Origin of the sequence: Enterocloster bolteae (assembly GCF_002234575.2) — a bacterium.
Classification (GTDB): Bacteria; Bacillota; Clostridia; order Lachnospirales; family Lachnospiraceae; genus Enterocloster; species Enterocloster bolteae.
This window is the reverse complement of sequence record NZ_CP022464.2, coordinates 2,710,561-2,768,231: the sequence shown is the minus strand read 5'-3', so window position 1 is coordinate 2,768,231 and position 57,671 is coordinate 2,710,561. Positions and strand designations below refer to the sequence as shown.

General features: G+C 51.9%; 49 protein-coding genes and 1 pseudogene (2 of these 50 only partly in view). 7 read left to right on the top strand and 43 right to left on the bottom strand.

All coding sequences use genetic code 11. The features are described 5' to 3' along the window. Positions 1 to 393, top strand: the end of a protein-coding gene (locus CGC65_RS12895; RefSeq protein WP_002567293.1) for an amidophosphoribosyltransferase. 1,014 nt of this gene lie to the left of the window's left edge; the window shows 393 of its 1,407 coding nt (coding positions 1,015-1,407); its start codon lies beyond the left edge, outside the window; the stop codon is at positions 391 to 393. A gap of 15 nt (positions 394 to 408) precedes the next feature. Here the strand turns inward: CGC65_RS12895 and CGC65_RS12890 are convergent, their stop codons facing one another. The 15 genes from CGC65_RS12890 to CGC65_RS12820 form a co-directional block, all read right to left on the bottom strand. Further along, positions 409 to 1,086, bottom strand: a complete 678-nt coding sequence (locus CGC65_RS12890; protein WP_002567292.1) for a precorrin-8X methylmutase — start codon at positions 1,084 to 1,086, stop codon at positions 409 to 411. Beyond that, positions 1,043 to 2,731 carry a cobyric acid synthase gene (locus CGC65_RS12885; protein ID WP_002567291.1) on the bottom strand — a complete coding sequence of 563 codons (1,689 nt, stop codon included), beginning with the start codon at positions 2,729 to 2,731 and terminating at the stop codon, positions 1,043 to 1,045. The genes CGC65_RS12890 and CGC65_RS12885 overlap by 44 nt, the downstream gene beginning before the upstream one ends. Beyond that, on the bottom strand, positions 2,704 to 3,828 hold the full coding sequence (locus CGC65_RS12880) for a pyridoxal phosphate-dependent aminotransferase (RefSeq protein WP_002567290.1): 1,125 nt from the start codon (positions 3,826 to 3,828) through the stop codon (positions 2,704 to 2,706). Before CGC65_RS12880 ends, CGC65_RS12885 begins: the two co-directional genes overlap by 28 nt. 75 nt (positions 3,829 to 3,903) lie before the next feature. Next, on the bottom strand, positions 3,904 to 4,902 hold the full coding sequence (gene cbiB, locus CGC65_RS12875; RefSeq protein ID WP_002567289.1) for an adenosylcobinamide-phosphate synthase CbiB: 999 nt from the start codon (positions 4,900 to 4,902) through the stop codon (positions 3,904 to 3,906). 14 nt (positions 4,903 to 4,916) lie between these two features. Then, the gene (locus tag CGC65_RS12870) at positions 4,917 to 5,348 is read right to left on the bottom strand and encodes a bifunctional adenosylcobinamide kinase/adenosylcobinamide-phosphate guanylyltransferase (protein ID WP_002567288.1); all 432 of its coding nucleotides are present in this window, start codon (positions 5,346 to 5,348) and stop codon (positions 4,917 to 4,919) included. 2 nt (positions 5,349 to 5,350) lie between these two features. Further along, positions 5,351 to 6,184 (bottom strand): adenosylcobinamide-GDP ribazoletransferase, encoded by an 834-nt coding sequence (locus CGC65_RS12865; RefSeq protein WP_002567287.1) that lies wholly within the window; start codon positions 6,182 to 6,184, stop codon positions 5,351 to 5,353. After that, positions 6,181 to 6,822: a bifunctional adenosylcobinamide kinase/adenosylcobinamide-phosphate guanylyltransferase gene (locus CGC65_RS12860; RefSeq protein WP_002567286.1), complete on the bottom strand. Its 642-nt coding sequence runs from the start codon at positions 6,820 to 6,822 to the stop codon at positions 6,181 to 6,183. Before CGC65_RS12860 ends, CGC65_RS12865 begins: the two co-directional genes overlap by 4 nt. A gap of 54 nt (positions 6,823 to 6,876) precedes the next feature. After that, on the bottom strand, positions 6,877 to 7,935 hold the full coding sequence (gene cobT / locus CGC65_RS12855; protein ID WP_002567285.1) for a nicotinate-nucleotide--dimethylbenzimidazole phosphoribosyltransferase: 1,059 nt from the start codon (positions 7,933 to 7,935) through the stop codon (positions 6,877 to 6,879). Beyond that, on the bottom strand, positions 7,932 to 9,635 hold the full coding sequence (locus CGC65_RS12850) for a cobyrinate/hydrogenobyrinate a,c-diamide synthase (protein WP_002567284.1): 1,704 nt from the start codon (positions 9,633 to 9,635) through the stop codon (positions 7,932 to 7,934). The genes cobT and CGC65_RS12850 overlap by 4 nt, the downstream gene beginning before the upstream one ends. Next, positions 9,620 to 10,939 (bottom strand): bifunctional cobalt-precorrin-7 (C(5))-methyltransferase/cobalt-precorrin-6B (C(15))-methyltransferase, encoded by a 1,320-nt coding sequence (locus tag CGC65_RS12845; protein WP_002567283.1) that lies wholly within the window; start codon positions 10,937 to 10,939, stop codon positions 9,620 to 9,622. Before CGC65_RS12845 ends, CGC65_RS12850 begins: the two co-directional genes overlap by 16 nt. Continuing rightward, positions 10,911 to 11,732, bottom strand: a complete 822-nt coding sequence (gene cobK / locus CGC65_RS12840) for a precorrin-6A reductase (RefSeq protein ID WP_002567282.1) — start codon at positions 11,730 to 11,732, stop codon at positions 10,911 to 10,913. Before cobK ends, CGC65_RS12845 begins: the two co-directional genes overlap by 29 nt. Next, positions 11,719 to 13,233, bottom strand: a complete 1,515-nt coding sequence (gene cobM / locus CGC65_RS12835) for a precorrin-4 C(11)-methyltransferase (RefSeq protein WP_002567281.1) — start codon at positions 13,231 to 13,233, stop codon at positions 11,719 to 11,721. The genes cobK and cobM overlap by 14 nt, the downstream gene beginning before the upstream one ends. Positions 13,234 to 13,246: 13 nt before the next feature. Beyond that, positions 13,247 to 14,494 carry a cobalt-precorrin-5B (C(1))-methyltransferase CbiD gene (gene cbiD / locus CGC65_RS12830; protein WP_002567280.1) on the bottom strand — a complete coding sequence of 416 codons (1,248 nt, stop codon included), beginning with the start codon at positions 14,492 to 14,494 and terminating at the stop codon, positions 13,247 to 13,249. A 49-nt stretch (positions 14,495 to 14,543) separates the two neighbouring features. After that, entirely contained in the window at positions 14,544 to 15,713 is a 1,170-nt protein-coding gene (locus tag CGC65_RS12825; protein WP_002567279.1) for a cobalt-precorrin 5A hydrolase, read from the bottom strand. Positions 15,714 to 15,768: 55 nt separating this feature from the next. Further along, complete coding sequence (locus CGC65_RS12820; RefSeq protein ID WP_002567278.1) at positions 15,769 to 15,981, bottom strand: small, acid-soluble spore protein, alpha/beta type; 213 nt, start codon at positions 15,979 to 15,981, stop codon at positions 15,769 to 15,771. A gap of 225 nt (positions 15,982 to 16,206) precedes the next feature. Here CGC65_RS12820 and CGC65_RS12815 point away from each other — a divergent pair, with 225 nt between their 5' ends. Further along, positions 16,207 to 16,938, top strand: a complete 732-nt coding sequence (locus CGC65_RS12815; protein ID WP_002567277.1) for a LytR/AlgR family response regulator transcription factor — start codon at positions 16,207 to 16,209, stop codon at positions 16,936 to 16,938. Next, positions 16,935 to 18,278 carry a sensor histidine kinase gene (locus tag CGC65_RS12810; RefSeq protein ID WP_002567276.1) on the top strand — a complete coding sequence of 448 codons (1,344 nt, stop codon included), beginning with the start codon at positions 16,935 to 16,937 and terminating at the stop codon, positions 18,276 to 18,278. The genes CGC65_RS12815 and CGC65_RS12810 overlap by 4 nt, the downstream gene beginning before the upstream one ends. A gap of 153 nt (positions 18,279 to 18,431) precedes the next feature. On the opposite strand, the gene CGC65_RS12805 is transcribed toward CGC65_RS12810, so the two are convergent. The 7 genes from CGC65_RS12805 to CGC65_RS12775 all read right to left on the bottom strand — a co-directional run bounded on the left by CGC65_RS12805 (position 18,432) and on the right by CGC65_RS12775 (position 28,597). Then, positions 18,432 to 20,423, bottom strand: a complete 1,992-nt coding sequence (locus tag CGC65_RS12805) for a bifunctional 4-hydroxy-3-methylbut-2-enyl diphosphate reductase/30S ribosomal protein S1 (protein ID WP_002567275.1) — start codon at positions 20,421 to 20,423, stop codon at positions 18,432 to 18,434. Between the two features lie 2 nt (positions 20,424 to 20,425). Next, positions 20,426 to 21,103 (bottom strand): (d)CMP kinase, encoded by a 678-nt coding sequence (cmk, locus tag CGC65_RS12800; RefSeq protein ID WP_002567274.1) that lies wholly within the window; start codon positions 21,101 to 21,103, stop codon positions 20,426 to 20,428. 125 nt (positions 21,104 to 21,228) lie between these two features. Further along, complete coding sequence (locus CGC65_RS12795; protein WP_002567273.1) at positions 21,229 to 22,470, bottom strand: BaiN/RdsA family NAD(P)/FAD-dependent oxidoreductase; 1,242 nt, start codon at positions 22,468 to 22,470, stop codon at positions 21,229 to 21,231. Further along, entirely contained in the window at positions 22,467 to 23,969 is a 1,503-nt protein-coding gene (pap, locus tag CGC65_RS12790; RefSeq protein ID WP_002567272.1) for a polyphosphate:AMP phosphotransferase, read from the bottom strand. The genes CGC65_RS12795 and pap overlap by 4 nt, the downstream gene beginning before the upstream one ends. A 204-nt stretch (positions 23,970 to 24,173) precedes the next feature. After that, entirely contained in the window at positions 24,174 to 25,493 is a 1,320-nt protein-coding gene (locus CGC65_RS12785) for an aspartate kinase (RefSeq protein WP_002567271.1), read from the bottom strand. A 215-nt stretch (positions 25,494 to 25,708) separates the two neighbouring features. After that, complete coding sequence (locus CGC65_RS12780; protein WP_002567270.1) at positions 25,709 to 27,793, bottom strand: sodium-translocating pyrophosphatase; 2,085 nt, start codon at positions 27,791 to 27,793, stop codon at positions 25,709 to 25,711. A gap of 213 nt (positions 27,794 to 28,006) precedes the next feature. Continuing rightward, positions 28,007 to 28,597, bottom strand: coding sequence for a hypothetical protein (locus CGC65_RS12775; RefSeq protein WP_002567269.1), 591 nt, complete (start codon positions 28,595 to 28,597; stop codon positions 28,007 to 28,009). Between the two features lie 227 nt (positions 28,598 to 28,824). Here CGC65_RS12775 and CGC65_RS12770 point away from each other — a divergent pair, with 227 nt between their 5' ends. Then, the gene (locus tag CGC65_RS12770) at positions 28,825 to 29,337 is read left to right on the top strand and encodes a GNAT family N-acetyltransferase (RefSeq protein ID WP_002567268.1); all 513 of its coding nucleotides are present in this window, start codon (positions 28,825 to 28,827) and stop codon (positions 29,335 to 29,337) included. A gap of 544 nt (positions 29,338 to 29,881) precedes the next feature. Here the strand turns inward: CGC65_RS12770 and CGC65_RS12765 are convergent. Beyond that, positions 29,882 to 33,658, bottom strand: a complete 3,777-nt coding sequence (locus CGC65_RS12765) for a phosphoribosylformylglycinamidine synthase (protein WP_002567266.1) — start codon at positions 33,656 to 33,658, stop codon at positions 29,882 to 29,884. Between the two features lie 250 nt (positions 33,659 to 33,908). Here CGC65_RS12765 and CGC65_RS12760 point away from each other — a divergent pair, with 250 nt between their 5' ends. Further along, positions 33,909 to 35,387: a DUF1846 domain-containing protein gene (locus CGC65_RS12760; protein ID WP_002567265.1), complete on the top strand. Its 1,479-nt coding sequence runs from the start codon at positions 33,909 to 33,911 to the stop codon at positions 35,385 to 35,387. Between the two features lie 153 nt (positions 35,388 to 35,540). Here the strand turns inward: CGC65_RS12760 and CGC65_RS12755 are convergent, their stop codons facing one another. From CGC65_RS12755 to CGC65_RS12745, 3 genes are all read right to left on the bottom strand, one after another. Further along, the gene (locus CGC65_RS12755) at positions 35,541 to 36,788 is read right to left on the bottom strand and encodes a 6-phosphofructokinase (RefSeq protein WP_002567264.1); all 1,248 of its coding nucleotides are present in this window, start codon (positions 36,786 to 36,788) and stop codon (positions 35,541 to 35,543) included. A 115-nt stretch (positions 36,789 to 36,903) separates the two neighbouring features. After that, the gene (locus CGC65_RS12750) at positions 36,904 to 37,506 is read right to left on the bottom strand and encodes a histidine phosphatase family protein (protein WP_002567263.1); all 603 of its coding nucleotides are present in this window, start codon (positions 37,504 to 37,506) and stop codon (positions 36,904 to 36,906) included. 28 nt (positions 37,507 to 37,534) lie between these two features. Beyond that, a complete protein-coding gene (locus CGC65_RS12745; RefSeq protein ID WP_002567262.1) occupies positions 37,535 to 38,131 on the bottom strand; it encodes a sigma-70 domain-containing protein in 597 nt (198 codons plus the stop codon). Positions 38,132 to 38,283: 152 nt separating this feature from the next. Here CGC65_RS12745 and CGC65_RS12740 point away from each other — a divergent pair, with 152 nt between their 5' ends. Continuing rightward, positions 38,284 to 39,159 (top strand): LysR family transcriptional regulator, encoded by an 876-nt coding sequence (locus CGC65_RS12740; protein WP_002567261.1) that lies wholly within the window; start codon positions 38,284 to 38,286, stop codon positions 39,157 to 39,159. Positions 39,160 to 39,204: 45 nt separating this feature from the next. On the opposite strand, the gene CGC65_RS12735 is transcribed toward CGC65_RS12740, so the two are convergent. The 5 genes from CGC65_RS12735 to CGC65_RS12715 form a co-directional block, all read right to left on the bottom strand. Beyond that, positions 39,205 to 41,622, bottom strand: coding sequence for an ATP-dependent DNA helicase (locus CGC65_RS12735; RefSeq protein ID WP_002567260.1), 2,418 nt, complete (start codon positions 41,620 to 41,622; stop codon positions 39,205 to 39,207). 109 nt (positions 41,623 to 41,731) lie between these two features. Further along, entirely contained in the window at positions 41,732 to 41,977 is a 246-nt protein-coding gene (locus CGC65_RS12730; protein WP_002567259.1) for an HPr family phosphocarrier protein, read from the bottom strand. A 325-nt stretch (positions 41,978 to 42,302) separates the two neighbouring features. Next, positions 42,303 to 43,541, bottom strand: coding sequence for a 6-phosphofructokinase (locus CGC65_RS12725; RefSeq protein ID WP_002567258.1), 1,239 nt, complete (start codon positions 43,539 to 43,541; stop codon positions 42,303 to 42,305). Positions 43,542 to 43,583: 42 nt separating this feature from the next. Further along, positions 43,584 to 43,988 carry a PH domain-containing protein gene (locus CGC65_RS12720; protein WP_002567257.1) on the bottom strand — a complete coding sequence of 135 codons (405 nt, stop codon included), beginning with the start codon at positions 43,986 to 43,988 and terminating at the stop codon, positions 43,584 to 43,586. Positions 43,989 to 44,222: 234 nt separating this feature from the next. After that, positions 44,223 to 44,657, bottom strand: a complete 435-nt coding sequence (locus tag CGC65_RS12715) for an NUMOD1 domain-containing DNA-binding protein (RefSeq protein WP_002567256.1) — start codon at positions 44,655 to 44,657, stop codon at positions 44,223 to 44,225. A gap of 291 nt (positions 44,658 to 44,948) precedes the next feature. Between CGC65_RS12715 and CGC65_RS12710 the strand changes: the two genes are divergently transcribed. After that, a complete protein-coding gene (locus CGC65_RS12710; RefSeq protein WP_002567255.1) occupies positions 44,949 to 45,371 on the top strand; it encodes a bacteriohemerythrin in 423 nt (140 codons plus the stop codon). A 226-nt stretch (positions 45,372 to 45,597) separates the two neighbouring features. On the opposite strand, the gene nhaC is transcribed toward CGC65_RS12710, so the two are convergent. The 12 genes and pseudogenes from nhaC to CGC65_RS12650 form a co-directional block, all read right to left on the bottom strand. Then, positions 45,598 to 47,064, bottom strand: coding sequence for a Na+/H+ antiporter NhaC (gene nhaC, locus CGC65_RS12700; RefSeq protein WP_039896948.1), 1,467 nt, complete (start codon positions 47,062 to 47,064; stop codon positions 45,598 to 45,600). Between the two features lie 20 nt (positions 47,065 to 47,084). Continuing rightward, positions 47,085 to 48,209, bottom strand: coding sequence for an alanine racemase (gene alr / locus CGC65_RS12695; protein ID WP_002567253.1), 1,125 nt, complete (start codon positions 48,207 to 48,209; stop codon positions 47,085 to 47,087). Positions 48,210 to 48,226: 17 nt separating this feature from the next. Continuing rightward, entirely contained in the window at positions 48,227 to 49,309 is a 1,083-nt protein-coding gene (locus CGC65_RS12690) for a threonine synthase (protein ID WP_227126518.1), read from the bottom strand. 194 nt (positions 49,310 to 49,503) lie between these two features. Further along, positions 49,504 to 49,878 carry a RidA family protein gene (locus tag CGC65_RS12685; protein ID WP_002567251.1) on the bottom strand — a complete coding sequence of 125 codons (375 nt, stop codon included), beginning with the start codon at positions 49,876 to 49,878 and terminating at the stop codon, positions 49,504 to 49,506. 201 nt (positions 49,879 to 50,079) lie between these two features. Next, entirely contained in the window at positions 50,080 to 50,712 is a 633-nt protein-coding gene (locus CGC65_RS12680; protein ID WP_227178264.1) for a substrate-binding domain-containing protein, read from the bottom strand. A gap of 78 nt (positions 50,713 to 50,790) precedes the next feature. Beyond that, positions 50,791 to 50,961, bottom strand: a pseudogene (locus CGC65_RS32530) (LysR family transcriptional regulator); the annotation flags it as partial. Between the two features lie 90 nt (positions 50,962 to 51,051). After that, on the bottom strand, positions 51,052 to 52,218 hold the full coding sequence (locus tag CGC65_RS12675; RefSeq protein ID WP_002567249.1) for a DUF4317 domain-containing protein: 1,167 nt from the start codon (positions 52,216 to 52,218) through the stop codon (positions 51,052 to 51,054). Positions 52,219 to 52,453: 235 nt separating this feature from the next. After that, complete coding sequence (locus CGC65_RS12670; protein ID WP_002567248.1) at positions 52,454 to 53,890, bottom strand: four-carbon acid sugar kinase family protein; 1,437 nt, start codon at positions 53,888 to 53,890, stop codon at positions 52,454 to 52,456. Positions 53,891 to 54,018: 128 nt separating this feature from the next. Then, on the bottom strand, positions 54,019 to 54,933 hold the full coding sequence (locus CGC65_RS12665) for a creatininase family protein (RefSeq protein ID WP_002567247.1): 915 nt from the start codon (positions 54,931 to 54,933) through the stop codon (positions 54,019 to 54,021). A gap of 27 nt (positions 54,934 to 54,960) precedes the next feature. Beyond that, a complete protein-coding gene (locus CGC65_RS12660) occupies positions 54,961 to 55,743 on the bottom strand; it encodes an HpcH/HpaI aldolase family protein (RefSeq protein WP_002567246.1) in 783 nt (260 codons plus the stop codon). Then, the gene (locus CGC65_RS12655) at positions 55,727 to 56,653 is read right to left on the bottom strand and encodes an SMP-30/gluconolactonase/LRE family protein (protein ID WP_002567245.1); all 927 of its coding nucleotides are present in this window, start codon (positions 56,651 to 56,653) and stop codon (positions 55,727 to 55,729) included. The genes CGC65_RS12660 and CGC65_RS12655 overlap by 17 nt, the downstream gene beginning before the upstream one ends. A 17-nt stretch (positions 56,654 to 56,670) precedes the next feature. After that, positions 56,671 to 57,671, bottom strand: the 3' portion of a protein-coding gene (locus CGC65_RS12650; RefSeq protein ID WP_007036200.1) for an L-fucose/L-arabinose isomerase family protein. Its footprint extends 424 nt past the window's final position; only the last 1,001 of its 1,425 coding nucleotides appear in the window; the start codon falls outside the window, past its right edge — the gene reads right to left on this strand; it ends in the stop codon at positions 56,671 to 56,673.

Here is a 57,671-nt window from a genome sequence, read left to right as displayed (position 1 = left end):
CTGCTGCTCATCGACGACTCTATCGTGCGGGGCACCCAGCTGGGTGAGACAACGGAATTCCTGTACCAGAGCGGCGCAAAGGAAGTGCATATACGCCCGGCCTGCCCTCCTCTTATGTTCGGATGCCCCTACCTCAACTTCTCCCGTTCCACCTCAGAGCTGGATCTGATTACCAGACGCATCATACGGGACAGAGAGGGCGACAATGTGTCCCGGGATGTGCTAAACACTTACACAGACCCGGACAGCGCCAATTACAAGGAGATGATTGAGGAAATCCGCAAGCGCCTGGGATTCACCACCCTGCGTTACCACAGGCTGGATGACCTGGTAAAGTCCATCGGAATCTCCCCCTGCAAGCTCTGCACCTACTGCTGGAGCGGCCGGAAATAGACCGGAGCGTGTGTATTAAGTACTTTCTGCAACGCCCTGCACCGGAATCTGGTATAACAGCGCGTTACAGATGGCGGCGGCAACATTGCTGCCGCCTTTTCTTCCCCTTGCCACAATATACGGCGTATCCTCCAGGGTCAGAATCAGTTCCTTGGACTGGACCACATTCACGAATCCCACCGGCACTCCGATGACAAGGGCAGGGGCGGCCAGTCCTTCTTCTATAAGCTCATATATGCGGACCAGGGCCGTGGGCGCATTGCCCACGGCAAAAATCAGCGGACGCCCCTTCAGCCCGTAGAGCCTGGCCGCCTTCTCCATGCTGGCCACAGCTCTGGTGGTGCCCTGTTCCTTTGCCTGCAGGGCCACATCCTCATCTGCCATAAAACAGAAGGCTTCCCCGCCCAGGGCGGACAGCCCTTTTTTATTGATCCCGGACAGCCCCATATTGGTATCCGTGACAATGACAGCTCCTGCTTTTAAGGCCTCTGTTCCTCTTTTCACTGCCTGACCGGAAAATACCAGGTTTTGTGCATAGTCAAAATCCGCCGTGGTGTGGATGGCCCTCTTGATAACCATTTCATTTTCAGGCTCCAGATAAATCCCCCGTAAGGACAGTTCCTCCTGTATGATCTCAAAACTGCGCCTCTCAATGTCTCCCGGCAGTACCTGTTCCAACTGTATATCCGTCATCCGGCTTCTCCTCTCCTTTTCCTTTTTGGCTGATGCCCATTTTTCCTTTTTGGCTGATGCCCATGATTCTGTACACGGCAGCCATGTCCAGATTCTCCCTGAGCTCTTCTGCGAGCTTGTCATACTGCTGCTGTCTGTACGTGCGGTAATCCATATCCGCCGCCTGTTCCAGGCAGAGGCCCTTTGCAGCGGCCAGGGCCTCTGCCACTGTCCTGGCGATTCCGGGGCTGTCAAAGATTCCGTGTACATAGGTGCCGTAGATATTTCCCCTGTTCCACCCGTCCATTCTGGCCTTTCTGGATAAAAGCCTGTCCTTTCCCGTTTCCATCACATAGTCCATGGGGCGGCATATTTCCGGTTCCCTGCGCCAGGAAACGATTCTGGCTGTATCCGCAGCCCCCTCTTCCCGGTCAATGTACGTGCGGCCCATGTGGATTTCATATCCCTCAATGGATTTTCCGGACAACCCGCCAAGGCAGCCGTCCAGCTGGCCGAACGCGCCTTCCACCTGGGTCCTTATCTTTTCTTTCTCAAACTCCGTTTTAAGGGGAAGAAGGCCCATTCCGGATGTCCGTGAAGGGAGGTCCGACTCCACCCCTTTTTCGTCCACCAGCACCTCTCCCATCATCTGGTAGCCGCCGCAGATTCCCCACACCGGCACCTGACGGTCCGCCAGCTTAAGGATTGCCGCCTCCAGACCGTTCTGACGCATCCACAGCAGGTCATGAATGGTATTCTTGGTGCCGGGAAGGATGACCATGTCGGGGGTTCCAAGGTCACAAGCCCTTGTCACATAGCGCAGCGACACCCCGGGGATTCCTGAAAACACATTAAAATCCGTAAAATTAGAGATGCGCGGAAAGCGGATCACAGCCAAATCCACCGCAGCAGGTGCTTTGCCTTTTCCTGTCTCCAGGCGGCTGCTCAGGCTGTCCTCATCCTCGATATCCACATCCATATAGGGTATCACCCCCACCACCGGTATACCGCACAGATCCTCCAGCATGGAAATCCCGGGAGCCAGTATGGACCTGTCGCCTCTGAATTTGTTGATGATTAATCCCTTTACCCGCTTTCTCTCCTCCTCTGCCAGCAGGGCCACCGTACCGTAGAGCTGTGCAAAGACACCTCCCCTGTCAATGTCCCCCACCAGAAGCACCGGGGCGTCCGCCATGTCCGCCATGCCCATGTTCACGATATCATCGGTTTTCAGGTTAATCTCGGCCGGGCTTCCGGCGCCCTCTATGACAATGACATCGTACTGCTCCTCCAGCCGCCGGTAGGAGGCCATAATATCCGGCACCAGGGATTTCTTACAGGCAAAATAATCCCTGGCCTTCATATTGCCCCTGGAAATTCCATGGACGATAACCTGGCTTCCCACATCTGTGGTGGGTTTTAAAAGAATGGGATTCATATCCGCATTAGGGACAATTCCCGCCGCCTCCGCCTGTACGGCCTGGGCCCGTCCCATCTCCAGCCCTTCCGGAGTTATGTAGGAATTAAGGGCCATGTTCTGGGATTTAAAAGGCGCTGTCCTGTAGCCGTCCTGGTGAAAAATACGGCACAGCCCGGCTGCCAGGATGCTCTTTCCCGCATTGGACATGGTTCCCTGAATCATGATTGACTTTGTATGTTGGGACATGGTTTCCTCCTCTCAAGCACCCGGGCCATTTCCCGGATGAGCTGTTCATTGTCCTGCCTCAGCTTAACACAGATACGGTAAAAGGATGAGTCCAGCCCCGGATAATTGGCACAGCTGCGGATCAGGATGCGCCGGCCCAGCAGCTCCTGGTAAAGCCGGCCTTTTTCCAGGATTCCGTCCTCTTCCCGGTCCCGAAAGAACAGATAATTGGCCTGGGATGGATATACCTGAAAGCCCAGGTCATGGAGGGCGGCAGAAAGCCTCTCCCGCTCACCCTTAAGCACCGCTCTGGTGTGCTCCGCAAAATCCGTCTCTCCAAGGGCCGCCACGCCGGCGCACTGGGCCGGGCCGGACACGGACCAGGGCTGGCGTACTGCCTGAAGCCGCTCCAGAAGGCCGCTGTCGCTGCAAAGGCCGTAGCCCAGCCGCAGCCCGGCCATGGCATACAGCTTTGTAAATGCCTTAAGGACAAACAGATGCGTAAACCGGGCCAGGTCAGGTATGACAGAATATAATTCTGAATTATCCAGAAAATCGCAGAAGCATTCATCCACTGCCAGGTAAGCCCCCAGCCGCTCACAAGTATCTGCCAGCTGCTTAACCTCTTCCTTTTTAACGGGTATCCCCGTGGGATTGTTGGGATTGCAGAGGAACACCACATCGTAGGGCTCGCCCCTCTCTGCCGCCGCCCGGACACAGCCGCACATCCCTGCCGCGTCCAGAGCAAACCCCCTGTCTTCCCTGAGATAATAATAGTCGGTCCTGCATCCCACCGACCTCAATGCCTGCTCATACTCGGAAAAGGCGGGAGCTGTCACCAGCCCGCGTACAGGGCGCAGCGCAGCTGCCAGTCCGAATATCAAATCAGCTGCCCCGTTGCCGCAGATAATCCATTTATCCTCCACCCCGTGATGCCTGCCCAGGGCCTGTCTCAGCCTTTCACACCGGCTGTCCGGGTACAGGCTGCATACCTCCCTCTCCAGGCAGTCCCTCAGAGCCTGCCTGACCGCCTCCGGCATGCCGAGGGGATTGATATTGGCAGAATAATCCATCTGTATGTCCTGGCTGTATATGTCACCGCCGTGTTGATATTCCATAATAACCTCCATATATCTTTTTTACAGCTATCCTTTTCTACCCCCGCCGGCTGTTTTGGCAAAACCAGAATGGTATCACAAAATCATAATAAGCACAGCCAGACCAAGGACCATCATCCCCTCCGCAAAAAACATAAGACGGTTGGCACGCCTTATGTCCGCCGGTTGGATTTGCCTGTCATCATCCCCGATATACGGCTTTTTATGAAGAGTTCCGAAGTACCAGGCGTCACCGGCCAGGCGGAGATGAAGGGCGCCTGCACAGGCGGCCTCGCCGTGGGCGGAATTAGGGCTGGCATGGCGTTTCCTGTCCCGAAGGAACACCTTAAAGGCATGAGCCCCGTCCATGCCCGGCAGAACCCATGCCCCCAGAACCATAAGGATTCCGGTCAGCCTGGCCGGCGCCAGATTAAGCAGGTCGTCCAGCCTGGCTGCACAGCGGCCGAAGTACATGTATCTGTCATTTTTGTATCCCACCATGGAATCCATGGTGTTGACGGCCTTGTACAGCGTGCCTCCTGCCGGCCCTAGAAGTGCCATGAACAAAAAGGGGGCAATGACACCGTCAGAGGCATTTTCAGCCACGGTCTCCACGGCTGCCCTGGCGATTCCGCCCTCATCCAGCGCTGCGGTATCCCTTCCCACAATCATGGATACATTATATCTGGCCTCCTCGGTGCTGCCTTCCTCCAGGCTGCGGCACACCTTCATGCTTTCTGTATACAGTCCCCTGGCTGCCAGCATGAGACTGCACAGGAACCCCTCTGCCAGAAGAAGAACCGCCCAGGCCCCGGACAGCCATAGATGCTCTGCCCCGTGAACGATTGCCCATGGAACACACCACCATATGATACACATGAATACAGCGAGGATGACCCCTGCCCGGGACTGCCCTTTCCTTCCCGTCCCCTCTGTCCATTTTCTGAGCCGTGATTCCGTCCCTGCAATCATGGTTCCCATAAGGCGCACCGGATGGGGAAGCCATATGGGGTCTCCTATGATCCAGTCAATCACACATCCCGCCAACAATGCCGCACCGTGAAATTTCCATATATCCAGCCACGTAATGTCCATGTCTACCTTCCTCGTTATTTAATCCGTATCCCTGTCCCGCAGCACACCCGCCACACTTCATCCGCCTCCCCGGCAATCCGGCAGCAGAGCCGCCCTGTCTCCTCCCGGTACAGGCGTTCAAAGGCATCTGCAGGCACGATGCCGCAGCCTATCTCATCTGTCACCAAAACACGGTCCTTTGGTCCGGCCAGCAGCTCCTCCAGAAGCTGTTCAAGAATCTGGTCCATGGCCGGTCCCTTCTGTTCACGGAAGGAAGGGCCTGCACTCCCCTCCATTACCCGCCTGACAAAGAGCTGGAAATCACGGCAGAACCTGCCGTCCATAAATTCCTCCCAGGAGGCCTCTGCTCCCTCTGTCCAGACAGCTCCATCTGCATTCTGTTCCCCCAGGTACTGTCTGACAAACACCCTCTTGCCCTGGAAGCTTCCTCCTGTCACCAAGATCATTCCTACATTCCTCCCATCAAGCCCGCTTTTAAAAGGACTGCGGCCGCTGCCAGGCCGGCCAGTTCGCAAACCTGCAAAAAGCATCCGGCTAAATCTCCTGTCACCCCGCCAAACTGTTTCACGGACATCCTGTAATACCATATGAACACAGCCAGATGGGTCATAAGCAGGACTCCTGCCAGCATGCCTGCCCCGTGGCATCCCACCTTAGCGGCTGCCACACCTGCTGCCAGGCAAATAAGCATCCACAGAAGCAGCACCAGGGAATCCGTCCTTTTCCTGGCTGCCCCGCCAAATCCGGCTGCCAGTCCCTTCTTCTTGGCCTGGGGAAACGTGACCACGGAGAGGCCGCTGAAGGCCCGCTCCATCACAAACACAAGACAGGGAACCGCATAAAGAAAATATCTGTCCCCCCTGTCCTCCCTCAGGACAAGGGACAGGTATTCATGGAAAACGCCCAGATAAAGCATCATATAAACGCCGAAGGAAATGACTGCAAAGGCTCCCAGATGGGGGTCTTTTAAAATTTCCAGCTTTCTGCTTCTGTCGCCATAGGAATGAATGGCATCCATGGTATCCAGAAAACCGTCCATGTGAATTCCTCCGGTTACCAGCAGGGGAATGGCTGCCCCTGTAAGAGCCGCAGCACCCACGGACAGATTCAGCACATCCAGGGCAAAATGGAGCCAAAGGCCCAGGGCCGCTCCCTGGACAATCCCCACCAGAGGAAAAAAGCACATGACATAGCGCATGCGGTCTTCACTCCACTCCACGTTGGGCATAGGTATCTTGGAATACATGGAAATTGCTATGATGCAGGAATAAAGTCCGTTCATTCTCCCTGACACTCCCTTCTTTTAAAGTCAGCCCCAATTGCTGCCGGTCCCAGGGCGGAGGGCTTTAAGGGCACGGGAATGCCGTAAACCACCTCCACCACCCGGTCCGCGGCAGATGCCAGCTTCTGATTCAGGCAGCCCATGAGACGGATATACTCCATTGTCTCAGGTTCGTAACAGATTCCATCCCGATCCACTTCATTGGTGACAATCACCATATCCTGAACCTGTCCGGCCAGGGAAATGATATCCTCCGCAATCTTATGGGACAGACATTGGATTGGACCGCCCTGATGCTCTCCTGCTTCCGTTTTCCCTGTCCCCTCCTTAAACATCTCATTGGCCGCCAGGTTGGATACGCACTCCAGCAAAAGAGCACGGCCGGTCCGGGATAAGGGGCTTAAACCGGTCTCATACTCTCCAACCATCACTTCTCCCACATTCCGGGGCTTTTCTATGGTGATGAATCCCTTTCCCTTTCGGAGCACACGGTGGCGCTCCACCTTATCCCGTCCCTCTTTTCCATATGCAATCATGGTAGCCACATAAAAACGGCGGGAACAGGGGGAGTCCAGAATAAGCCCTTCCGCGTATTCTGATTTTCCGCTGCCGCTTCCGCCTGTCACCAGAGTAATCATTCCAGGTCTCCTATTATCGTGTCGTCATGTTCATCCAAATTCCTTACATTCCAATTACAGAAGATGCTCATACGCATCCACATGGATGTCATCAAAGCTGCTCATCTGCGTGTACACAGCCGCCGCCATATCCAAAAGCGGAAACAGGGCCGCTGCGCCGGTGCCCTCCCCCAGACACATTCCCGCAGAAATAGCAGGTTTAAGGCCAAGAGCATCCAGAACCATTGCCCCGGCAGGCTCGGCTGAAACGTGGGAGGCCAGCAGATATCCTTTTACATCCGGGCTGATTCTGACGGCCGCCAGAGCGGCTGCCCCTGTTATGAGTCCGTCCAGCACCACCGGCAGGCCGCAGGCCGCGCATCCAATGTAAAAGCCCGTCAGGGCCGCCAAATCCAGTCCGCCCACTTTGGACAGCGCGTCCACCGGGTCCTCCCCGGACGGCTTGCGGATACGGATGCCTTCCCTTATGACCTGCACCTTGCGGTTGTAGCCGGCAGTGGTCAGACCAGCCCCCCGGCCCGTCACCAGTTCCGGGTCCATATTAAGAAGCACGGAAAGCAGGGCGCTGCTGGTAGTGGTATTGCCGATTCCCATTTCCCCGGAGCCAGCCAGCACATATCCCCTTTCCTTCAGTTCCATGGCCATATCTGCACCTGCCTCCATGGCCCTCACTGTCTCCTCCATGGTCATGGCAGGTTCCTCCAGGAAATCCTTTGTCCCATATGCCACTTTCCGGTTCACCACGCCGGGAACCGCGTCGCGGCAGGCCATACCCACATCCACAGGAATCACGTCGGCCCCTGCCTGGCGGGCCATGAGGCATACACACGAATTTCCCCGGGCCATATTCCCCGCCACAATGGCGGTAACCTCCTGCCCTGTCTGGGTCACCCCTTCCTTTACAACGCCATTATCCCCACACATGACCACAATAGCCCTGGGACGCAGGCTGACTGCCAGGCTGCCGGAAGCAGCGGCAATGCGTATGATATCCTCCTCCAGGACTCCCAGGCTTCCCAGAGGTTTGGCCACCTGGTCCCAGCGCTGCTTTGCCTGCTGCCTGAGTGCCTGGCTGGCTGGCTTAATGCTGTTCATCGCTTCCTTCAATGTCATAGCTCATGTTCCTCTCCGTCATGTTCTTGTCCGTTACGCTCTTGTCTGTCATGTTTCCGGTCATGTCTCTGTCCGTATTCCACGCACTGTCCGGCAAACCGTCGGACCAGTCCGGGGCAGGAAGGATAATAGAGGTGGGGGAATCCTGCCATCACCTGTTTTGCTGTTCTCATACAGGGCCAGCTGCGGCCGCCCTTTGGCTTGGCAGCCGTCATACAAAATTCATCCTCCCCGCAATCGCAGTCCCAGTAATGAAATTCATGGCCTTTTATCTCCTCCCCTTCCCGGAGATAGGGAAGGCAGCGGTTGGGCCCCAGGGTTATGTATCCAAACCTGCCGGTTTTCCCGGCCCTGTATCCGTGGCCCTTCAAGACCCCTGCCATGGGATAAACCGTTCCGTCGGCTCCCTCCAGACTGTCCAGCAGATAGAGGTATCCCCCGCACTCTGCCAGAATGGGCATCCCGGACGCGGCAGCCGCAGCCACCGAATCCCGCATGGTCCTGTTCGCCGCCAGGGCCTCCCCGTGATTTTCAGGATAACCGCCTCCTAAAATCAGCCCGTCCAGCCCATCCGGCAGTTTCTCCTGATGGAGCAGACTAAAATACACAAGCCGGGCCCCAGCCTGTTCCATAGCCCTCAGGTTGTCCTCATAATAAAAACAGAATGCCTCATCCCTGGCAATCCCCAGGCGGAAATGCGGTATGTTTCCCGGCTCGTTTCCCAGCTTGTTTCCCGTCTTAATTCCCGCTACATTCCCCGTTTGCTGCCCGGCTCCTGCTTCTTCCCGGACCGGTACCTCCCTGTCCCGTCCGCCTGCCTCAGCAGCAATCTTCAATAGCGGTTCCCACTCCAAATTTTCATCCATCCGGTCTGCCAGCTGTTCCAGCTGCTCCCTGATTCCATCTATCTCATCCGGAAGCACCAGTCCCAGATGACGGCTTCCCACATGAAGGAAGTTCAGTTCAGGTAAATATCCAATGACCGGAATCCGAAACAATTCCTCCACCATAGGTTTTATACGGTTATATATCATGGGGGACATGCGGTTGAAAAAGATTCCCCTTATGTTGTTATTTTTTTTACCCTTGCTCTCATGGCAGTCTGTGTTTCCGCAAACACACCCATGCAGTCCGTTGGATGTATGAGATTTTTTCTCACGATAATTTTCCTCATTCTCTTTCCATCTTCTCTTCCTGCATCCTTCGTATTGCATGCCAGCCGCACATTCAGCATCACAGTCAGTTTTATTGTGAGTTTTTTCCTCGTCTTTTCCCTCCAGCATGGCATCATACTCCAAAAATCCCTGAATCAATGCCATCAGCGATAAGCTGGCTCCTCTTCCATCCACCACCAGAATGGCAGGCAGACCAAGAATACTTCCAATCTCAAAAGAACTCCCCTGAACAGACACGCCCCCAAGGCCGTCAAAATATCCCATGACCCCTTCCGCCACTACAAAATGGCGTTCCATGCCCCGGGACAGCTTCTGTCTCATATGTGTCCCGGTCTCAAAAAAGCTGTCCAGGTTTCCATTTTCCACTCCCAGAACCCTGCGGTGGAACAGGCCGTCAATGTAGTCCGGTCCGCACTTAAACGCAGCCGGATTATATCCCTTCCTCTTAAGGAGGGTCAGCAGGCCGCAGGTTACCATCGTCTTCCCGCTGCCGCTTCCCGGAGCCGCTATCATAACTCCTGCCATTGTATCTCTCCCTCATCGTCTTTTGGGTCCTGCATAACCGCCACATACACCGGATTCTGCGCTTTTGGCATATGGTAGCTTCCCACTGTATCCACAGGAGCTGCCCATACCTGGGTTATCTCTCCTGTGGCGAATCCGAATTCCTTCATACACGCCAAAATTTCACCAACAGTCTCCAGTGTAATGGCATTAGCCACAATTCTCACATGGGGATTGGCGTCAAGGAGAGCTGCCACGATTTCACGCATGTGACCTCCGCTTCCTCCAATGAATGCATGAGTGGGAGGTTCCAGCCCCTTCATAGCCTCAGGCGCCTCGCCTTCCACAATGTGAAATCCCATCCAGCTTCCGTGGAACTTCTGGCAGTTGGATTCAATCAGCTGCAGGGCTTCCCGGTTCCGCTCAATGGCATACACCTGGCCGCTGCCGCCCCACTTGCGTATCTCCATTCCCATCTCCACCGCCACAGAGCCGGTGCCGGCCCCGATATCATAACACACGGCCTGGGAGCCGATACACAGCTTATCCAGTGATATCCTCCGTACCTCCTTTTTGGTCATAGGCACCTGCCCCCTGATATAGTCCTCATCCTGGGGGCCGGGCTGCGGATAAAGCTGTCCTTCCGCTGCCTCTGTATTCTCCACCAAAACACAAGCCAGACTGCCAAAGGGAAGGCGCTCATCCTCCATCAGAAGCTCAGCAGGCGTCATCTGCCAGGCAATGCGTTCGTCCTCGTATGAAAAATTTTCTCCTGCCCATAAAGTCACGCTGCTCATTCCGCTGCTGACCAGCTGACGGCACAAATCCGGCACGCTACCGGCTCCGCCCAGCAGAATAAAACAGCTCTTGAAGCTGCGGATATAGGCCACCACATCACAATCCCTTCCATGGCTGCTGACCGGATGGACATTCTGCCAGCTCTTTCCCAACCTGGCGCAGAAATAGGACAGGCTGGATACACCCGGAACAAATTCCACATCCCATCCTTCCCGCAAAAATGCCTTGGCCGCCGCCTCAGCTCCGCTGTAAAAGCCCGTATCTCCTGACAGCACCAGGGCTGCCTCGTCCCACCGGAAGCTGCCCAGCCACTGTACCATCTCACTGGGCTTATAGGCTGAAAATACCCGTTTCTTATCGGTGTACGCGCTGACGCTGTCCAGCATCCGGTCCGCCCCCATCACTACCTGGGCCGCCTCCAGGCAATCCATTGCCCGGCCCGTCAACTGGTCCTCGCCCCCCATTCCTATGCCCACCAGATATACAATTGGCCTTAAATCATCCATATATGCTTCCTTTCTTTTCATGGTCCATCCACTCCTTTAGCTGTCCCTTTATATCATCCAGGGATATGCCTTCCCCGCTGCCCGGCCGGTCAATCACCACTGCCGCTGCCCCGGCCCTGTGGGCTGCCTTTATCTTTTCTGAAAAGCCTCCTGCTGCGCCCCCATCCTTGGTCACCAGATACGCACATCCGTATTCCCTGAGCTGTACCAGATTCATTTCCTCTGAAAATGGTCCCTGCATGGCAATGATATGGCGGCCCTCAAAGCCCAGACTCCTGCACTGGGCCACGGCCTCCGCCGAGGGCAGGATCCTGGCATACACTCTCTGATCATAATCCCTTATCCTTGTGTAGATAGCCAGCTCCTTGCTGCCTGTGGTCACCAGAATATTTCCCTCCACAGAGGACAGCCATGCAGCGGCTGCCTCCACATCCGGCATATGGATGACTCCCGGCCGGTTGTCCCCGGCCCCCGGTTCACGCAGGCACCTTAAAAGCCGCAGGCCCTTTCGTTTGGAACAGGCCATTTTTATGTTCTGGGTTACTGCCACCGCATATGGATGGGTGGCGTCAATGACCAGTTCCGGCCGCAGTTCATCAAACATACGTTCCATTTCCGTGACATCCAGGCGCCCCTGGCGTATCTCCATACATCCGTTCTCGTCCGGCCTGCTTATATCCTCCAGCAAATCCCTTCCATATCCGGTAGCCACGCAGATTACAAAGGGCTGGTCAAGCTCCTGAAGATATTCCGCCAGCAGCCTTCCCTCCGTGGTCCCGGCAAACAGTATGACACTCTTCTTAATTTCCTTCATACCTGTAACCTCTGGGCGTTACCATATAGGGGCCAATCTGCCTGGTATGGGAATTGCCGATATAAACCGTGGTAAACATGTCCACCCGGCGATCCTTCAGCTCCTCCAGGGTCAGGACCTCCATTTCTTCCCCTTCCCTGCCAATGTTCACAGCCAGCCCGCATACGGTATCCTCTGCCCTGTACTTTAGAATCCGGCTGCACGCCTGCCGGAAAAAATCAGGCCGTCCCTTGCTGGCCGGATTGTACAGGCATATGACAAAATCAGCCTGGGCCGCTGCCTCTACCCGGTTCCATATGTCTTCCAGGGGTGTGAGCCGGTCGCTTAAGCTGATGACAGCAAAATCGTGCATCAGCGGTGCTCCCAAAACAGCTGCCCCTGCGCAGGCAGCCGTAATTCCCGGCACAATCCTGACTCTGACGCCGGGGTACTGCTGAGCCAGCTCCAGTATAAGGCCCGCCATTCCATAGACCCCCGCGTCCCCGCTGCAAATCATGGCTGTATTCTTTCCCTCCATGCAGCATTCAAACGCCTTCCGGCACCGTTCCTCTTCCCTGGTCATGGCGGTGGTCAGGAACTCCTTCTGGGGGAACAATCCCCTTACCAGGTCCACATAGACCGTATAACCGGCTATGACCTGGCACCGGCCCATCACTTCCAGCGCCTGTCCTGTCATCTGCTTTTTTTCTCCGGGTCCCATTCCCACCACATAGAGTGTTCCCGGCTCCAGTTTCCCCGGGACGATTTCCCGGCCCGCACGAAATCCAGTGGTAAAGGCGGGGTCGTAAAGCTTTGAGCGCTCATAACCTGTCTGGGCCACAGTATTCCCCACCACAATAAGGGCGGTCTTATGGATGCCCTCCCTGTCTGCTGTCTCCTCTAATGTGGCTACCGTACACCGGACCACCTTCTCATCCGGCCAGGTCGCCTTATATACAATGGCTGCGGGGGTATCTCCCGGATATCCGCCCTTTACCAGCTCCTCTGACAGCTCTCCCGTCATGCCTGCGCTCAGGAATATCACCATGGTGCTGCCGTGGGCAGCAAATTTCCCTATGGATTCACGCTCCGGCACCGGTGTTCTCCCGGCCATTCTGGTTATTACCACACTCTGGCTGATACCGGGCAGGGTATATTCCATTCCAAGGGCTGCGGCGGCTCCGCAGAAAGAACTGACCCCGGGACATATGTCATATTTTATCCCCCTGGCGTCCAGTCCGTCCATCTGTTCCCGTATGGCACCGTAGAGGCAGGGATCCCCGGTATGAAGGCGCACCGTTGTAAGACCGTCCCGTTCCGCCTGTTCCATCACTTCCATAACCTGCTCCAGGTCCATGGAGGCACTGTCATAAATCCTTGCATCCTGCCTGGCCCAGCCCAGAAGATCACGGCTGACCAGGGAACCCGCATAGATGACCACATCTGCCTCTGACAAAAGTTTCTGTCCGCGGACCGTAATCAAATCAACCGCCCCCGGACCTGCTCCTACTATATGTATCATCTTGCTCCGCCTTTCATCTATTTCTTAATCTGTTCGTAAAGTACAATAACATATCATCTGCGCCGGTGGTTGCCCCAAGTATCCCGCGCTCATTGGTAAATACAATAACCTCTGCCCTCAGACGTCCGCCGGCCCGCCGTTTCACATGCTGCTCCAGCCGCGCCATCACCCGCTTCATCACCTGCTCACGCAGGCCGTCCTCTGTCTCTAAAAGGCGCAGCCCCTCGTCCACGGTCACTGCTTCCATAATCTGTTCCACCAGCTCTCTTTTTGCGCCGCAGGCAGCTCCGTGGGCTGCCAGGATTTCCATTCTCCCGTCTGCCCAGGAGGAATGGGTATTCATAATACCGGCTGCCAGCTTGATTAACTTTCCTCCATGGCCAATAAGCAGCATGGACTCAGCCCCCTCTTCCACCGCCATGTCAATGGTACTGCCTATGAAATTGCTGCATTTCACGGCCTGCCCAAGGCCAAGGCCAAGTACAGTGCCCACAAAGCTCTCACCGTAATTTCCCGGTGTCACCAGAAGGTTCTTCTCCCCTTTTCGGATCCTCTGTCTCAGTTCCAGCCGGATGGTATCAAGGAGGGCTGTCTCGCTCATGGGCTCCACCATTCCGCTGGTCCCCAGTATGGATATACCTCCCTGGATTCCCAAACGGCTGTTAAAGGTCTTATCCGCCACCTTCAGGGCTTCCGGCACACGGATTTCAATGGAAAGCACTCCCTTAAAACCAGATTCCCGGCACACACCGGCCACCTGTTCAAATATCATCTGCCTGGGGACCGGGTTAATGGCAGCTTTTCCCACTTCGCAGCTCAAACCGCACTGGGTTACCCTTCCCACTCCCACTCCTCCGGATAAAATCAGCCGCAATCCGTCTTTCTCATACACATAATCCCCACAGGCATTTCTGTCATCTCCGGCCTCTGTGTTATCTCCGGCCTCTCTCGCATCTCCGGCGCCGCCGCTGTCCGCATCCGGCAGCCGGACCTGTGAATACACCATAAGCCCGTCCGTCACATCCGGGTCGTCACCTGCATCCTTTCTGACACCGCAGCAGACACAGTTCTCCCCCGTCTCCATTTCCTCCACCTCCAGGTCCAGCCGGACTCCCTTTGGCGTTGTCAGGGACACCTGCTCCATTCTCCTGCCCCGCAACAACATAACGGCAGCTGCCAAGGAAGCCGCTGCCGCACAAGTACCTGTGGTGTATCCCCATCTCAATTTTTTCTGATTCTTATAGATGTACGAATCTCCCATAGTCTCACCTGCTGTCCAACATCTGACTTTTAAACTATGGAAAAGTATATCATATCCAACTGCATTTCTCAATGTCTAATTTCCCTGCAACCGGCTCTATGGCTGCCGCCACCGTCACCCCTTTTCCGGCCTGCTTATGTATTAAAAGTCTTCCTCCCCTGGCTGTACAGGACCTTTCGCAGACATTGCCCACACCCACTGCGGATCTTACAAAATCAGATTCCTGAAACTCTCCTTCCACAGCCAGCAGCTCCCTGGATGTAAATGTACGCAGCTCCCACCCGTACCTGCGGGCCAGCCTGGTTACCGCCTCTTCCCCTGCCTTTATGTCTATGGTGGATAATGCCTTTACCGCCGCCGGGTCAATGCCTCCTCTTTCCAGCGCTTCCAGGACACAGCCTTCCAGGATATCCGGCGGGGTTCCCTTCCTGCATCCCACCCCTACCACTGCCACCTTTGGAACCAGGCGGAGAAAGACCGCTTCCCTGTCCGGAGAATGGGAGGGCCTTTCACTGTTTCGGAATGTGATCCATATGTTATGCCTGCACACGCTGTTCATACATATATTATGCCTGCATATGCCCTCAGTACCATCCCCAACGTTCTCTGCTCCTCTGCCTGAACTCCCGTTTTTTGTGGTTCCGGCTCCAGACGCGCCCTCCGCCCTGCGGCACTCCGAATCGCAGAAAAATCCCACCTTCCCGCCATCCAGCAGCCAGGCAGAAATTTCTTTGGCCTTTTTTCTGTCTGTTATACAAAGGCCCCTTCGGGCCGCAAAGACATCCACCGCAAAGATGCCATTGATATCCGTGGCAGTGGTTATGACCGGTATTCCCTGAAGCCAGCACGCCATTCTTTCAGCCAGCTCATTTGCACCTCCCACATGTCCTGACAGCAGGGGGATGCAGAAATGCCCGGCTTCGTCAACCGCCACCACAGGGGGATCTGTCATCTTATCCCGGACAAAGGGCGCAATGGCCCTGACTGCAATGCCGGCCGCCCCGATAAACACCAGCGCCCTCTTCTGTCCAAACATGGATCCGGTCCATTCCGAAAGGGACTTGTCCTGAGGCTTGATTCCCTCCGCCTCCCATTCCGGCTTCCAGAAGCGCTGCGGCACATATCCCGTGCACTCTGTCCCTGTATCCCTGAACCGGCGGCACAGAAGGCGGCATATTGCAGTGCCTCTTGCCGTAAAACAAATCATACCTATCTTCATTCCCGTCTCCTTTGTATTATTCCTGATTACAGATATAAAACAGTATATCGGAAAATTATTCCTGCTGCAATGCCTCTTTCTTAAGTTCCCGTTTGCGCTTTGTGATAAGGCCTCCTATCTTGCCGCTTTCCTTGGCTGTCAGGCTCCTCCATCCTCCCTCCATGACCTTTGCGTCCAACCCCAGTTCCTGGGCAATCTCAAATTTAAGCTGGTCCTGCGCACTCAGATTATGAGGATCAAATGCCTCATTCTTCTTAGACTTTCCCATGTAGGTTCTTGCTCCTTTCTTGCTGATACAAATTAAGTACAAATGGATTATACCCAGGCAGGGGCCTGCCTATACCGCGCTTACAACTTATTCCAATTGCCCTTGCAATTTAATTTGTTGTATATTATACTGAACCTATATGGATTGTTTCATAACGTACCGTTACAGGATAATTTATAAACCTTTTGTTACCCTGTAACCATACATAAAGAAAGGAAGGGCACCGTGAACATTGCAGTCATCGACGACTCGATAGATGAGGCCCGTCAGTTAGCCGGCTTTATATCCACCTATTGCTCCGACACACATACCTGCCAGCAGACGACCATCTTCAATACCGCCGCCGACTTCCTTCGCTGCTGGCAAAGAGGCAGCTTTGACCTTATATTCATAGATATTTTTCTCCGGAATGAGACCTCCGGTATCAGAATCGCTGAAAGGGTCCGCAGGGATGATGATTCCTGTACCATCGTGTTCACCACCAGCAGCACCGATTTTGCCCTGAAGGGATATGAGGTCCGTGCGCTGGATTACATGGTAAAGCCTATCCGCTACGACAAGTTCAGCCAGACCATGGAGTATTTTTTGTCTGTATCCCGCAGGAAGCAGAGTCATTATATAGAGGTAAAGGAAAGCCGCATCATGCAGAAGATTCCCATTGACTCTATCCTTTACACCGATTATTCAAACCACTACATACAAATCCATCTTCCAGATAAGACGGTCCGCACTTACATGCGGTTTGAAGATTTTTCCGGTATGCTCCTTATATACTCCCAGTTCATATGCTGCTACCGGAATTGCATCATCAATATGGACAAGGTTTTTTCTATGGAGAAATCAGAGTTCATTTTGACAACCGGAGAGCATCTGCCTATTACCAGGACCATGCGGTCGCAGATTCACCAGCAGTATGCAGATTACCAGTTCTCCAAGTTAAACGGAGGCATAGGATGAGCTTTGCACAGATACAGCTGATAAGTGTGATTTTGGCCGAAATCATATTCATTATCGTTCCCTTTTTGGCGGTATTCCGAAGGGAATGGCGGTACTCTATGTCAAAAACTACAGGTATTCTTATGGGATACCTGTTTTTTGTATACTTTTTAGGCCTTACATGCTTCAGCCCTTTCCTGTCCCGGCCCTGGCTGGAGCTGGCGTGGTCCTGCACCACCATGACCACCAACATACTTGTCTGTAAATGGATGGTGCGCACAGACTGGCCTGTGAATATCTATTCCCTTTTCCTTTTTAAGAACTTCACGGATACCGCCGGATACTGCGCGGACCTGTCCAATGCCTCTGCTTCCCTTAATAAGAGCAGTTCCCTTATCACAGGAGACAAATTATTAAGCAATCTTATTTTTCTGTTTCTCATGGTCTGGGTGGCCTATTACATCCTGCACAAATATCTGACCAAAGCAGTGGAATACACACGGCTTCTTCCGGTCTGGAAATATCTGGCCGCCATCCCGGTGCTCTTTTTCATCATGTTCCGCCTGGCATCCCGTTCACTGGCACCCGCACGTATGCTTCAGCATCATCCTGACATGATTTTTTTTGCTGTCTGCTGGTTTGCCTGTATCTACACGGTCCACTATGTGAGTCTGAGGATTCTGTCCCGGCTGTCTGAAAGCTATGCGGCCAAGGAGCAGTATCGGACTACCCGGCTGCTGGCCAGTGTCCAGAAATCCCAGATGGCCACGCTCCAGTATAATCTGGAACAATTCAAAAAAGCGCGCCACGATTACCGCCATCATCTCATCACGCTCAAGGGGCTTTTGGAGCAGAAGGAGACAGAGTTTGCCCTGGAATACATAAATGACTATCTGGGCACCTATGCAACCCTGGACACCACCCAGTACTGTCAGAATCCTTCCTCCAACGCGCTGCTCAATTACTACATACAAACAGCCCAGTCCCAGGGTATCGCAGTAAACTCCTCCATTTGCCTGCCTCAGAGCCTTCCTGTGCCGGAGATAGACTTCTGCACTATCCTGGGCAACCTTCTCTCCAATGCAGTGGAGGCATGCCAAAGGCAGACCCAGGGAACGCCCTCCATCACCATCAACATCGGACAGGCCGGCGAATCCATGATTGCCCTGTCCATACAGAACACCTATTCCCATCTCATACGTATGAAGGACGGACGTTTTCTTTCATCCAAACGGGAGGACATGGGCACCGGTACTACCTCTGTGCGTTATCTGGTGGAACGGTATCACGGCATACTGAAATTCGATTACAGCAACGGAATATTCGAGGCATCCCTGCTTCTGAACCCAGCCATGAAATAGACGCTCCGGCCTGCCAGACCAGCGCTTTTCTTTTTTGTTCCAGTATAGCACGGAACCATGCATCCTCACAAGCCGTTCTGGAGACAAACAGCATTTAAGCAAAAAAACCGGTTATGGGCCAAAGCCCATAACCAGTCCTCATGAATTCAAATCTTATTCTTCTGTGTACTGTGACATGGCATCAATGTCCACGTCAGCCACATCCGCATCCTGTGCAGCAGGTGCCAGCATAGCCTTGATGCTTAAGCTGATCTTGTGGTCAGCCTCGTTAAAGTCTACCACTCTTGCCTCAATCTCCTGGCCAATTCTTAAAACATCAGCAGGCTTTTCAACATGCTCCCTGGAAATCTGAGAAACATGAAGCAGTGCGTCCACACCTGGCTCCAGCTCAACAAACGCGCCGAAATCAGTCATACGTGCCACACGGCCGTATACCACGTTGCCAACCGCATACTTGTCAGCTGCGTTGACCCATGGATTAGCCTCCGGGAACTTAAGGCTCAGGGCAATTTTCTCTCCCTGGATATCCTTAATCAGTACCCTTACCTGATCCCCTGCCTTGAATACCTTCTTAGGATTCTCAACACGGCCCCAGCTCATCTCGGAAATATGAAGAAGTCCGTCTGCACCGCCCAAATCAATGAATGCGCCGAAGTCGGTTACGTTCTTAACGGTTCCGTCAACGGTATCGCCTGGCTGGATTCTTGCGAACAGTTCTTCTTTCAGCTTCGCCTTCTGTGCAACCAGAAGCTGTTTCCTGTCGCCGATGATTCTTCTTCTCTTAGGATTGAATTCTGTGATAACAAAATCAATATCCTGTCCTGCATACTTGGACAGGTCCTTCTCATAGCTGTCAGATACAAGGCTGGCCGGGATAAATACCCTTGCGCCCTCAACCTCAACGCTTAAACCGCCGTCTAATACCTGTGCTACCTTTGCTGTCAGAACCTCCTGGTTCTCAAATGCCTCTTCCAGACGCTTATTGCCTCTGTCAGCTGCCATACGCTTATAGGATAAGGAAACCATGCCTACGCCGTCATTAAGCTTAATGACCTTGGCCTCCATCTCTTCACCAATCTGTACTTTTGTGGTCAAATCCACGTTGCTGTCGTTGCTGTATTCGTCACGGGTGATAACTCCCTCGGACTTATTACCTGCAATACTCAGTATTATCTCATCTTTGCTGACTTCGATGACCTGACCGGTGACTATCTCTCCTGTACGTATTGGTTTGGTTGATTCTTCCTCTTCCTTTAATAACTCTGCAAAACTCTGCTCTGCCATTCTGGTATGAACCTCCTCAATAATTTTTCTTGGGGTGGATGCCCCAGCTGTAATACCTACGCTGCGCACAGAAGATACACTGTCAGGATCTAAATCGCCGAGTGTCTGAATGTAAAAGGTGTCTTTACACTCCTTGAGGCATATCTCGTAAAGCTTCTGGGTGTTGGAAGAATGCCTGCCGCCAATCACAATCATAGCGTCCACCTGCGAAGCAATTCTTGCTGCCTCCACTTGTCTTTCCTGTGTTGCATTGCAAATCGTATTTAAAACACTACTATCATAACCCTTTTTTAAAAATTTTTCAACTAATTCTTTAAATTTGTTGTAATTAAATGTCGTTTGGGACACGATACATAACTTTCGGCCCTCGGGCAGACGGTAGTTATCTACCCCCTCCCCATCCATTATAACCGTAGTATGTTCGTTCCCCCATCCCTTAATTCCTTCCACCTCCGGATGGTCCGGGCTTCCGATGATTACCACCGCCTCCCCGGCCGCGCTGTGCTCCGCAACAATGCGGTGGATTTTCTTTACAAAGGGACAGGTGGCATCCACCACAGCCACATTCCTCTCCTTCAATATCTCATAAACATGCCTGCTGACGCCGTGGGAGCGGATGATGACCGTTCCCTGGTTTCTTGGAAGGGCCCTCAGCTCCTCCTCTGTCTCCAGGACCATGACCCCCTTATCCGACAAATCCCTGACCACTTCCTCATTGTGGATAATGGGACCGTAGGTGTAGATGGGGCCGGATGCCTTTTTGTTCTTCACGGCTTCTATCTGTTCATAGACCTGGTCCACTGCCCGTTCCACGCCAAAACAGAAGCCGGCGCTCTTTGCAACTGTAACTTTCCTGTCCATGGTTATCCCTCATACCCCCGCTCCCTGGCTATGCGTATGATGGAGTCCACCACCTGTTCGATGGTCATGTGGGAGGAATCCAGGAGCACAGCGTCCTCTGCCTGCCTTAAAGGCGAGTTCTCCCGGTGCATGTCCCGGTAATCCCTCTCCTCTATGTCCTTCTCAATCTCCCTGATATCGCAGGCTGTTCCCTTTTCCTCCAGTTCCCTGAACCGGCGTCTGGCGCGGATTTCCACGGAAGCAGTCAGATAAATCTTAGCCGGCGCGTCCGGCAGCACGCAGGTGCCGATATCCCGGCCGTCCATGATTACATCTGCCTCCCTGGCCAGCTGCTTCTGGAGCTGGACCAGTTTCTCCCTGACCGGCCTGTACACAGAGGTGGCGGAAGCCATGCGCCCCACCTCCTCTGACCGGATCAGTCCCGATACATCCTCTCCGTTTAAAATAACCTGCTGGACTCCGTCCGCATAGCGGATGGTAACCTCCACCTGGCCGCAGGCCCCGGCTATGGCCTCCTCATCCTCCGGCGATATACCCTGCCTGATAAAATACAGGGCCATGGAACGGTACATGGCTCCCGTATCCACATATACAAACCCCAGCCTTTTGGCAGCCAGCTTTGCGATGGTGCTTTTGCCGGCGCCGGCCGGACCATCAATGGCAATATTGAAATACTCCATGTGTTGCATTCTCTCCTGTCCTGTTTTCATGTGAATTGATTGTACTCATATGATTTTATTAAACTCATGTAACTATATGGTACTCATGTATTCCGCCCTGCGGGCAGCCTCCGCTGTTCCCGGCGCTATGACGACGCAGCCTTTCCGGCCGCCCAGCCCGTAGACCAGGCAATCTGAAGGTTAAAGCCGCCGGTCACCGCGTCTAAATCCAGTATCTCCCCTGCAAAATACAGGCCCTGAATCTTCTTGGACTCCATGGTGGATGGATTTACGTCCTTTACCGATATGCCGCCCTGGGTTATGATAGCTTCCTTATAGCCTCTGAGGCCGGTCAGGGTAAACTCCAGGGCCTTGGTTGCCTCTGCCAGTCCGCGCCGTTCCTCCCTGGTGATCTCATTCACCTTCTTATCCGGGTCCACGCTGCTGCGGTCAATGATAACCGGAATCAGCTTTGACGGATAGAGGTGGTTCAGGGCATTCTTAAACTGCTTGTTCCTGCTGTCGGAAAAATCCCTGAGGATGCGCTCGTCCAGCTGCTCCCATGACAAGGCCGGCTTCAGGTCAATCACCAGGCGCAGAGGCCTCTTCCTTATGGCCTTGGCGCAGAAGGAGCTGGCGCTTAGGAGCACAGGGCCGCTGACCCCGAAATGGGTGAACAGCATTTCCCCAAACTCCCGGTACAGCTCCTTTTTTCCGTCATAGACAGCTGCCTCTATATTTTTAAGGGAAAGGCCCTGCAGCTCCTTGACCGTCTCTGTCTCCTTCACCTCAAAGGGAACCAGGGCCGGTGAAAGCTCCGTAAGTCTGTGGCCGCTGTCCGCAGCCCATTTAAGACCGTCCCCGGTGGAGCCGGTGGTGGGATAGGACAGACCTCCGGTAGCTACGATAACACGGTCGGCTGTCTGTATCCTGCCGCCGCACCGTACCCCCTTGCACACGCCCTCCTCCACCGCCAGTCCCTCCGCCTTCTGATTCAGGCACACCCTGACTCCTGCCTGCCTTAAAAGGGCGGACAGGGCGCTGATGACGTCTGACGACTTGTCGGACTGGGGAAATACCCGGTTTCCCCGCTCCACCTTCAGGCGAAGCCCTGCCTGTTCCAGCAAATCCATCATGTCCTGGTTTGTAAAACCGTAAAAACTGCTGTACAGGAATTTGGAATTGCTCACCACGGAGCCCAGCAGCTCCTCCATATCGCAGGCATTGGTCACATTGCACCGGCCTTTGCCTGTGATAAACAGCTTTTTGCCCGGCTTTTCGTTCTGCTCCCACAGCTCCACGGCAGCGCCTTCCCTGGCGGCAGCTATGGCGGCCAGCATACCGGCCGCCCCTGCGCCAATTACAATTACATGGTTCGTCTCACTCATTTGTCTGTCTTTACTTCCTTTACTTTCTTTTCCAGGGCATCCACCACAGTCTGGAGGACCTTTACCCTGGCATATCGTTTGTCATTGCCCTCCACCACAATCCATGGGGCGTAGGTGGTGGAAGTACGTATGAGCATCTCGTTGACCGCTTCCTCATACTGGTCCCATTTCTCACGGTTGCGCCAGTCCTCATCCGTAATCTTCCACTGCTTGGCAGGATTGGCCTGACGCTCCCTGAATCTGCGCTCCTGCTCATCCTTGTCAATGTGGAGCCAGAATTTAAGAACCACTGCTCCGGCATTGGCCATATGGGATTCCATCTCGTTGATTTCCTGGTAGGCCCGTCTCCACTCGGCCTCCGAACAGAATCCTTCAATCCGCTCCACCATGACCCTTCCATACCAGGTGCGGTCAAAGATGGCGATATGGCCTGCCTTTGGCACACTGTTCCAGAACCGCCACAGATAGTGGTGGACCTTCTCAATGTCATTGGGAGCCGCTGTTGGATTCACCCTGTAGCCCCTGGGATCCAGATTGCTGGTCAGACGTTTGATGGCTCCGCCCTTGCCTCCGGCATCCCATCCCTCAAAACCGATGACAACCGGAATTCTGAGGCGGTAAAGTTCGCTGTGAAGCTCTGCCAGTCGCTTCTGAAGCTTTTTCAGCCGGGTCTTATACTCCTCCTCCGTAAGGCTCTTTGAGAGGTCGATTCCGGACAGCACGCCGTTTTTAAACCGCTCCCTGGTCTTGGATTCCTGCCTTTGCGCCGTTTTTTCGTCTTCCGGCCTGCGGTGCTCCAACTCATACTCCAGGCGGTCCATAACCGTGCTGACGATTTTAAGGGCAGCATAATCCTTGTCCACTGCTTCTATGATGACCCAGGGAGCATAGTCTGTATCCGTTTTCTCCAGCATCTCCTCATTCATCTTCAGATAACGGTCAAAGTCCTTATTCCTGTTCCAGTCCTCCTCCGTCACCCGCCAGGAGGTCTCCTTGGACCCCTCCAGCTTCTTAAAACGTTTCTTCTGCTCATCCTTGTCGATATACAGGAAAAACTTCATGATGACAGTACCGTCATCACACAGCTGTTTTTCAAAGGACAGAATATCCTGGTACGCATCCCCAAGCTTGTCCTCCCGCGTAAGACCGTCAAAACGGTCCACCTGGACACTGCGGTACCAGGAGCGGTCAAAGACAGCGATCCTGCCCTTTGCAGGCGTCTTTGTCCAATAGCGCCACAGGAAGGGCCGCATCTGCTCGTCCTCCGTGGGGCGGTCGCAGGCATAAACGTCAAAGCCCCTGGGATCCAGGGCCTGTATGAGCCGGTTAATCTGTACTCCCTTGCCGGCGGCTCCCATTCCCTCAAACACCAGAATGACCGGAATGCCTGCATCCTTACACTCCCTCTGCAAAAGCCCCAGCTTCTCTTCCGCCTCGTCCATGACCCTGCGGTAAGTCTTCTTGTCAACTTTTTTACTTAAATCAATCTTTTCAAGCATTTGGACCCCTCCTTCTCTTCTTGTTTACTATTTTATCCAGTATATCACACTTTCAACTATAATAAAATGAAAAATTGGGCAGGGGCAGCCGGGACAGGGGGCAGCCCTGGCAGAAGCGGCATGCTCCGGCTCACCTCAGAAAAAGCCCCGCAGGGCTATCATACCCCGCGAAGCTTCCTGTGTACTATGCCATAAGCAGACTGCCTACAGTTCCGTGATCACGAATATATCATAGATGGCCCTGATTGCCGTCTCAAAATCATCGTTCTCCACACCGATGATGATGTTCCACTCACTGGATCCCTGATCGATCATCTTCACATTGACCCTTGCATGGGCCAGGGCGGAAAAGATGCGGCCGGCTGTTCCTCTGGTGGAGCGCATGCCCCGTCCCACCACTGCAATCAGTGCCAGGTCCGACTCCAGTTCCACGGTGTCCGGCTCCACAGCCCTGTGGATTCCGGCTATGACAGACTGCTCAAACTCCTCAAATTCCGACTGGTGCACGTAGACAGTCATGGTATCAATGCCTGAGGGCATGTGCTCAAAGGAGATGCCGTACTGTTCAAACACGCTGAGCACCTTTCTCCCAAACCCAACCTCGGCATTCATCATGGCCTTCTCTATGTTGATGGAGCAGAATCCCTTCTTGCCGGCAATTCCGGTGATGGTGTAACGCGGCTTGCGGCAGGTGCTCTCCACAATAAGAGTGCCCTTGTCCTCAGGACGATTGGTGTTCCTGATATTGATGGGAATGCCCTCCTTGCGCACCGGGAAAATGGCATCCTCATGAAGGACGCTGGCTCCCATGTAGGAAAGCTCCCTCAGTTCCTTGTATGTAATGGTCTCGATAACTTCCGGATTCTCCACGATTCTGGGGTCTGTCACCAGAACGCCGGACACATCCGTCCAGTTCTCGTACATATCCGCGTGGATGGCCTTGGCCACGATAGAGCCCGTGACATCGGAACCGCCTCTGGAAAATGTTTTGATGGTTCCATCCGGCTTGGAACCGTAAAAACCAGGGATAACAGCCTTCTCCACATGCTCCAGACGCTCGGACAGCTCCCGGTTGGTGTGCTCGGACTCAAAATTTCCGTTTTCATCAAAGAAAATGACCTCCGCCGCATCCACAAACTCAAATCCCAGGAAGTTGGCTGCCACGATGCCGTTTAGGTATTCCCCGCGGGAAGCAGCGTAATCCCGTCCTGCCTTTGCCAGAAAATTCTCCTCTATCCTGTCAAATTCGTGGTCCAGGTTCAGGTTCAAATCCAGGCCGTCGATGATATCCATATATCTGCTCTTAATCTTTTCCAGGATTTTCTTATAGGACCTTCCTTCTGCCACTGCGTCGTAACAGGCATAGAGCAGGTCTGTCACCTTCTCATCCTTGTCGCTTCGCCTGCCTGGTGCGGAAGGGACCACGTATCTTCTGGACTTATCAGATTTAATGATATCTGCTACTTTCTTGAACTGTCTTGCACTGGCCAATGAACTTCCGCCGAACTTCACCACTTTTTTCATCTTGTCTGTCTCCCTTGTTTCTTTCTATGCGCCGGATATGGAGCGTATTTCATAAAATAAATGCCACTTTATATGTATAGCGTTACAAGTGCAAATAATACCTTACTTTGTTATGTATGTCAATACTTTTAAAGGAAAAAATTTGCGTACAGGAGACATTTGTTTTTCTATGGCGGACTTTTTCTCATAGAATGTCCATGCGCCGTCTCACGGTTTTACAGTAGATGCACTGCCACAATAAGCCCGGCAAACACAATGGATACCATACTGGTCAGCTTTATGAGGATGTTGATGGACGGACCCGAGGTGTCCTTAAACGGGTCTCCTACGGTATCGCCTATGACAGCCGCCTTGTGTTCCTCACTGCCCTTTCCTCCCAGCTGCCCGCTCTCTATGTATTTTTTTGCGTTATCCCAGGCTCCTCCGGCATTTGCCATCATAACAGCCAGCACAAACCCTGTAACCGTATTGCCTGCCAGCAGTCCGGATACACCCTCCGGCCCCAGAAGAAGCCCCACCGCCACAGGTATGATGACCGCCACCATGGCCGGGGCAACCATCAGCCTCTGGGCCGAAATGGTACACATATCCACGCAGGCCCCATAGTCCGGCTCTGCCTTTCCCTCCATCAGTCCCTTTATTTCCCTGAACTGCCTGCGCACCTCCACCACTATGGACTGGGCCGCCTCGCCCACCGCCTCCATGGTAAGGGCCGCAAACAGGAACGGCAGCATGCCTCCGATAAAAAGGCCAATGAGCACCGTGGGATTGGTGATGGACAGGTCCATGCTCAGGGACGGGTCAATCTGCTTCACCTTATCAATATAGGACGCTATCAGGGCCAGGGCCGTAAGCGCGGCGGAACCAATGGCAAATCCCTTGCCTGTGGCAGCCGTGGTGTTGCCCAGGGAATCCAGTGCATCGGTTCTCTGACGCACCTCCTCCGGCATGTGCGTCATCTCTGCAATACCGCCCGCATTATCGGCAACCGGTCCGTAAGCATCGGTTGCCAGGGTAATGCCCAGGGTGGACAGCATGCCCACTGCGGACACGCCCACACCGTAAAGCCCTGCATTGAAATCAGCACTGCCGCCTGAGCAGTAATAGCTAATCAGGACCGATACGCCCACAATAACCACAGGAGCCACCGTGGACAGCATGCCCAGGGAAAGACCGCTGATGATGACTGTGGCCCCTCCTGTCCGGCTGGACGCTGCCAGCTTTCTGGTGGGATTATACGTATCAGACGTATAGTATTCCGTGACAGCTCCAATCAGCACACCGGCGGCCAGCCCCGATAGTATGGCCGCATAGATACCCATGTGGTCCGGAAGCAGAATACGGATGGCTGCATAGGCCGCCGCCACCACCAGCGCCGCGCTGATGTAAGTTCCCGTCCTCAGAGCCTTTAAAAGATTCTTCTGTGACGCGTCCTCCTCTGTCTTTACAAAAAAGGTTCCCAGGATAGACGCCAGCACTCCCAGAGCAGCCAGCATCATGGGAACAGCCACGCCCTTTCCCCCGTATCCGGCGGCCACGGCCAGCGCGGCAGTGGATACGATGGAGCCCACATAGGACTCGTACAGATCAGCGCCCATACCAGCCACATCGCCCACATTATCACCCACATTGTCAGCGATGACAGCCGGGTTTCTCGGGTCATCCTCAGGGATTCCGGCCTCCACCTTACCCACCAGGTCGGCGCCCACATCAGCCGCCTTGGTAAAGATGCCGCCGCCCACCCTGGCAAACAGGGCCATGCTGGAAGCGCCCATGCCAAAGGTCAGCATGTTGGCCGTAATCTGGGCAATCCGCTGGCTATCAGGAAGCGCGCCAAAAGCCATGTTCAATATGAAATACCACACAGTCAAATCCAGAAGGCCCAAGCCCACCACGGTAAACCCCATAACAGAGCCCGCCGAGAATGCCACCCTCAGTCCCTTGTTCAAGTTCCGGGACGCTCCCTGGGCGGTCCGGCAGTTGGCCATGGTGGCTGTCCGCATGCCGATAAATCCGGACAGACCCGAGAAAAAACCGCCTGTCAGGAATGCAAAGGGCGTAAAAAAACTCAAAAAGCCGCAGAATGCCATCACTAGCAGGATGACAAACACGGCTGCAAAGAAAATTCCCACACCTTTGTATTGACGTCTCAGATACGCATTGGCGCCCTTTTGTACGGCTCCGGATATGCGGAGCATCTCCGGGTTCCCTCCAGGCTCTCTCCTGACCCGCACAAACATGAAGGCTGCGAACACCAGCGCCATCAGCGAACCTGCTCCTACAAAATACATAGCAACCATTACATTCCCTCCTTCTCATAAGCAGCCAGACGCCCGTAGTCAGGCACTTACCGCTTATTCCAGAAAATTCACACAACATTTCCCCTCAAGTATATATCGCTACATGTCTTTTTACAATATATATATAAATTTTCTTTACAAATCAAAGGAAGGGGTCGAAATGATAAACGGGCAGTTGCAGGCATCGCAAAGCAAAGGTCAGTTAAGAAGGCGTTATGCCTCGTATAATTTCATCTCCTCGCTGACGGCGGCCTCACAGGAGCGCATAGCCTGGATAGTCTTATCCATAAGCTCCTCCAGGGTCCAGCCCAGTTCCTCGGCCCCTTCCCTGATTACATCCCTGGAACATCCTGCCGCAAAGCGTTTGTCCTTAAACTTCTTCTTAAGGCTGGACACCTCCATGTCCATTACGCTCCCGGACGGACGCATCCTGGCCGCAGCCCCAATCAGACCCGTAAGCTCGTCCGACGCAAACAGAATTTTTTCCATCTGGTGCTCCGGCTTCACATCTGAGACAAGACCGTACCCATGGCTGCACACGGCATGAATCAGCTCATCCTCCGCTCCTGCTTCCTTCAGAAGCTCCGGAGCCTTAACGCAGTGCTGCTCCGGGTACATCTCAAAGTCAATGTCGTGCAGCAGGCCGGCGGTTCCCCAGAAATCCGTCTCCTCCCCATATCCCTGGTCCTGGGCAAACCAACGCATCACTCCTTCCACGGTAAGGGCGTGGAGGATGTGGAATGGCTCCCTGTTATATTTTTTCAGGGCCTCCAAGGCCCTCTCCCTTGTCAATGCAGTGTTCATCTTACTTAAGCTCCTTTCCTCTGTGCGAAATCATATGATATCACAATTATAATCAGCCGTCCGGCAAAATGCAATACCATCCTGCCCCGGAACATCCACAGGAAAAGTACGCTTCATTCCCCTGCTTTTATTGACGCAGAGGGCCGGCAACTGTATACTGGATATGACTGTATCAATGCGCCGGCAGCAAGTTTTAGAACGCTTCATCTTATAACAGGAGGACTTTTATGACATATCGTTTTGCAGACACAGAAGACCTGGACCAGCTTGTAGCCATGTCGGACCAGGCCAAGGAATCATTTAAAGCAAGGAATATCGATCAATGGCAGAAGGGGGAGCCCAACCGCCAGGTGATGGAGGCTTCCATTCTTCAGTCCCAGCTCCATGTTCTTGAGGACATGGGCCAGGTGGTCGGGATGATTACCATTGTCCCCGGGCCGGAAGCCAGCTATGCCTCCATAGACGGGGCCTGGCTGAACCAGGAGCCCTACTTTGCATTCCACCGGGTATGTGTGAAGGACTCCCTGAAAGGCCGGGGCCTGGCTGCCCGGCTGTTTTCAGAGGCAGAACAGTATGTCCTCCAATCAGGCATCCGCAATATCCGCATTGACACCCATCCTGACAATCAGGCCATGCAGCGCGCCCTGGCTAAAAGCGGCTACATCCGCTGCGGCACCCTGATTCTCACAGAAGGAAGCGAAGCAGGGGATTTGAGGGTTGGGTATCAGAAGAGGATTTAAGGGATGCAGAAGGGGGAAGGGGCATCCGTCCGTGAACGGGATGGGGGCGGGGGAGGCGGAGGCCGGCTGCGGAGCGGGAATCACTAAGGCCGCGGAAAACGGCTTTAAGCAAGATTCAGGCGACCCAACTCGCGCTATAGGCTCAGCCTGGAATCCATTTCCCAGGCTCAGACAAGGGTACGCCTGAATCTTAAAGCCGTTTCCCGCATCCCAAGTGATACCAACGCTCCTGTAGATGCCTCCGCCTCCCCCGCCCCCATCCCGCTCACCCACAACGTATCTTCGCATCTGCATCATTTATATCCTACTCATAAAAAAGAAAAATGGCATGCCGAATCTACCGGCATACCAATCAATATACAAGGCCGCATTATCTTGATTTCATCTTGAAATGCGGCCTTTGCTGGAGCATCTGTGCAATTGTCAATCCCAGCCAGACAATATTTCTCCGAATCTCCGAAATATCAATAGCCAGAGATTTTTTTCTATCCCTGGCGTGGAAAGGACAGCGGACGCGACTGCCTATACACGTCCGCGTAACCATCTACAACCCAAAATACCTCACTCCAGACTCAAATATCTTCATATCCTGCTCTCCGTAAATATTCATGGCAACTGCCTCGCCTCGGCGCTCGGAATGGGCCATTTTGCCCAGAATCCTTCCATCGGGGCTGGTGATGCCCTCGATGGCCATATAAGAGCCATTGGGATTCCAGTACTCGTCCATGGTGCATCTGCCCTGGTCGTCCACATACTGGGTTGCCACCTGTCCATTGGCAAAGAGCCTGTGAAGCCATGATTCATTGGCAACGAAACGGCCCTCTCCGTGGGATGCCGGATTGCAGTATACGCTGCCCAGTCCGGCCCCGGCCAGCCATGGGGATTTATCGGATACCACCTTGGTATATACCATCTTGGAGACATGGCGGCCAATGGTATTCATGGCAAGGGTAGGTGACTCCGGTCCCTGCTCCTTGATTTCACCCTCCGGCAGGAGGCCCAGCTTAATCAGGGCCTGGAAGCCGTTGCAGATGCCCAGCATCAGTCCGTCTCTCTCGCCCAGAAGCTTCTCAATTTCTTCCTTCATCACTGCATTGCGGAATACAGTGGCAAAGAACTTGGCAGAGCCCTCCGGCTCATCGCCTGCTGAGAATCCGCCCGGGAACATGACGATCTGGGCCTTTGCAATCTCTCTTCTGTATTCGTCCACAGACTGGCGGATATCTTCGGCGCTCATGTTGCGCAGCACCCTGGTAACCACCTTTGCTCCCGACCGCTCAAAGGCCCTGGCGCTGTCATACTCGCAGTTGGTTCCCGGGAATACCGGAATAAATACGGTTGGCTGTCCGATTTTATGGTCGCACACATACACTGCGCCGCTGTGATACAGCTTCTCTTCCAGCGCAGCCGCTTCTCCTCTTGCCTCCCTGCCTGCGGCAGTTGGGAACACGTCCTCCAGGGGAGTCATCCACGCGTCTAATGCCTCTTCCATGGAAATGGTCACGTTTCCGTACTCAAATGCACCTCTGTCGGTCACCTCACCGATGACGGTATAGGATATGGACAGCTGTCCCACCATTCCATCCGGCACCTCGCACACAATGTCGCCCCATGCAGCGGCAAAGAAATCCCTTGGGTCCACATTGTGCTCAATCTTCACACCCAGCTTATTGCCGAATGCCATCTTGCTCACTGCCTCTGCAAGGCCATTGCCCTCCACCGCATAGGCGGATATAATACGGCCTGCCTTTATATCTTCAAATATCTTTCCATACCCGTCCATAACCTGGCTGTAGTCCGGCAGGTCATATTGATTCTTTGCAATCCGGAACACAACAATCTTACTGCCCGGACGCTTGAACTCAGGGGTAATCACATTCTTATGGCTGTTCACATCCACGGCAAAGGAAACCAGGGTCGGCGGAACATTGATTTCACCGTCCTCCGTGTCAAAGGTGCCTGACATGCTGTCCTTTCCTCCGATGGAGGGCAGGCCAAAGCCCAGCTGTGCGCTGTAGGCGCCCAGAAGTGCGGAGAAGGGCTGGCTCCACCTGGATGGGTTCTCGTTCATCCTTCGGAAATACTCCTGGAAGGTGAAACGAATCCTGCTGTAATCGCCGCCGGCCGCCACGATCTTTGCAACGGAGGAAACCACTGCGTACACCGCGCCGTGGTATGGGCTCCAGCTGGAAAGCCTTGGGTCAAAGCCGTAACTCATCATGGTAACAGTATCTGTATGTCCCTTCAGCACGGGAAGTTTAGCCACCATAGCCTGGGTCTCGGTCAGCTGATACCTGCCGCCGTAAGGCATGAACACGGAGCCTGCACCGATGGAGCCGTCAAAACGCTCCACCAGCCCCTTCTGGGAGCACACGTTCAGATCGGAAAGCATGCCCAGCCATTTTTCCCTGACGTCAGCCACATCTGCCTTATCAAACAGGTTGCCTGCCCGGCCTGGAACCTCCAGGGTCACGTCCGCCTCCTGATGTGCCCCATTGGTGTCCAAGAAAGCCCTGCTCAGATCCACAATGGTCTTGCCGCGCCAGTCCATCTTAAGCCTTGGCTCCTCTGTCACCACTGCCACGGTCACTGCCTCCAGGTTTTCCTCTGCAGCATACCCAAGGAACTGGTCCACATCCTTTGGATCCACCACCACTGCCATACGCTCCTGGGACTCGGAAATGGCGATCTCCGTGCCGTCCAGGCCCGCATATTTCTTGGGAACCTTGTCCAAATCAATCTTAAGGCCGGCAGCCAGCTCTCCGATGGCTACTGATACGCCGCCTGCGCCGAAGTCATTGCACTTCTTGATGATTCTGCTGACCTCAGGCCTGCGGAACATCCTCTGAATCTTGCGCTCTGTGGGCGCATTTCCCTTCTGTACCTCAGCCCCGCATACCTCGATGGAGGAAGTGGTGTGAACCTTGGAAGAACCGGTAGCGCCGCCGATTCCGTCGCGGCCCGTACGCCCGCCCAAAAGAATGATGATATCCCCCGGATCAGAGGTCTCGCGGATAACATCCTTTCTGGGAGCAGCGCCCATAACAGCGCCGATTTCCATTCTCTTTGCAACATAGCCGGGATGATAGATCTCCTTCACATAACCGGTTGCCAGACCAATCTGGTTGCCGTAGGAGGAATATCCCTGGGCTGCGCTGTTAACAATCTTTCTCTGGGGCAGCTTGCCTTTAAGCGTCTCCCCAAGAGGCCTGGTGGGGTCGGCCGCGCCGGTAACGCGCATAGCCTGGTACACATAGGTACGCCCTGACAGCGGATCGCGGATCGCTCCTCCCAGACAGGTGGCAGCGCCGCCGAAAGGCTCAATCTCTGTGGGATGGTTGTGTGTCTCATTCTTAAAATTCACCAGCCACTCTTCTGTCGCACCGTCAATCTCCACCGGAACCACGATGCTACATGCATTGATTTCATCAGAAACTTCCATGTCCTGAAGCTTTCCCTCGCTCCTCAGCTTCTTCATAGCCATAAGAGCCAGGTCCATAAGGCACACGTACTTATCGTCCCTTCCCTTATAAATCACTTCCCGGTCAGCCAGGTACTGCTTATAGGTTTCCTCCATGGGCTCTCTGTAATCGCCGTCCGTAAAGCTTACATTTTTAAGCTCTGTGGAAAAGGTGGTATGGCGGCAGTGATCCGACCAATAGGTATCCAGCACACGGATCTCCGTCACAGACGGATCCCTGTGCTCTTCCTTCTTATAATAATTCTGGATATGAAGGAAGTCCTTAAAGGTCATGGCCAGGTTCAGGGTGCCGTAAAGAGCTTTCAGCTCCTCCTCTGAAGAATCCGCAAATCCATCAAAATACAGTATATCCTCCGGAACCTCGAATTCCGTCACCAGGGTTTCCGGCTTCTCCTCATCCGCCTGACGGCTGTCCACCGGATTGATGCAGAAGCTCTTGATCGCCTCCTCCTGTTCTGCGGTCAGGGGCGCCGTAACCACATAGGTGGTGGCGGACCGGATAACCGGCTCCTCATCCTCCTTCAGAAGCTTCACGCACTGCTCTGCCGAATCCGCCCTCTGGTCAAACTGTCCCGGCAGATATTCCACGGAAAACACCAGGTCTCCCGGATTCCTGGTAAATTCTTCCTCGTAAACCAAGTCCACCGGCGGTTCTGAGAAAATGGTCACCAGCGCCTTTTTATAGGTCTCCTCTGACAAATTCTCAATATCATAGCGGATTAAAACCCGCACATTTTTCACATTATGGATGCCCAGATAATTTTCCAGTTCTTCACGAAGCTCCCCTGCCTTTACTGCATAAGCTGGCTTCTTCTCCACAAATATTCGTCTTACGCTCATTTAGCAACCTCCTGCTCTCATCATGACCTTTTCATTAATACACAACACAAAAAGGACCCTTGCCCTTTTATCTGTTCCTATCATAACACAAAAATAATAAATTAGTAAAATTAATATATTTAATCATTGATATATTCATCACTTATAAATATTCAAATAATCCCCTCAAAACTCCTTGTAGCGAAGGCCTGAAAGTTGTGCTATACTAAAAAAGTATGTGATTATAAAAAACCGGGAGATTACAGAAGAAATGAAAATCGGATTTGATAATGAAAAATACCTAACCATGCAGTCAGAACACATCAAACAGCGTATTGGGGAATTCGGAGACAAGCTGTATCTGGAATTCGGAGGAAAGCTTTTTGACGACTACCACGCCTCCAGGGTCCTGCCCGGCTTTGCACCGGACAGCAAGCTTCGTATGCTCCTTCAAATGGCTGACCAGGCCGAAATCCTCATTGCCATCAATGCGGCTGACATTGAAAAGAACAAGGTCCGCCACGACCTGGGCATCACTTACGACGAGGATGTACTCCGCCTGATACAGGAGTTCCGTGACAAGGGCCTCTATGTGGGAAGCGTTGTCATCACCCAGTACAGCGGCCAGAGCGGCGCCGACCAGTTCAAAACCAAGCTGGAGCACCGTGACATCAAAGTATACCGCCATTACTGTATCGAAGGCTACCCCAGCAATGTGCCCCTCATTGTCAGCGACGAAGGCTACGGCAAGAACGATTACATTGAGACCACCCGCCCCCTGGTAATCATCACGGCTCCGGGTCCGGGCAGCGGCAAGATGGCCACCTGTCTCTCCCAGCTGTACCATGAGAACAAACGCGGCATCAAGGCCGGCTACGCCAAATTTGAGACTTTCCCCATCTGGAATCTTCCTTTAAAGCATCCGGTAAACCTAGCCTACGAGGCAGCCACCGCTGATTTAAACGATGTGAATATGATAGACCCCTACCACCTGGAAGCCTACGGCATAACCACGGTGAACTACAACCGGGATGTGGACATTTTCCCTGTATTAAACGCCATCTTTGAAGGCATATACGGAGAAAGCCCCTACAAATCTCCCACAGACATGGGTGTGAACATGGCCGGCTTCTGCATCATGGACGACGAAGCCTGCTGCGAAGCATCCAAACAGGAAATCATTCGCCGCTACTACCATGCCCTCAACCGTCTGGCCAAGGAGGAAGGGACTTCCGACGAAGTTTATAAAATCAACCTTTTAATGAATAAGGCAAAAATTGACTCCACCATGCGCGCGGTGATTGCGCCCTGTCTGGAGCGGTCCAAGGTATCCGGCGGCCCGGCAGCAGCCATGGAATTAAATGACGGCACCATTGTCACAGGCAAGACCAGCAGCCTGTTGGGAGCCTCTGCCGCTCTCCTGTTAAACGCCATTAAGGTCCTGGGAGACATCCCCCACAATATACACCTTATTGCCCCATCGGCTATTGAGCCCATCCAGACCCTAAAGACCCAATACATGGGAAGCAAAAACCCCCGCCTCCACACCGACGAGGTACTCATTGCCCTGAGCATGAGCGCGGCCACGGATGAAACCGCAAAAAAAGCCCTGGCACAGCTTCCGAAACTCCGGGGCTGCCAGGTCCACACATCCGTCATGTTGTCCGACGTAGATATTAAGGTATTCAGCAAGCTGGGCGTCCAGCTAACGTCTGAGCCGGTATATGAACATAAGAAGCTATACCACTGATGATTCCGCTGCCGGCAGCCGCTCCCTATCAGCCCGGCTGCCGGCGGCCAACTCCCCAGTCCCCGGAGAGACGGGGGACGGCGCAGGCACTGCCCCCCGCCTCTTCATGAACGTACTCTTCCCCCATTCCCCTTCAGCTCAGACTTCTAATCCCTACTTTCTCTCCACATCCGTATAATACAAATGCCGTGGCAGGCCATCCGTCATAATGGGCGTCAGCTCCGCCTGAATCAATGGACGGATATAGTTCACAAATTCCTCGGTCACATAATCCCCCGCCTCATTAATCCACTCTCTGGGAACCTTTTTCTCCACGTTGGCCACCTTATGTACATCGTATATATCCGTTACACAGACGTAAGGATCGTCGGACACCCTCTTGAGAATAACCATCTTGCCGGTCTCGCCCTCAAATGCCTCCTTCACGGCAGCACCGCCTACCTGGAAGGCTTCCGTAATATCCACCCTTGACACGATATGGGAGGCGCAGCGCTGAAGGGAATTGAACTCAATGGCCCTTGTCTTGCATCCCACTTCCCGGTTGACTTTTTCTGCCAGGAACCGGGCTGTGCCGGTAAGCTGCTTATGTCCGAACGCGTCCACAAACTCAATGCCGTCTGTCAGCTCGCACACATACCGGCCGTCTGCCAGCTTCACGCCCTCGGATACAGCCACCACCACCGATGCTTTCTTCTTATGGAGCTCCTCCACCTTCTTCATAAAGGAATCCACGTCAAAGGTTACCTCGGGAAGGAACAGCATGTCCGGCCCCTCGCAGTCCTCTCCCTTTGCCAGGGCAGCAGCCCCTGTGAGCCAGCCCGCGTTCCGGCCCATGATCTCCAGGATGGTCACGTTCTGCTGGTCATATACAAGGCCGTCCCGGATAACCTCTTTTGTAATAGCGCCGATATACTTGGCCGCGCTTCCGTATCCCGGGGTATGGTCCGTGGCTGCCAGGTCATTGTCAATGGTCTTGGGCACGCCCATGAAGCGAATCTTACTGCCGTTTAACAGGGAATAGTCAGAAAGCTTCTTGATGGTGTCCATGGAATCATTGCCGCCGATATAGAAGAAGTATTCCACCTCCAGCTTGTCCAGGATGGAGAATATCTTATCATATATCTCCCGGTCGTCACATATCTCCGGCAGCTTGAAACGGCAGGAACCCAGATACGCGGAGGGCGTTCTCTTCAAAAGCTCAATATCCAGATCAGACTTGATGTGCTCCTCCAGATCCACATACCGCTCCTGCAGAAGTCCCTGTATGCCATGAAGCATGCCGTATACCTTCCTGGCTCCCCTGTCCTTGGCTGTCTTAAACACGCCGGCCAGGCTGGAATTAATCACCGCGGTGGGGCCGCCGGACTGCCCTACGATTACATTACCTCTTACCTCTGTCATAGAAATACCTCCTTTTAAATTGTAAGCGCTTACAAAACTGCTCTCATTTTAATATATTCCCCCATGGAACGCAAGTGTTTTGAACATTGTTCCCCTAAAAATTATGTCAATGTTTTCACAATAAATGGCTGCAGTCATTTAACCCTTCCAGACTGCACTGTCCGGTAACCGGGTCATACTCTATGGTGGTGATGCTGGCATTTCCCACAACAATTTCAGCTGCATCCGGCTGGCCCTCCAGAAGATGGACAATAAAATGGGCCAGCGTTCCCCCGTGGGCCACCACAGCCGTGTCCCCTTTTATCTCCCCCTTTATCCGCTCCCAGGCTTTTTTGCACCTGGCATCCACCTGGTTCAGTGTCTCTCCGCCGGGAGGCGCCACCGTGGCCGGATGCTGCCACCATTCTTCATACAGCTTTCGTTCCTTTGTCAATATATCCGAAGCAGTCCTTCCCTCCCAGTCGCCGTATCCAATCTCCACCAGCTCCGGCAGGGGTATGACCTCCACCCCCTGGTTCCCGGCAAGGGCCATTGCAGTCTCCATGGCCCGCAGCTGGGGGCTGGAGTAAATGGCTGTCACAGGCCGTTTCTCCATTCCCTTTGCCAGCATCTGAGCCTGGCTGCGGCCGGCTGCGTTTAACGGGATATCCTGCCTTCCCTGTATCCTTCCCTGTACATTCCAGTCGGTCTGTCCATGGCGTATGATATAGAGTTTCATCTGTTTTTACCTCCTGCCATCCTGCGTCCTACAGGCCTTCCTCCAAATTCCAGCCGTTTCTCACAGGATTTGGGCTTTCTTCCTCATCCTGGCCGGAAGCCGCCGCCTGGCCTTCTCCATTGACGGTCAGCGCATCCAGGGCCAGCTTCATGATGTCCCTGACCTCATCCTCACTCATCTTCATTTTAGCGGAAAGCTCCTCCAGGGTCGCCTCCCTGCCAAGCTCCTTTGCCAGCACCTGGGACACGGTCTGAAGCACATTGACCCTGGCAGCCATGGTTTCCTCAATCTGGTTCTCCGTTCTCTGCTCCTCCAGGGCCAGCTCCACGCTTTCCTTTACCCGGCGTGTCATAAGTTCATTCCAGGGTTCGCTGCCATCGTACTCTATGGCGGCCAGCATCAGGGCTGTATTGGCCTCCTGGACCAAATCTGATAAGGGAAGCTCGCTGTCCCCGTATTCCCTCACCATCTCCAGCACTTCCCCCAGGCAGCCCTCCACCAGGCGGCTGCGGGCCCCTGCGTCGCCCCTGGCTGTTCCCTCAAGGACAGAAACCATTTCATCCCTTTCAAGCGGTGTAATGCTTCTCATCTCTTCCAAATACATATCAAAAAAATCGTGTTCCATCATGCTTCTATCCTTTCAACTCTCCAGAATTTCATGTTCCTTTTATAATCCTTAATAGGATAATCCATGGCAGACCATAAGTCAAGTTTCCCTCTTTACAAAGTCCCGGCAATCGTGATAAGATATGCTTAGTTTATAAGGAGGACTTAATAATGGATATTAACTATGAACTTTATAAGGTATTTTACCATGTAGCGGTGACGCTGAGCTTTTCCGAGGCTTCCAAGCAGCTCTTTATCTCCCAGTCTGCCGTAAGCCAGTCCATTAAAGTCCTGGAGAAAAAGCTTAACCAGCCCCTGTTCATCCGAAGCACAAAAAAAGTACAGCTCACCCCGGAAGGGGAGATTCTGTTAAAACATATTGAACCTGCCATGAATCTCATAAAAAAGGGAGAGAACCAGCTGCTGGAGGCCCATACCCTAAACGGCGGACAGCTGCGTATCGGAGCCAGCGACACCATATGCCGTTACTACCTGGTCCCCTATCTGAACCGCTTCCACAAGGAATTTCCAAACATCCATATCAAGGTCATTAACCAGACCTCCATTGAATGTGCAAGGTTCCTGGAAAACGGGCAGGCCGACTTCATCATTGCAAACTATCCTAATTCCGCCCTGGCCGGCAGCATGAATACCAGGGTTATCAATGAATTCCATGATGTGTTCGTGGCCAGCCGCAGCGCATTTCCCCTGAAGGGATCTAAACTGGCCCTGGAGGAGCTGCTGCGGTATCCCATTATGATGCTGGACCGCAAGAGCACCACCAGCGAATTCCTTCATCAGGTATTCCAGAAAAGCCAGCTGGACCTGGTGCCGGAAATCGAATTGTCCAGCAACGACCTGCTCATCGACCTGGCCCGCATTGGCCTGGGAATTGCCTTTGTCCCTGACTTCTGTATCCCTAAAAATGACGAGGACCTGTTCATCCTGGATTTGAAGGAACAGCTCCCCTCCCGCCAGATGATGGTGGCCTACAACGAAAGTCTTCCCGTATCCCAGGCAGCCAGACAGTTCATGGATATGTTATAGGAAACAGCCGTCTGCCATGGTCCCCAGGGATACCGCCAAGGCCGGCTATACCGCCCCGTCCCAAAACGCCCTCACAGCCTGGTCCACGTTGTATCGGTTGACCACGGTGTAGGTCCCCCATTCCCTTGGGAACAGGGCCACGTACTCCGGGCGGAGGAACCGGTCGTCTAACAGGGCGATGATTCCCCTGTCATGGACAGTCCTTATGACCCGGCCGGCTGCCTGCATCACCTTGTTCATACCCGGATACTGGTATGCGTAGTCAAAGCCGTGTTCCCCATGTTCATCAAAATATTCCTTTAGAATCTCCTGCTCCGTGTTCACCTGGGGCAGACCGGTTCCAATAATCACAGCGCCGATAAGGCGCTCTTCTTTTAGGTCGATTCCCTCCGAAAATATCCCTCCCATGACGCATAAGGCTGCCATGGAGCAATCCCGCTCCTCCTCAAAGCTATGCAGAAATGTCTCTCTGTCCTCCTCAGTCATATGGTTTGTCTGGGCGTTCCAGATAAAAGAAAGGGCTCCCGACGCCTCCCTGGCAGCCAGAATATCCTCTATGGCATGGAGATACTGGTAGGAAGGACAGAATACCATATAATTTCCTTTTTTTCCCTCCACCACCCGGCATATATAGTCCACAATCTTCTCATACTCGGAAGGCCCCCTGCGGCTGTAACGGCTGCTGACATCACTGGCAGCCAGCACCATGCGGTTTTCCTCTGGAAAAGGAGACTTTGCATAGACAGCGTATTCCTCCTGGCTGCCGCTTAAAAGTTCCTTATAGTACTGGATGGGTAGCAGGGTGGCCGAGAAAAACAGGGTGCTGACGCCCTTGTTCAGGCACTCCTTCAGGTTCACGGCCGGGTTAATGCACAGCAGCTTTACCATAAAACTGCCGTCCGCGAGAATCTGGTCATATATCCTGTAGCTCTCGTCCAGCCTGTCATACACATACAGAAAATCCCGGACTGCAAAGTAGAACTCCAGCACCAGGTCCCGATCGGGAAATTCTATGTTTTCATTCATAAAGGTTTCCAGCTCCCCGAACATGGTCATCAGGTTCAGGGCCAGAACATTCACATCCGGCAGCAGCTCGTAGGTGCTCCCCAGCACGGTCCTGCGCTCTCCCTCATCCCCGCCGTAGGAACGCTTTAATTCCAGGAACCGCTGGTTGCACTTATCCAGCTGGGCAATGACCTTTGCCGCTCCGGGCTGTGTCTTTAAAATGCGTTTTGTCAGAAGCACATCCTCCTTTATAAGGCTGGCGCTGTACATCTCCCTGGCCCTGGGCACCAGATTATGGGCCTCATCCACCAGAAACAGGTACCCCTGGCCCGGCTCCCCCTGGTCAAAATACCGCTTCAGCTTTACATTGGGATCAAAGACATAATTGTAATCGCATATGATGCCGTCCACCCAGTTGCTGATATCCAGACAGAATTCAAAGGGACATATCTTAAATCTTTCGGCATACTCCAGCACCTTGTCCCTGGTGATGCCGTCCACCTCCTGGATGATTTCGTAGACAGCGTCATTGACCCGGTCGTAGTGGCCCTTGGCCCTGGGACATGCCTGGGGATTGCAGTCCGGCTTTTCCATGACGCAGAGCTTTTCCTTTGCTGTGATGGTAACCGTATTAAAATAGAGATTCCCCTCCCGCCTTAAAATGGAAAAGGCTTCCTCCGCCACGCTCCTGGTAATGGTCTTGGCAGTCAGGTAAAACAGCTTCTCTCCGTGGCCCTCGCCCATGGCCTTCAGACTGGGGTAGATGGTGGACAGGGTCTTTCCCACCCCGGTAGGCGCCTGGATGAACAGGTTGCGTTTTCTGGCAATGGAGCGGTACACATTCCCGGCCAGCTCCTTCTGCCCTTCCCTGTAGGGATAAGGAAAAGGCAGTTCCTTTAAGCACTCCTGGCGGCGGATCCCATGGTGGTACAGATATCTGGCCCATTTGACATACTCATGAATCAGCCCCTCAAACCATGCCTTCAGCTCCTCAAAGCTCCTGGCCTCCTTAAACCGGCGGATTTCTTCTGTCTCTATGTTACAGTAGGTAATCTGGATGCCGATGGTTTCCAGCTCATTCTGGGTGCTGTAAAACCAGCCGTAGCACAGAGCCTGTGCCAGGTGGACCGGATCCGGTTCTTCCAGCCTGGATACATCCATATAGATGCACTTAATCTCATCAATGGTGACTCCGGCAGGCTCGGTGATGATTCCGTCCGCTCTTCCCTCCACCAGGATATCAAACATGTCCTCCTGTACCTGATGCCGCAGCATCACTTCGGAACGGTAGGAGGTTCCCATACGTTTCTGAATCTTCCGGTGCAGTCTGCTGCCAGCCTGCATGGCCTCCTTCTTGGCCCCAGCTGTCCTCCGGTTGTCCAGATCCCCGCTTCTCATTACAAACTCCACCAGGTTCCGCACCGAAATGCGTATCTGGGGCTGCGAATGATTCCCCAACTCTTTCTTCCTCCCCTGTCCACTCCATATATGATATAGGATATCATACCATAAAAAGAGGCGGATTGCAAACAGGTGTTCGCAATCCGCCTCTTAATCCGCGCCCCTATCAGGCAGCGCTTGCATTGGCTTCCGGGGAAATAGTTTCCAGATACTCCTCAAATCCCTGGTTCTCACCGTTAAACTGAACGGTCAGAATCCGGGTCAGGTCCAGGCTCAGCACCCCGAGAATGGACTTTGCATCAATGGTTACACGATTATAGAATACATCAATATCAAAGTCACACTTCGTAGCTTCATCAACGAACCTCTTTGCCTCAGCCATTGTCGGTAACATGATTTTCTTTTCTTTCATAGTCAAAACTCCTTTTTTGTGACATCCCTGTCCTGTCAGGTTACAGGAAGGAACCGTCCAACAGATACCAATTGAAAGTGGTTGAAATATATATATCACTATTATATTCAATTGTCAAATTTCTTTTCATGTCTTGTACTTGAAAAAATACAAGTTTTCGTTGTGCAATTATCCCATTATTTGCCTTTTGGACTCTTTTACTTTATCAAAACTTAAGGGCAGTTCCCCATTTTTCCGGGAACCGCCCTGATTCTTTTCCGTTGCAGCAGGTATTTTTTATGTGATTTTTAACTGTTTCATAGAAAATATAAGCCCCCTCTGCCTTCTACCGCTTAAGAACAAGGTGCTGGGGAAGGCCGTTTACCATAAACGGCTGGTAGTCTCCCTGGATTAAAGGCTCCACATAATTGACAAATTCCTGGGTCACATAACTTCCATCCTTGTTGACCCAGCTTCTGGGAACTGTCTTCTCATTATTGGCAATCTTGTGTACGTCATATATGCCGGCTGCGCTCATATAGGGGTCGTCGGAAACCCGGTCAATGACCACCATCTTGCCTGTATCCCCCTCGTCCGCCGCCTTGACAGCCGCGCCTCCTACCATGAACGCCTCGTTGATATCCACCCTTGAAGCCACATGGGAAGCGCTCCTCTGCAGGGTGGACAGTTCCACGGACCTGGTCTTGCACCCCAGCTCACCTGCCAGGAAACCTGCCAGGTAATCCGCTGTCCCGGCCAGCTGCTTGTGTCCGAAGGCGTCCACGTAATCGCTGCCTCCTGACAGCTGGCATACATACCGTCCGTCCGGCACCTTGATTCCCTCGGACACAGCAATGACAATGGACGGCTTCTTCTGAATCAGATCCTTACATTTTTTAAGGAATTTATCAATGTCAAAGGGGATCTCCGGAAGATAAATCAAATCCGGTCCGCAGCAGTCCTCTGTCCTGGCCAGGGCCGTGGAGCCGGTGAGCCAGCCCGCGTTCCTTCCCATGCACTCCATAATGGTAATGGTCTTGCGGCGGTAGGATAAGCCCATGGCATCCCGGATCACTTCCTTGGTGGAGGTGGCTATGTACTTTGCCGCGCTTCCGAAACCAGGCGTATGGTCCGTAAGGGCCAGGTCATTGTCAATGGTTTTGGGAACACCCAGGAACTTCTGGCCATGTCCCTTGACAATGGCATAATCAGACAGCTTCTTGATGGTATCCATGGAATCATTGCCTCCGATATAGATAAAGACCTCAATATCCAGCTTATCCAGTATGGCAAATATTTTTTCATAAAATGCAGGATTCTCATGGATATCCGGCAGCTTATAACGGCAGGAACCCAGGAATGCAGACGGCGTCCTCTTTAGAAGCTCAATATCCATGTCTGAATGGATTTGCGTGGACAGATCCACATACATCTCATCCAGCAGACCCTCAATGCCGTGGAGCATGCCGTATACTTTGTGGAAGCCTCTCTCCTTCGCCGTCTTATAGACCCCTGCCAGGCTGGAATTAATAACCGAGGTAGGTCCCCCTGACTGTCCCACTATGATATTGCGTTTTTTCCCCATACAAAGTCCCCTTTCTTATAATAAAATAACATGGATTACATTCTAATAAGGACTGTCCTCCTCATCAAACCCATGGTCTTCATCGTCCCCGTATCCTCCGATGAATTCCCTGGACGATACCCTCTTATTATCCCTCTCCTGCTCCACCAGCCGGGACAGCTGCTCCTTCACATCCTCACAATTTCTTATATTGCTGATGTCAAAGGCCTTCATGGTCTTATCGCTGCTGTCCACATGGATGGTGCCCAATCCCACCATCCTCTGCCACAGGGTTTTCCTCAGGGACAGATCCAGTATCCGGTACAGGCGCACCTCATCTTCATGTATGTTAAGGACCCCTGTCTTAATGAACAGCCGGTCCTCTGTCAGTCCATATACAGTAAATGTCCATGGCAGCCCCAGCCAGTTCCTTTTCCGGTCACTCCAAACCAAATCGTCACGTTTCATACAGCGTCCTCCTCTGTCTTAGGGATACAACCCCTCTTATTCATTATTGTACTATAAACTCATGCAAATTTCCAGAAATATCTTGCAAATATAATCAAATTTCTGCGTTTTTTTCTTTTATTTACAGACTTTCCGAACATACCGCCATACTGTCTGCCAAAACAAAAAAACAGTCCCCACTGCACGGACTGTTTTTAATCCTGTTTCTTCTATAACTATTATAATGCAGAGGCCTTACTGCTCCTGAACCTGCATATCATCTTCCATCTTCTCTTCCCATATGTAGCCTCCTGCCGTCTTCTGGGCACCGCTGAGCGCACATGAAAGGCTTCTCCGGCTGATTTTAAGACTCCGGCTGGCATGGGCAATGGAAAGGAATTCCCCAACGATTTCTCCATCCAGATTTTTCTGGACCAGAGGACGTTTATCATGGTTGCCGATTTTACTAATCAAATCTATCTCAATACTTTCCTTTGGCGAATCCGCCAGTACTTTTCTCCAGACATAACCGCCTCCGGTCCTGCGTTCACCATGAGCAGCTCTTGCGATGGAACCAATGGAAACTCCTGTTGCCTCATGGGCAGCCCTGGAGCTTTTATAATCCGCAATATAAACACCTTCGGTAGAATATTGACGATATACATAACCTGCACTAATTGTCCGACTCATCTGTATCTTCATCCTCCCATTATCTTATGATTGCCACGCGTACATGGTCATTATATCAACTATTGACTTTTTTGTCCAGACAACTTCTTACACGTATAACCACCCCTACATTAAGTGTATTCGGAGAGTCGAAGATATAGCTGAACAGGTTTCAATCCTGATGAATTCTTCCACGAATTCAGTAATTTGTTCTTCTTGTTGCAAAAGTCATAGTATTTTCTCATTATATGTGCTAAATTATATATATCGGACATTTATTATATATATCAAACATTCAGGAGGTATTGGACTATGTACGCAGAATTTACAGACGACCTGGTAACAGGCAATGAGATGATTGATACCCAGCACAAGGAGCTGATTTGCAAGATCAATGATTTATTAAAGAGCTGTGAGGAGCGCTCCAACCAGAGCGGTGCAGCCAGGATGTTAAACTTTCTGGCAGATTATACCGAGTATCATTTTAATGAAGAGGAAGCTCTCCAGGAATCCATAAATTATCCAGGCATCAAAGAGCACAAGGAAAAGCATGAGGAGCTGAGAAGGACTGTCCAGGAGCTTCATGAGATGCTGACAGAGGAAGAAGGCCCCACAGACGCATTCGTGGAAAAGGTCTCCGAGAAAGTCAGGGACTGGCTGTACTACCACATCCAGACCTTTGACCGCTCCGTGGCGGAATTCAAATTCATGCGCGATAATGCAGAGCGTATCTGATGCCTGAAACAGCGGTCCGGACACTGTATCGGCAGGAAAATCATGCCGTTATAGCGCCCTGGCCCAGGGGCAGAAAACTGCCCAGACAGGAATCTTTCTTAATACAAAAATCCAGACAGCGGCCGTCTCTGGCCTCTGTCTGGATTTTTTTGTATACTTTGAAACACTCTTCTGTCAGTTTTCAGGTTATATTGATATGCTCACATGACATATTCCTGCCCCTTAACTAAAGTTCACCCATCACGTTCTGTTTATCATGGTCCTTTTCAAGCCGTTCGCTGACATCCACAAAATCCTCATCCTCATATATTTTATCAATATGGAATTTAGTGATTGAATATATAATGACTACAACCGGCGTAATGTAAAGCAGCGGAATATATGGAATAAACGACAATACAGATACACCCAGTGCGCCGGCGCAGAATAATGCATTTGTGTTCCATGGGATGAATAATGCTCCGTATGTTCCCCCTGCTTCCAAATCACGGGAACAATTTTTTGGAAGCATATTATACCGCTTATACAAAGGAGCCATAAGGGTTCCGGACATTACGATGGCAAAGTTTTGGCTCATTGCAACAGCATTTCCGACAAATCCAAACAATATAGTCAGGAAGGTAACGCCCGCTGTACCATGTATATGTTTTACTGTGGAATCTGCGATGCATTTCAGAACATCCATATGGTCCAGCATACCAGCTACCGTAAATCCAAACAATGTAACTCCAACCAGACTCCACATGCTTGAAATACCTCCGCGGTTCAGCAGCGTAAACAGCATCTCATTCTCTGTTTCAAGTGTAAACCCGCTGTAAAATGTATTGAATGCAGCCGCCACATCCATTCCCTGATAAAAAACAGCCACTGCAATCCCCATAACCGACCCGATAATGATACATAAGGTGGCCGATACCTTCTTAAGCAGCAGAACAATGGTCACAAGTAATGGTAAAAATGCCATAATACCCAGCTTAAAGTTTCCCTGAAGACCTTCCATCATGGCGTTTACTTCCGGCGAATCAATGTTTCCTCCATATTTAAATCCCAGCACAAAAAAGAATATCAATGTGATTAAATAGGATGGCACCTGGTCATATACCATATGTCTGATATGTTTAAAAATATTGACTCCGCATATTGAGGAAGCCAAGATGGTGGTATCTGACATGGGAGACATTTTGTCGCCAAAAAAAGCGCCGCAGATACATGCGCCTGCTGTGACAGGCGCCGGAATGCCAAGGCTGTTTCCAATGCCCATCATTGCAACCCCCGCGGTTCCTACAGAGCCAAGGGAGGTACCGCTAAGCAGTGATATGATAGAGCATAAAATAATTGCCGTTACGAGAAAAAATTTAGGATTAATGAATTTAATACCATAATAAATAACTGCCGGCGTTGTTCCTGCCGCAATCCATGTACCAATCAATGCCCCGACGGACAGCATGATAAAAACAGCCGGAAGCGATTTGGCCGTAAATTTAACCGCAATGTCTTCAAGTTCAGATGCCTTAAATCCGTAAAACATTCCAAACGGAATCAGGACCACCCAGAGCATTAAAAACATGGCTCCCATATCACCATCAAATATTACTTTTTGGACTGCAATCGCCGCGCAAATCACCACAAACACAATAATTGCAGGTACCAGAGACATTTTTCTTTTTTTGCTGTCTATATTCCTGTCTTTCATTTGCTTCCCCCATTTCACTTCTACATATTTAGATAATTTCTTGGTATACGAGCTGAAAATATAACAGTTGTTTCAGGAGCCGACGCATTGCACAGCTCTGCATAATCTCCTGCTGTCTGTGATTCTTCTCCGTTCCTTCCAAAAATCGTAACCTCATCCCCCACTTTTACTTCTTCTATATCAGTCACATCCAGGATTGTGTGATCGCAGCATATCTTTCCTATGATAGGTACCCGTTTACCGTGGATCAGCATTTCCCCTTTGTTAGATAAGGCACGCCGGATTCCATCTGCAAACCCTACCGGTACAACGGCAATCTTCGTTCTCCTGACCGTCCTATATAAAGGACCATAGCTGACTTCCGTATCTCTGGGTATCCATTTTATCTGCACAATATATGTATTCATTGACATACAGTTTTTGATGCCGCAGCAGGAATACCGTTCAGGACAAATACCATACAGAATGGACCCCACCCGGATGTAATCACCTGGCGTTTGAGGATACCAGATATATGGGTCTGAACTCATTAAATGTGTCTTTATGGAGATATTCTTTTTCTTTAACATCTTTATGAGTTCAAAGAATCTTTGCTGCTCTGCTAAATCCAGTGCCGCGTATGCTCCCTCTGTACCGGCTGCCGTGAGATGAGAGAAAACGGCCTCTGTGTTCAGATTGGGTAATGCATGTATTTTCGCCGCTTCCTCAGCAGCTTCTTCCAACCGGTCTTTAAGTACAATGCCCATCCGGCTCAGTCCGCAATCAACTTTCAAATGCGCCGGCAGGCTGTATGACTGTTTTACAAGTTCATCTGATATCTGTTTTGCCATTTCATAATCCGTTATTGTAATTATGAGCTTATGTTTTCCGGCAATTAGTAATTCCTTACTTTCTGCCGGCATCATCACCAGAATCGGAGCTTTAATTCCAGCCTCTCTCAGCTTTACAGCTTCTTCCATAAAAGTGACTGCAAACATGGGACAACCGGCTTTCTCCAGTTTTTTTGCTATGGGGACAGCCCCCAAACCATATGCATCCGCTTTAACCACTGCTATAATTCCCGTCTCTTCCGGAAGCCTATCAGATACTTTTTTGTAATTTTCAGCAATTACATCCAGGTCTATATCCATCTGTGTATACATCATAATTAATATCCCTTAAGTCAACGAACTTTCATTTGATATTGTTTCTCCAAAATATCCAAAGCCCCATCCAATCCTGTTATACTCTCCGGGAATTCAGGCAAATAAGAGGAAGTGACCTTTGTGTCTTTGACACCGCTGGCCGTAATTAAAAGTACGACCTTCTCGCCTTTTTTAATTTTCCCGCCGGCAACCAGCTCTTTCAGCCCTGCGTACGAGGCCGCAGATGCCGATTCACAGTAAACGCCTTCCTTTTGTGCCAGCTCACTCTGCGCCTGGTAAAAGTCCTCATTTTTCTCCAGGGCGATTGCCAATCCCCTTGATTTTCTGAGCGCGTAAAGTGAATGGTATGTGCCCCATTTGGTGGATATGGAGGATGCCACGCTATCCCATGCTTCTACCGGTTCAATCATTTCACATCCGGAATTATATGCCTTGGCCACCGGACCATAGTCTTCTACCGAAACCATCTGGGGAATATGGTTAATAAATCCCATCTCCTTTAATTCTGAAAAGCCTTTCATGATTCCGAACAAAGCATCTCCGTAGCAAATGGGAACAACAATCTTATCCGGAAGCTCATCCATCTGCTTATAAAGTTCATATGCAATCAGCTTATAGCCCTCGATAGCCCATGGATTGCTGCCCACAATCGGAACCACATAATTTGTGGCAGGATACCATCCACATTGGTTTACCAGATATTTCAGTACTTCCCATCTCTCAGATACTGTTTTTACACCAATTAATTTAGCCCCGTACACCTGCATGAATGTTTCCAGGGTTTTATTGACTCCTTTAACTGTCAGAATCACACAGGGCATTCCTGCCTTTGCTGCAAATGCTGCTCCGGATGCCCCATTATTTCCGGTCGATGCGTACACAACGCCAGGCACCCCCAGCTCCATTGCCTTATTTATCAAGACTGCATTCAGACGGTCCTTATGTCCCCAGGTTGGATTTCTCGTCTCGTCTTTTATATATAGATCCAATCCCAGTTCTTTTCCGATTGCCGGCAGCTTCGTAAGTGCTGTGTTTCCCACTCCAAGGTCAACTAAGGGCTGATTTCCTTTAAATGGAAGCAGTTCCCGATATGTTTCCATGCTGTTACCTGGAAACATCTTCAAAAATGTTGCCTTTTTTCCATCTGTTTTTGGGAGTTCATACACAGGTGTTATGTTGGAAACAAAGGTTTCTGTCCTGCAATAAGAACAGCCTTCATAAATACGTTCTGATTCAAATACATGCCCACATTTTAAACAAACTGATTTTCCTGTATACATTGATTTCCCCTCTGCTATACGGTTGCAATGGCCTCAATTTCAATATCTGCCCCTTTAGGAAGCGCCGCAACCTGGACGCACGCACGCGCAGGCGCATTCCCGCCAAAAAATGTCCCATATGCCTCATTCACTTCGCCAAACAGTTCAAGATTTGTTACAAAAATTGTGGTTTTTACCACCTTATCCAGACCGCTTCCGGCCTCCTTCAAAATTTCCCCAATATTCATCATGGACTGGATTGTGCGGTCTTTGATGCTTCCTTCCGCAATGGTTCCTGTTGAGGGATTGATTGGCAGCTGTCCTGAAACAAATACAAACCCATTGGCAGATATCCCCTGTGAATATGGCCCAATTGCTGCCGGTGCTTTTTTAGTTGATACACTACTCATTTTTTCTCCTTTCGAATAACCATTTTTTACTTGATACGTAGATTATAAGATCTCCTCTATATATTTGTCCAACGAATTAAATTGATTAAAATAATCTATTTTTCGAATTGTTTGCTATATAAGAAAAGAACCTGACTTACTTATGCAGGTTCTTTACATCCTATCCCTATTCTGTTGTCTGAACATAAGTTACCGCAGGATCTATTTCGGAATCATCTGAGGAAATAATTCAAAAAAATATCTCATGGCCGCAGACCCCAGTCTGGCGCGGTTATATGTCACATACAAATTTACATACCGTGCAGATATTTCTCCAACCGGAATTTCCACTAAAATCTCTGCCTCCAGCTCGTGTTTTACAAGGTCAGCCGGCAGGAAACAGCAGCCCAGGCCTGCTATGCAAAAGTTCTTCGCACTTCCAAGCATATTGCAGTGGATACGGTATATCCTTTCATCCAACAGAAGGTGCTCAGAAATATCTGACAGATAATTGTCCCATATATCAGAATATATCAACGGAAGATTCAACAAATCTTCCCCCCGTATTCCTTTCTGCAAACAGGAGTACTGCTCCCTTTTTCCCACAAGGACAACCTTTGATTTTTTGTAAAGCTGGCTTATCAGACTATTTGTGTTTATGTTATAGGCAGTGATTGCCAAATCCAGCGTACTGGTGTGCATCATTGAAATCAAAGTTTCTCCATGGTCCACAGTCATATTCACCGCTATGTCCGGAAAATCTCTGCTGTAGCGCACCATATCATCCGCAAACCAGCAATCATGAATCCATTGAGCACATGCAACATTCAAGTGGTCCTGGTATACATTCAGCATGTGTATTTCACGTAAAGCCACTGTTTCTACGTTGAGCAATTGTTTTGCATACTGCAGAAACAGTGTTCCTTCCTCTGTCAATTCAATTCCCGTTTTATTTCTTATTACCAATTGACATTTTGTATATTCCTCTAAAAGGCGGATTCGATTGGAAATTGTGGATTGTGCCACATACATAATTTCAGAAGCACGGGTAAAATTCTTACATTGAGATAAAACGATAAATGTCTGTAAACAATCAAAATTCATATGGTGATTCCTTACTCTCTTTTAAGACAGACTCTTCTGAATCTGCCTTTTCTGTTTTCCTGACTCTATCCCTGTCTGTTCAGACATGTCCTAAAAAGGTACATTTTCATCCTCATCCCCTTTCGGCGCAGCCACGGGGCGTACTGTGATTCCGTTAATCTCCACATGTTCATTGATGGCTATGACAATACAGGGCCGTCCCTCAATCATCCGGTTCTCCACCAGATATGTCTTATCTGGTGATACCTTGATGCTCACGTCCGGGGTCTTGATTTCAAAGCTCCTGGTGTTGACCACATTGGCTGCCACAAAGCTGGTGCCGGGGCCGTCCTCCACTTGCGCATACCTCTGTTCAAACTCCTCCAGCTTCTCAGGGGTGGCGCCGTTGGTCTCTAACAGCTTCTTCACCTGATACTTGTCCAGGGTCAGGGGGACAGGCTCATCCTTTGTCTCCTCCACCAGCTCGCTCAGGTTCTCATGGATGTTCTTCACTGTCTCAAAATCGCAGTTCTCACCCAGCGTCTCCTCCACAATGGCCTGAAACGTCTCCTTCTGGCTTTTGGCAGACATGGGAATCACGCAGCCTAACAGCTCGTCGATCAGGGTATCCGGCAGCTCTTCCGGATTCTTGGCATAGTACAAAAGGCTGTGGATATCCGTATTCCTGTCGTTAAAGGCAGGGAACAGAAATCCCTGGACGGGCGCTTCCACCAGCCAGTCCCTGTCGCGGTTTTCAATGGTATTTGTAAGGCTGTTGTAACACAATCCGGCCTTGGAAAGCTTGACAGGACAGATGGTACACTGTATGAATTCGTATACATAGTCCGACGCGTCAAACATCTCCGTACCGTCCGTTGCCTTGGCCGGGATATCGTAGGCGCAGTGGATAAGGATGATATAGTAATTCTCGCCGTAGTCATATGCCGCAATGACCTTGTCATAGAACTCCTCCAGTATCGCGTCATCCTTTAACTGGCTGTCCCTGAGCTTTAAGAGAAAATGCTGGGTACCTCCTTCTGCCTCCGTATGTAAAGGAAACTCCATATTAATCAGATTCTTTTCGATGGTCCCGGAAAGGGCGTTTCTGAATATGGTAAAATATTTAAAGGCCTCTTCCTCCTGGAGGGAGAGGAATGCCTCCTTAAGCTCCGTCTTTTTATTTTTCTCCGCGTCCACATAGCAGCCGCAGATACGGGTGATGGCGCAGCCTGCAGGTGTAAACAATTTTTTGATCTCATTTGCTTCTTTCTTATTCATGAACCAGTCTCTCCTAATCTCAAGTCTAATCTGAAATTCCATTTAATAGTAGACCAGATTTCCCAGGAAGTCAAGAGTCCTGCATCCGGCGATAACCAGGCATCTGCTGTCCGGTTTGAACGGCAGGCACAAATGCCCGGTTTGAACGGCAGGCAGACGAAAAAGGGCCGGCACCGCAGTCACAGACAATACGGTACAGCCCATTTTCCATTATACTATGTATATCTTATTCCGCTTATCGCCCCAGCAATATCTCCACTGCCTCCCTGAGAGTCGCATCCTCTCCCACATTACCCGGAAATATCACATATGGAATATGCGGAAACCGGCTCTCCTTCCCCGTCTGCCAGACCGGCACGCCGGGACATATCTGCCCCATTACCGTGGCCCGCTTCACCCGGAGCGCCTTTGTGCCCACATCAGATGAAGTGATGCCTCCTTTTGCTACCACAAAAGCGGGTACCACCTTCAGGTTCCCCACCAGGGACTGCACTGCCTCCGATATCTTCACGGAACGCATAAGGGCGGCTTCCCTGGTGTCATCCTTAAATTCCAGCAGTTTCCTTCTGGTATAGACCGCAGCCGTCTTTCCCTCCGCTATGGTCTGGCTAATCAGCTCCAGGGTCCGCTCTGTCTCTTCCCTGAATGCGGCGTCATTTAACACCAGGTCGGAATTGAATTCCAGGAACCGTATTCCGGGTACCTTTTTAAGCTCCATAAGCTGTCTGGTGGTCTTGGCTGTATGTGACCCCACCACGATGACGCCACCGTGTCCGTTCTCCGGCAGCGCCATCTTCTCCCTGGTAAGAAGGGGCTGGTCCGTGATGCCTCCCATCACCTTTACCAGGGAGGCTGCTGTCCGGAACAGGAACCGTTTTCCCTGCCCCATGGCCTCATAGAGAGCCAGGACAAAGACCTTTAAGTCGCCGTAGTCCACAGCGTTCACAATCACCTTATTAAAGTTCCTGACCTCCATCAGCTGTCCAGCCACCTTATCCACTCTGCCGTGTCTTAGGTCGTCCAGGCCGATGCAGATGACTTCACCAGCCGGATAGGCGCCTTTCGTCTTCTCCTCCACATAATCAGCCAGATTGGAAGAACGATATCCAAAGGTCCTGTCGGCGGCAAATTCCGTCTCCCCCGCAGGCACCAGTTCCCGGCCGTATCTGACATAGTGGATGTTTCCGATGGTAAAGCGTCCCCCCTCTTTGAAAAAGGGGCAGATGACTTCGCCGTCTGTTTCCTGCTGTCCTTCCCGGCTCAGTACATCCCGCAGCACCTGGGTCTCCAGGGGATAATGTCCCCTGAGTGTGGAATCGCCGCGGCTCATAATGAGAAAATCCCGGCCTGTTTTCCTGGCAGCCTTTACTATATTTCCGGCAATCTCCTGGTGGGCCTTTTTTGTCTCGTCCTCTGTAAAGCCCCTGGAGTTGGTAAGAATATAGAACAGGTTCCCTTCCTCCTGAAAGCCCTGCAGCACGGATTCCTCCGACCAGTCCGTATACACCGAGACGTCATGAACGGTCTGGACACCGGTGGGATCGTCATCCAGCACCACGATCTTCCTGCCGCTCCTTTTGATTGCGTCCCCAAGGAGCCGTTCAATCCGTCCCTCATCCCGTTCAGCCTTCTGCTCCAGCTCTCCTGCCGGTAATCTGGTGATTTCTCTCATATCCACCCCGCCTGTCTGTTTTTGATCTATGGTTCGCCTGCCGGCCTTTTTACCTGCCGGCCTTTTTACCTGCCGGCCTGTTTACCTGCCGGTCTGTTTAGCTGCCGGCAGGCTTTATTGCCTGGCTGTTATTTCTTCAGGTTGCCGTGTTCGTCGTGCATTGCGTCATACTGGATATTGTTGGTGCCGTTATAACCCAGAGGATTGCGGAAGCCCAGAGGATTCACGCCGCATGGATACTTTGTCTTTACCTCTTCAAGCAGTTCGCAGTACAGATCCGCGCATCTCTCCACGATTTTGTCGCCCTTTTCCTTGCTTGCATTGGTGGGATCCCCAATTACACCTGTATCCAGGTCATCCTTCTCCATCAGGGAGAAGGTTCCCTCGAAGTGGTACAGCATGCCTTCACCTGCTGCCTGGCCTGGCGCGATCTTCCACTTGGAGTCGATGAGGCCGTGGGCCTTGCCCGGTACAGCCAGGTCCATATGTACCTTGTCGGGATACAGGGACAGAGCCACAGAAGTCTCCGCCTCATCTGCATGCCACATAAATGTATCCAGTGTTTTCTTGTTGTCTCTCAGGAAATCATACCAGGTGCTGCCGATGGTAAAGTATCCCTCGATACCTAACTTATGAACCGCCTCAAACATGGACATGGTCTGGCCATGGGCGGAGATAATCAGGAACTTGTTAAAGCCTGCGTTGGCAGCGCCGCGGACGATATCGGTCAAAAGGCCCACATGGGTCTCAAAGGTCAGCGGGATGGTTCCGGGCATGCCCCAGTGGTGAGCCGGATGGGAGCCGTACATCGGGCAGGCGAGAATCATGGCGCCGGACTTTCTGGCAACCGCCTCAGCAATACCCATGGCGTTAAAGGAATCGCTGCCGCATGGGCAGTGAGGTCCGTGCTGTTCGATGGCTCCGATTGGAAGAATCGCAATGTCACACACTTCCTTTGCGTAAGCACAGTTTACAGCTGCCGTATTGTCCTGGAACCATACGGAATCTCTCTTGTCTAATTTGAATTCTGTCTGCTTTTTCATTTTAATATATCTCCTTTTATTTTAATATTATTTTGAATACTGGTTAAACTCTTTTACAATGTTTTTCGCCATATTTCCAATCATGCCCTGATCGGAGCTGATAGGGATATAGCGCACTCCCTTTTCCATCAGTTCCTTTGCCATCTGCGCGTTGTCCGCCACAGTGCCCACTGCCTTGCCCGCCTTGTTTACCTTCTCGATGATTTGGTCAATGGCTTCCAGAAGCTTTGGGTGCTTCCTCTGGCCCATCACATCCCTTCCCAGGGACTGGGACAAGTCCATGGGCCCGATAAATACCACATCCAGCTCCTCTAACTTAAGAATCTCGTCCAGATTGCCCAGGGATTCCATGGTCTCACAGTGGATAATAGTCAGAATCTCCTTGTTGGCCTTGTCAATATACTCCTGCTTATCCATCATTCCGTAATTGGCAGCTCTGTGGGTGGGCGCAAATCCCCTGTTTCCAAGAGGCGTATATCTTCCCGCGTCCACCGCAATCCTGGCCTGCTCCGGTGTATCCACGTTCGGCGCATGATAACCCAGGGCTCCTGTATCCAGGGCCTGCATAATGTTCACCGCCGTGGCTTCCCTGACCCGGACAATGGGCACGATTCCCGTCAGGTCTGAGGCCCTTACCAAATCCGTGATGGTTTCCGGGTTATAGGAGACGTGTTCACTGTCTATAACAAAGAACTCCATCCCGCTGCATCCCAGAATTTCAATCACACTGGGATCCACTGTCTTTACAAAGGTTCCGATTACGGCTTCGCCGTTTTTCAGTTTCTGTTTTACTTTATTTTCCCTGACCATTTAATATCTTCCTCCCGTTTTTATCTGCGCGGCCTTTAATCCGGAAGCTGTAGAGCGTGGTGGAGGCTGCCAGATAAAGAATATCCATGTCCGGTCCCCCAAAGGCGCAGTTGCCGGTCTGCTCAGGAACCTTGATGATTCCCAGATAGTCCGCATTTTTATTAAAAATATGAATTCCGCCCTGGGCGCAGCAATACACGTTTTCCCGGCTGTCCGTCTTCATTCCGTCAGGCAGGCCCGCGCCCTCTCCCGTTGTCTCTGCCCATACGGCCCCGCCGCTTAAGGTGCCGTCCGCTTCCACCCTGAACTTACGGATGTGCTTTTTCGGCGAGTCATTGACATAGAGGAAGGCTTCATCCGGGGAAAAGCACAGGCCGTTGGGATTTTCAAAATCATCTGCCAGCAGCTTAAGCTCCCCTGTCCCCGGGTCAAAGGAGAACACACCCTGGAAATCCAGTTCCTGGGGCCTCTCAAGTCCCACCCGGGACGGATTCCTTCCAAATCTGGGGTCCGTAAAAAAGATAACCCCGTCGCTTCTGACCACCACATCGTTGGGACTGTTAAGCTCCTTATCCCCATAATGGCTTACCAGCACTTCCAGGTTTTCCCCCTGGTCATTGGTCCTGGATATGCAGCTTCGCACATGCTCACAGACAATGATGTTGCTATCCATGTCATAGGCATTTCCATTGGCCTTATGTGTATCTTCCCGCAAAAGCCTTACCGTTTTGCCCTGTTCCAGACGGTAAGTCCTGCTCTCCGGGATATCGTTAAAGGTCAGGCATCCTGTAACATCGTTCCATATAGGGCCTTCGATGAAGGTAAAGCCGGAACAGACCGTCGCAAGATCCTGTTTCACATCCACCACATCGAAAAACCGTTCATCAAAACTCTCATAGAAAAGTCCCACTTACACCGCCTCACATTCTACTGTATCACAACCGGCTCAATGTCCAGCAGACTGCACAGATTGATAAGTTCCTTTTTATAATGGCCCGCCACACCGCTGATGTGGTTGGAGTTGAATCTGTCCACAAATTTCTCAATATCAAAATCCGCTTTCATAAATGCAACCGGAAGCTGATGCACGCCTCTTGCTTTCACAAAGGCATCCAGAATCTCCTTGGACGGATCCACAAACTCTGTCTCAATAATAAACATCTGATACTTTCCATCCACCCTGCAAAGCCTTGCCATGGTCATCTCGCCCGCGCTCGGCACGGTAAAGGTGACAGCTCCCCCGGAGGGCCTGTTTGCCCTGCGCAGCTCGATGTTCTTCATGTTCCTGCATCCGTCGCAGCACCGGCCCGCATAGTAGGTGCACATGGAACCGCAGTTTGGAAGGTATATAAGCTTTTCCTTGTATCCCACATGGCTCACATCCGCGAACATGGTGGGCATTCCCCCGGAGATAAGTTTTAACATCTCCATGGTCAGGGCTCCGTCCGCATCAGCCTCACAGGAAATAGGGAATGGGTCGAACTCCCCGTCCGCATCGTATCCGCCGTTGAGCAGTGCCGTGGAAATGCACTGGGGCGCCCTGAAATTCGTCATGTCCGGCATACATTTGATGGCGCCGAAATCCAGATGGCGGTCAGCGATAATATCCTTGGTTGCCAGATAACAGGCCACCTGATATTTTAACCGCTCTTCGGTCAGCTTTTCGTCATACTTCACAGAGCCCACAGAATCCACCAGCCACTTGAATACGGCTTCCACCCTGCTCTCATCAATCGCCTCAGCCCTGCGGACGATTTCTTCATGGTCAATGTGGTCGCTGTCAATCTGAAACAGTTTCTTCCACTGCATGGGATCAAAACTTCCCGTGTCAATGCCCAGGGAACGGCCTCCGATAAAGCCGAATATCCTGCCCTGCAGCTTTCTCACAGCGGCAGCGGCCCGTATGTAAGGCATCATCTTGGTGTCAA

Coding starts and splice junctions, on each gene's coding strand:
- CGC65_RS12665 (WP_002567247.1), bottom strand. CDS start 54,933: ATGAAAAAGCAGACAGAATTCAAATTAGACAAGAGAGATTCCGTATGG.
- cmk (WP_002567274.1), bottom strand. CDS start 21,103: ATGGAGTATTTCAATATTGCCATTGATGGTCCGGCCGGCGCCGGCAAA.
- CGC65_RS12750 (WP_002567263.1), bottom strand. CDS start 37,506: ATGAAACTCTATATCATACGCCATGGACAGACCGACTGGAATGTACAG.
- CGC65_RS12870 (WP_002567288.1), bottom strand. CDS start 5,348: ATGATCTTGGTGACAGGAGGAAGCTTCCAGGGCAAGAGGGTGTTTGTC.
- CGC65_RS12860 (WP_002567286.1), bottom strand. CDS start 6,822: ATGATTACTCTGGTGACAGGCGGAAGCGGCAGCGGAAAATCAGAATAC.
- CGC65_RS12690 (WP_227126518.1), bottom strand. CDS start 49,309: ATGGAAACATATCGGGAACTGCTTCCATTTAAAGGAAATCAGCCCTTA.
- CGC65_RS12805 (WP_002567275.1), bottom strand. CDS start 20,423: ATGGACAGGAAAGTTACAGTTGCAAAGAGCGCCGGCTTCTGTTTTGGC.
- alr (WP_002567253.1), bottom strand. CDS start 48,209: ATGATGTATACACAGATGGATATAGACCTGGATGTAATTGCTGAAAAT.
- CGC65_RS12765 (WP_002567266.1), bottom strand. CDS start 33,658: ATGAGCGTAAGACGAATATTTGTGGAGAAGAAGCCAGCTTATGCAGTA.
- CGC65_RS12880 (WP_002567290.1), bottom strand. CDS start 3,828: ATGGAATATCAACACGGCGGTGACATATACAGCCAGGACATACAGATG.
- CGC65_RS12745 (WP_002567262.1), bottom strand. CDS start 38,131: ATGGAACACGATTTTTTTGATATGTATTTGGAAGAGATGAGAAGCATT.
- CGC65_RS12885 (WP_002567291.1), bottom strand. CDS start 2,731: ATGTCCCAACATACAAAGTCAATCATGATTCAGGGAACCATGTCCAAT.
- cbiD (WP_002567280.1), bottom strand. CDS start 14,494: ATGGGAGATTCGTACATCTATAAGAATCAGAAAAAATTGAGATGGGGA.
- CGC65_RS12785 (WP_002567271.1), bottom strand. CDS start 25,493: ATGAAAAAAGTGGTGAAGTTCGGCGGAAGTTCATTGGCCAGTGCAAGA.
- CGC65_RS12730 (WP_002567259.1), bottom strand. CDS start 41,977: ATGAAAGAAAAGAAAATCATGTTACCGACAATGGCTGAGGCAAAGAGG.
- CGC65_RS12850 (WP_002567284.1), bottom strand. CDS start 9,635: ATGGCAGGAGTTATGATAGCGGCTCCGGGAAGCGGCAGCGGGAAGACG.
- CGC65_RS12890 (WP_002567292.1), bottom strand. CDS start 1,086: ATGACGGATATACAGTTGGAACAGGTACTGCCGGGAGACATTGAGAGG.
- CGC65_RS12795 (WP_002567273.1), bottom strand. CDS start 22,470: ATGAGTGAGACGAACCATGTAATTGTAATTGGCGCAGGGGCGGCCGGT.
- CGC65_RS12720 (WP_002567257.1), bottom strand. CDS start 43,988: ATGAAACGTGACGATTTGGTTTGGAGTGACCGGAAAAGGAACTGGCTG.
- nhaC (WP_039896948.1), bottom strand. CDS start 47,064: ATGAAAGACAGGAATATAGACAGCAAAAAAAGAAAAATGTCTCTGGTA.
- CGC65_RS12770 (WP_002567268.1), top strand. CDS start 28,825: ATGACATATCGTTTTGCAGACACAGAAGACCTGGACCAGCTTGTAGCC.
- CGC65_RS12685 (WP_002567251.1), bottom strand. CDS start 49,878: ATGAGTAGTGTATCAACTAAAAAAGCACCGGCAGCAATTGGGCCATAT.
- pap (WP_002567272.1), bottom strand. CDS start 23,969: ATGCTTGAAAAGATTGATTTAAGTAAAAAAGTTGACAAGAAGACTTAC.
- CGC65_RS12725 (WP_002567258.1), bottom strand. CDS start 43,541: ATGGGGAAAAAACGCAATATCATAGTGGGACAGTCAGGGGGACCTACC.
- cobK (WP_002567282.1), bottom strand. CDS start 11,732: ATGAAGGAAATTAAGAAGAGTGTCATACTGTTTGCCGGGACCACGGAG.
- cobM (WP_002567281.1), bottom strand. CDS start 13,233: ATGATACATATAGTAGGAGCAGGTCCGGGGGCGGTTGATTTGATTACG.
- CGC65_RS12825 (WP_002567279.1), bottom strand. CDS start 15,713: ATGAAGATAGGTATGATTTGTTTTACGGCAAGAGGCACTGCAATATGC.
- CGC65_RS12675 (WP_002567249.1), bottom strand. CDS start 52,218: ATGAATAAGAAAGAAGCAAATGAGATCAAAAAATTGTTTACACCTGCA.
- CGC65_RS12660 (WP_002567246.1), bottom strand. CDS start 55,743: ATGGTCAGGGAAAATAAAGTAAAACAGAAACTGAAAAACGGCGAAGCC.
- CGC65_RS12780 (WP_002567270.1), bottom strand. CDS start 27,793: ATGGTTGCTATGTATTTTGTAGGAGCAGGTTCGCTGATGGCGCTGGTG.
- CGC65_RS12775 (WP_002567269.1), bottom strand. CDS start 28,597: ATGAACACTGCATTGACAAGGGAGAGGGCCTTGGAGGCCCTGAAAAAA.
- CGC65_RS12760 (WP_002567265.1), top strand. CDS start 33,909: ATGAAAATCGGATTTGATAATGAAAAATACCTAACCATGCAGTCAGAA.
- CGC65_RS12715 (WP_002567256.1), bottom strand. CDS start 44,657: ATGAGTCGGACAATTAGTGCAGGTTATGTATATCGTCAATATTCTACC.
- cbiB (WP_002567289.1), bottom strand. CDS start 4,902: ATGGACATTACGTGGCTGGATATATGGAAATTTCACGGTGCGGCATTG.
- CGC65_RS12680 (WP_227178264.1), bottom strand. CDS start 50,712: ATGCTGAATGTATACCAGGACCACTTGAATGTTGCATGTGCTCAATGG.
- CGC65_RS12740 (WP_002567261.1), top strand. CDS start 38,284: ATGGATATTAACTATGAACTTTATAAGGTATTTTACCATGTAGCGGTG.
- CGC65_RS12710 (WP_002567255.1), top strand. CDS start 44,949: ATGTACGCAGAATTTACAGACGACCTGGTAACAGGCAATGAGATGATT.
- CGC65_RS12820 (WP_002567278.1), bottom strand. CDS start 15,981: ATGGGAAAGTCTAAGAAGAATGAGGCATTTGATCCTCATAATCTGAGT.
- CGC65_RS12810 (WP_002567276.1), top strand. CDS start 16,935: ATGAGCTTTGCACAGATACAGCTGATAAGTGTGATTTTGGCCGAAATC.
- cobT (WP_002567285.1), bottom strand. CDS start 7,935: ATGACATTGAAGGAAGCGATGAACAGCATTAAGCCAGCCAGCCAGGCA.
- CGC65_RS12845 (WP_002567283.1), bottom strand. CDS start 10,939: ATGAAAAGAAAGGAAGCATATATGGATGATTTAAGGCCAATTGTATAT.
- CGC65_RS12670 (WP_002567248.1), bottom strand. CDS start 53,890: ATGAGAGAAATCACCAGATTACCGGCAGGAGAGCTGGAGCAGAAGGCT.
- CGC65_RS12755 (WP_002567264.1), bottom strand. CDS start 36,788: ATGACAGAGGTAAGAGGTAATGTAATCGTAGGGCAGTCCGGCGGCCCC.
- CGC65_RS12865 (WP_002567287.1), bottom strand. CDS start 6,184: ATGAACGGACTTTATTCCTGCATCATAGCAATTTCCATGTATTCCAAG.